Raw genomic sequence first — 53,404 nt, 5'->3', positions numbered from 1 at the left:
CCCCATCTGCCCGTTGAGGACGGCCAGCGAAAGCGCGGACATGGCGACGCCGAGCAGAACGAACCGCATGGTCACAGCGTACGGATGGCGCCGGAGCCGGTGTTACGACGAAAGTAGGGGGCGTTGATCGACGATCGGGGCGGGCGCCGGGCCGGCCGCCGGTGCCAGCGTGGTCGCCATGCGGAGAACACTCGCCCTGACCGTCCTGTCATCGCTCGCCCTGACCGCCCTTGCCTCCCCGGCGCACGCCGCCTCCCCGGCGCACGCCGCCGACCTCGCCCTGCCGAAGCCGACCGGAAACAAGCCGGTCGGCCTGGCCACCCTGCACCTGGTGGACAAGAGCCGCCCCGACCCGTGGAACCCCGAGGCGGACCGGCGGGAGCTCATGGTCTCGCTCTGGTACCCGGCCAAGAAGGCCACCGGCAAGCCCGCGCCGTACATGCCGCCGCAGGTGTCGGAGGCGGTCCTCGCGGACTACCCCGTCGCGGACAAGGACGTGCTCACCGAGGTGAGGACGCACGCCCGTCTCAACGCGCCCGCCGCCGCGGGCAGGCGGCCGCTGGTCGTCATGTCGCCCGGGTTCAGCTTCCCGCGCGCCACCCTGACCTCGCTGGCCGAGGACTTCGCCAGCAGGGGATACCTGGTCGCGGCCGTGGAGCACACCTACGAGTCGCTCGCCACCGTCTTCCCCGACGGCCGTACGACCCCGTGCCTGGCCTGCGTGGAGGGCCAGGACCACGCCAAGGTGGCCGCGGGCCGGGTGAAGGACGTCCGGTTCGTGCTCGACGAGCTGTCCGAGGGCCGCTGGGGCAAGCTGATCGACCGGTCGAAGATCGCCATGGTCGGCCACTCCATCGGCGGGTACTCCGCCGCAGAGGCCATGATCGCCGACCCGCGGATCAAGGCCGGCGTCAACCTGGACGGCACGTTCCGGCCCACCGGCTCGGTCAAGCGGCCCTTCATGCTGGTCGGCGCGCCCGCCTCCCACACGCCGGACGGCACGGACGACTCCTGGAAGAAGGCCTGGCCCCGGCTGACCGGCTGGAAGCGCTGGATCACGGTGAAGGGCGCCGACCACTCGTCCTTCGTCGACTACGCCGTCCTGCGGCCGCAGCTCGGCCTCCCGGCGCAGGAGATCGACGGCGAGCGGGCGCTGGAGATCACCCGCGCCCACCTGGCGACCTTCCTCGACCGGCACCTGCTCGGCAGGCGCACCCCGGTCGAGGACTACCCCGAGGTCGCCGACCACCGCCCCTAGAAGGCGCTGATGGTGGCCGGGGCGCGTTCGGCGCGGCTCAGGGTGCGGATGACCGCCGTCGGCCCGTGGCGGTGCACGGCCAGCTTGGCGAGCAGCTCGACCACCGGGTCGATCACCATGGCGGGCAGCGCCGGCGTGGGCAGGCCGACGCTGGCCGCCAGGTCGTCGGCGTGCACGACCAGCTCGACGCAGCGGGTGAGCAGGAAGTCGTCCAGCCGCAGTGACCAGCCCGACCACGGCAGGTGCACGACGCGGTCGGCGGGCTCGCCCGGCAGCACCGAGCTCTGCAGGTCGAGCATCGCCTGCGCCCGTTCGACCAGGACCGCGGGCCCGGCCGCCGCGGCCGCCTCGCCGCCGCGCCGGATGCCGAGGTTGCTCTCGTGGTCGAGCCCGGCCTGCACCCACGGGGAGCGCGAGTAGTGCTCGAGCAGCGAGATGGGCTCGGCGACCTCGCCGTTCTGCGTGAGCACGTCGCCGACGCGGACGAACTGGTGGGCCAGGTGCCCGGCCAGCCCGGCGACGCTGAACTCGGTGAGCGCGCTCGGCTTGTCCCAGGACGCCGCCACGGCCGGGTCGCCCAGAAGCGACACCGCCGACTCCGCGGCCACGAGATAGGACTGCCTGCTTTCCCCCATGGTCACCCTTTCCGGATAGAGCTGCTTTTCGGAAGGAGACAACCAGTCGCGCGCGGTCATGCTTCCTGCCACGGGCGGATTTCTCAGGCCAGCGCCTTCCTGATGGCCGACCTGACGAACGCCCGCGCCAGCCGAGCCCGCCGGAACCGGCTCAGCACCGGGGCCGGGGCGCCGTACCGGCGGGCCCGGACGTCGGCCACCACGTTCTCCGGGGCGCCCAGCTCGGCCAGCACGTCGAGGGCCTCCCGCTTGGTGATCAGGCGCCCCTCGCGCAGGGTGACCGTCGCCCTGGCCACCGTCAGCAGGCCCAGGTCGACCCAGACGTCCTGCAGCCAGCGCCGCCGCGCCTGCGCCTTGACCAGCCAGTAGTCGCGCAGATCCGTGCGTACGAACCGGATGAGCTCCGCGTCGGTCACCGGCGGCAGCAGCTCCGCGGGCGGCGGCCCGTGCAGCACGAGCGCGCCCTGATGCAGCTCGCGCCGGGTGACGGCGGTGACGGGACGGCGGAAGATGCGCTCGTGCGCCCACGTGACGTGCTCGGCCGCCGGGTCGTCCAGCTCCTGCCGGGCCAGGTACGAGCAGTGCAGCCGGTCCGCCAGCGGCAGGCCGAGCCCCCGGTGCACCGCCTTGATGCGCCGCCACTGCTCCATCGTCACGGGCGCGTCCAGCACCGCGACCAGATCGAGGTCGCTGTGTCCCGGCCGGTAGTCGCCGGTGGCCAGCGAGCCGTGCGCCCAGAGCGCGACCAGCGGCACGGCCGGCTCGACACCCTCCAGGAAAACCCTTAGCAGACGATCCGTGTCGGCTTGCATGATGGCCACTATGATCGATACTCGCTTGGCTGGAAAGGTCGCGCTGGTCACAGGGGCCAATCACGGCATAGGCGCCGCCACCGCCGTCGCGCTGGCCGCCGAGGGCGTCGCCGTCTTCCTGACGTACAAACGGCTCCCGCCGCTCGACGAGCCCGCCTACCCCGAGGCGTACGACCGGGCCAGGGCCGGCACCGCCGACGACGTGGTGCGGCGCATCCGCGAGGCGGGCGGCGCGGCCGAGGCCGCCGAGGCCGACCTGGCCGACCCCGAGGTCGCCAAGGCCCTGTTCGACCAGGCCGAGAAGGCGTTCGGCCCGGTCGAGATCCTGGTCAACAACGCCAGCGGCTGGCTCAGCGACACCTTCACGCCCACCGAGCGCGACCAGTTCGGCCGCCCGCTGCGCATGGTCGACGCCGAGACCCACGAGCGGCAGTTCGCCGTCGACGTCCGCGCGCCCGCGTTGCTGATCGCCGAGTTCGCCCGCCGCCACGTGGCGCGCGGCGCGAGCTGGGGCCGCATCGTCGGCCTGACCTCCGGCGGCCCCGAGGGCTTCCCGACGGAGGTCAGCTACGGCGCCGCGAAGGCGGCCCAGGAGAACTACACCGCGTCCGCCGCCCGCGAGCTCGGCTGTTACGGCATCACGGCCAACATGGTGCACCCGCCGGTGACCGACACCGGCTGGGTCAACGACGAGGTCGTCCAGTACGCCGCGACGCTCCCGCTGGGCAAGGTCGCCGAGCCGGAGGAGGTCGCCGAGGTGATCACGTTCCTGGTCTCCCACCAGGGGCGGCGGGTCACGGGTCAGGTCATCAAGATGTACTGAACAGCGCGCTGACCGACTCGCCGTCGTGGATGCGGCGCATCGCCTCGGCCAGCGCGGGCGCGATCGACAACACCGTCAGCTTGTCGCTGGGCTTGGGCGGCGGCACGGTGTTGGTGCAGACGATCTCCAGCACCTCGGGCAGCGAGCCCAGCCGTTCGACCGCGCCGCCGGAGAACAGCCCGTGGGTGCAGGCCACCCGCACCGACCGCACGCCCCGATCGCGCAGCCGGTCGAGCAGCTCGATGACCGTGCTGCCCTTGGCGATCTCGTCGTCCAGGACGATCACGTCCTTGCCCTCGACCTCGCCGATCACCGAGCTGATCACCACCCGGTCGTCGCTGAAGCGCTGCTTGGCGCCCATGGCGACCCCGGTGCCGAGCAGGCGGGCGAAGTGAGCGGCCTCCTTGGCGTTGCCCAGGTCGGGGGAGACGACGACGGTGTTCGACAGGTCGTACCGGCGGAAGTGGGCGGCCAGCTCGCGCAGCGCGTGCAGGTGATCGACGGGGACGCTGAAGAAGCCGTGCACCTGCGGAGAGTGCAGCGTCATCGCCAGCACCCGGCTCGCGCCCGCCGCCACCATCAGGTCGGCCACCAGCCGCGCGCCGATGGAGATGCGCGGCGCGTCCTTCTTGTCGGAACGCGCGTACGCGTAGTGCGGCAGCACGACCGTGATCCGGGCCGCGGACGCGCCGCGCGCGGCGTCGAGCATGAGCAGCAACTCGACCAGATGCTCCTGCGTCGGCGGCACGAGAGGCTGGATGAGGAAGACGTCACGCTCGCGGCAGTTGGCCTGCAGCTGCACCTCGAGCACGTCGTTGGCGAAGCGGTTGATCTGGACGGGGTGGAGCGGGGTGCCGAGATGGGCGCAGATCTCCTCCGCGAGTTCGGGATGGGCGCTGCCGCTGAAAACCGTGATGTCTCGCACGGTTCCCCAATCGTAGTCACCTCAGGTCAGCGATTCCGGGGTGAGCTCGCCGAGCGCGGGCACGACGCGCCAGGCCAGCGCGAGCGCGTCCGGCGCGGGCGGGTAGCGCGGGTGCGGCACGGCGACCACCCGCATGCCGGCCGCGTGCGCCGAGCGCAGCCCGTTGCTGGAGTCCTCGACCGCCACGCAGGCGCCCGGGTCCACGCCGAGCCGGCGGGCGGCCTCCAGATAGCCGTCCGGCGCCGGCTTGCCGCGCGCCACCTCCTCGGTGGAGACCGTGGCCGCGAAGCACTCCGTCAGCCCGGCCGCGTCCAGCACCACGTCGATCAGCCGTCGCGGGGACGAGCTGGCCAGCCCCAGCGTGACCGCGACGGACAGCCGCCGCACCGCCGCCACCGCCCCGGGCATCAGCGGCACCCCGTCGCGGTAGCGCGCGGCCATCTGGTCGACCACGCCGCGCGCGATCTCGGCGGGCTCCATGCGCACGCCCAGCTCGTGCAGGTACGCGGCCCACTCGGCGGTGCTCATGCCCATCAGCCTGGACTGCGTGTCGGCCTGCCAGACGCCCCCGTGATCGGCGACGAACGCCCGGCGCACCTCCTCCCAGACCGGCTCGCTGTCGACCAGCACGCCGTCCAGGTCGAACACGCACGCGTCCATGGGTCCCCCCGATGATCAAGCCCCTTGCCAAGATTCATCCTATTAGGGGCACTTCGTTGAGCTACCTGGCGTCGTTCCCCGGGCATGCGGCTTGGCATGGCAGACCTTCCATGGCACGACGCGGGCGACTTCGAGGATGCCGACCGCGGATTCATCGCGAAGCTCAGCCCGGCGGTGATCAGATCTCTGGACGGCGGCGTCGTGTGGGACAACGACGCCTACGACTTCCTCCAGGGCGACTGCCCGGACACCGCCCATCCGAGCCTCTGGCGCCAGGGGCAGCTCTGCGCCCGCCAGGGCCTGTACGAGGTCACGGAGGGCGTCTACCAGGTGCGCGGGCTCGACCTGTCGAACATGACCCTGGTCGAGGGCGAGCGCGGCGTCGTCGTCATCGACCCGCTGGTCTCCACCGAGTGCGCCGCCGCCGCGCTGAAGCTCTACCGGGCCCACCGCGGCGGGCGTCCCGTCACCGGCGTCGTCTACACGCACTCCCACGCCGACCACTTCGGCGGCGTACGCGGGGTCACCGGGGGCGGTGTGCCCATCCTGGCGCCCAAGGGCTTCATGGAGCACGCGGTCACGGACAACCTCTACGCCGGCCCCGCCCTGACCCGCCGCGCCCTGTACATGTACGGCGCCGCCCTGCCCCGCTCGCCGGAGGGCCAGATCGGCGCCGGCCTGGGGATGACCCTGTCCACGGGCACCATGTCGCTCATCCCGCCCACGGCCGAGATCGAGCGCACCGGCCAGGAGGAGACGGTCGACGGCGTCGAGATGGTCTTCCAGCTGACGCCGGGCGCCGAGGCCCCCGCGGAGATGAACCTGCTCCTGCCCGCCCGCCGCGCCCTCTGCCTGGCCGAGAACGCCACCCACAACCAGAACAGCATGCTGCCGCTGTGCGGCGCCGTCGTCCGCGACGCCCGCGCGTGGGCCCGCTACTTGACCGAGGCCATCGCCCTGTTCGCCGACCGCGCCGACGTGGCCTTCGCCTCGCACCACTGGCCGACCTGGGGCCGCGACCGCATCGAGCGCTTCCTGTCGCAGCAGCGCGACATGTACGCCTACCTGCACGACCAGACCCTGCGCCTGCTCAACAAGGGCCTGACGGGAGCGGAGATCGCCGAGACCCTGCGGCTGCCGCCCGCGCTCCAGCAGACCTGGCACACGCGCGGCTACTCCGGCTCGCTCATCCACAACGTCATGGCCCTCTACCAGCGCTACCTCGGCTGGTTCGACGGCAACCCGGCGCACCTGTGGGAGCACCCGCCGAGGGAGAGCGCCGTGCGGTACGTCGAATGCCTCGGAGGCGGCGCGGCCGTGGTCGAGTTCGCCCGCCGCTACGTCAGGGAGAACGACCTGCGCTTCGCCGCCCAGCTCCTCAACCACGCGGTCTTCGCCGACGAGGGCAACAAGGAGGCCCGCGACCTGCTGGCCGAGGTCTACACCCGGCTCGGCCACGGCACCGAGAGCGCCACCTGGCGCAACTTCTACCTGACGGGGGCGCTGGAGTTGTCGGACGGCATCGTGCCGGCCGACGTGGAGGTCACCCCGGCCGACTTCCTGGCCGCGCTCTCCGTGGAGCAGATCTTCGACTCGATCGCCATCCGCGTGGACGGGCCGCGGGCCTGGAACGAGCGCCTGTCCATCGACTGGCACCTGACGGACCTCGGGGAACGCCACCGGACGACGCTGGCCAACGGCGTGCTCGTCCAGCAGCCCGAGCCGCGCGGGACCGCCGACCTGACGCTGCGGCTGACGAAGGCGCAGCTCGTCGGCCTGCTGTCGGGCCAGGGCGTCGAGGGCGTCGAACGCGAGGGGGACACACGGGTGCTGCGCCGGCTGGTCGCCGTACTGGACCATCCGCTGCCCGACTTCGCCGTCGTCACGGCCTGAGGCGCGGATCGGCGCGCAGGGCCCGGCACACGAGGGCGAGCATCGTCACCACGACCGCCGCGCCGCCGGGCCCGAGCAGCACCGGCACGCTGAGCCCGCCCGCGTGCCAGGCCGAGACCGCGATCGTGACCGACGTCAGCACCGTCACCCCGAACATGGCCGCCCACAGCGGCAGCACCTGCGGGTAGGCGAACAGCAGCGGGAAGACGACCCATACGAACGGCGGCGCGGTCACCGCGAGCACCAGCCACCCGGCGGTGACCAGCCCGAGCCACACGCGGGCCGGCGACGGCCGGCCCTCGAAGGCGGCGCCGGCCGCGTAGAGGAGGCCGAGCAGCACGCCGCCGACGGCCTCGGTGACGCGGCCCTCGCGCAGCACGGAGACGACGGCGAACAGCACCAGGCCGCAGGCGGTGAGGCGCACCGCCCACCGCAGCAGCCGCAACGGATGGTCCAGCATGGCTCACCCAGCGTAGCGGCGCTCAGCGGGCGCGGCGCCCCTGCACGGCGGAGATCGCGAAGTACAGGAGCCCGGCCAGCACGAGAGCGATCACCACGCCGATGTTCGCGCTGCCGAACGTGCCGCCGCGCAGCTCCTCGCTCATCAGGAAGCCGACGACGCGGGCGATGTTCTCGTCGGCCGACGTGATCAGCCCGAGGCCCACGAAGGAGGCCACGACCAGCGACACCACGCCCGGCCAGTTGACCGCGGGCGCGCCGGCCCGCAGCAGCCCCTCGTCGTACGCCCGGCCGCCCGCCCGCAGCCGCCACATGTCCACCAGGAAGATCGCCGCCCAGGCCGCCATCACCACGCCGACGATCGCCAGGAACGCCTGGAAGGTCGCGAGGAAGCTGGTGGAGACGAACAGCAGGTAGTAGCCGCCGAGCACCATGAGCAGCCCGTCGATCAGCACCGCGTAGTGGCGGCGGATCGGCACGCCGAGCGCCAGCATCGACAGGCCCGAGGAGTAGATGTCGAGGATCGCCCCGGCCAGGAACCCGCCGATCGCGGTCAGCAGGTACGGCACCAGGAACCACGTCGGCAGCGCCCCGGCCAGAGCCGTCACCGGGTCCGCCCCGGCCGCCTCGGCGAGCTTCGGGTCGCCGCCCGCCAGCAGTACGCCGAAGACCAGCAGCACCATCGGCGGCAGCGCGCCGCCGAGCGTCGTCCACAGCGCCACCGACCGGCCGGACGAGGCACTCGGCAGGTAGCGGGAGTAGTCGGCGCCGCAGTTGACCCAGCCCAGCCCGAGCAGCGTCATCGCGAAGATGACCGCGCCCACCCACTCGCCCGGCCCCGCCGTGCTCGCCAGCGACCCGCCGAGCCGCGGCGCCATGAGGATGAGGTAGACGACCGTCAGCACCACGAACGCGTACGTCAGGTAACGCTGCACCACCATGATCATCGCGTGGCCGTACACGCCGACCGCGATCACCACGAGGGCGGCGACGGCGAAGCAGCCGGCGGTGGCCGTGGTGGCGGGGACGCCGGGCGTGAGGCGCGCGAGGATGGCCGCGCCGGCCTGCGCGGCCAGCGTGACCAGCACGATCTCCCAGCCCACGTTGGAGACGTACGAGAAGATCGTGGGCAGCTTGTTGCCCTGGTAGCCGAACGGCGCCCGGCCCAGCGTCATGGTCGGCACGCCCGAGCGGCTGCCCCCGACCGCGACCAGGCCGACGAGCAGGAACGACAGCGCGTACCCGAGGGCCCCGGTGACGATCGCGGGGATCACGCCGAGCCCGAGCCCGACGATGTACACGCCGAAGGCGACGCCGAACAGCGACAGGTTGGAGCCCGCCCAGGGCCAGAACAGGTCGCGGGGCCGGCCATGGCGCTCGCCCTCGGGGACGGCGTTGATGCCGTTCTGCTCCACCGCCATCGTGTCCATGATCGGACGGTACCCGGCTTATGGCGGGAAAAGGAAGTTTGTGATCCTTGAGGGGGTGAAGGGAAGTGGTGTCGTGATGGGGGCGTCCGGGGGCGACAACCGCAAACGCGCGCTGGCCGTGTGCCTGACGGCCGCGTTCATGACCGGCCTCGACGTCAGCATCGTCAACGTGGCGCTGCCGTCGATCCGCGACGGTCTGAACGCCTCCGACGACGGCCTGCAGTGGACGTTGTCCGGCTACGCGCTCACGTTCGGCCTGCTGCTGGTCCCCGCCGGGCGGCTGGGCGACGCCAGGAGCCGCCGCACCATCTTCATGTGGGGCGTGGTGCTCTTCACCCTCGCCAGCGCCGCCTGCGGCTTCGCCGGGAACATGACGGTGCTCATCGTGGCCCGCCTGATCCAGGGCATGGCGGCCGGCATGCTCAACCCCCAGGTCTCCGGCCTGATCCAGCAGATGTTCCAGGGGTACGAACGCGGCCGGGCCTTCGGCGCGCTCGGCGCCACCATCGGGGTGTCCACGGCCGCCGGGCCGCTGATCGGCGGCGCGCTGGTGACCGTGTTCGGGGCCGACCACGGGTGGCGGTGGGTGTTCCTGGTCAACCTGCCGATCGGGGCCGTGCTGCTGCCGCTGGCCTGGCGGCTGCTGCCCAGACCGGTGACCGTGCGCCGCCACGAGAGCATGGACCTGGTGGGCGTGCTGCTGCTCGGGGCCGGCATCGCGGGGCTGCTGCTGCCGTTCGTCCAGCGCAACCAGTGGGAGGGCGACGCCAAGTGGCTGCTCGTGCCGGCCGCGCTGCTGACCCTGGCCGGGTTCGTGGTCTGGGAGCGCTACTACGGGCGTGAGCCGCTGGTCGACCTGGCGTTGTTCCGGAAGCGGTCGTACCGGCTGGGGTCGATGATCGCGCTGTTCTACTTCGCCGGATTCACCGGCATCTTCTTCGCCTTCACCCTCTACCTGCAGAGCGGCCACGGCTACAGCCCCCTGCTGGCCGGGCTGTCGATCACGCCGTTCGCGCTCGGCTCGGCCTCGGCCGCCGTGGTCGGCGGCCGGCTCGTGTGGAGGGCCGGGCGGCGGCTGACCGCCGTCGGTCTGACCATGGTGATCGCCGGGCTGTTGGCCACCATGGGCGCCACCTACCTCGTGCCCGGCCAGCACGTGGGCCTGGCGACCGCGCTGCCGTTGCTGCTGGCGGGCATGGGCAGCGGCCTGGTGATCTCGCCCAACCAGGCCATCACGCTCTCCGAGGTGGCGCCCGAAGGCGGCGGCAGCGCGGCCGGCGTGCTGCAGACGGGCCAGCGGCTCGGCTCGGCCATCGGCATCGCGGCGGCCGGCTCGACGTTCTTCGGCTCGCTGGGGGACGGCTGGTCGACGGCGTTCCGCCACGGGCTGCTGGTCGTGCTGGTCTCCGTGGGGATCGCGCTCGTGGCCGCCTGCTACGACCTCGTGCGCACGACCATGGAGAAACGCTCAGCCGCGTTCGAGTAACCGGGCCTCCACCGCGGGGTCGAGCCCCACCCGGGGCCGGTCGGCCCGCATGGGCGCCGCACCGCCGATGCCCCGCAGCCAGGCCCAGGTGTCGGCCACCGTCTCCGCCACCGGCCGGCACCGCAGCCCGGCCGCGACCGCCCGCGACACGTCGGCCCCGTGCATGAAGGCGTGGTCGTCGCCCGTCAGCCAGATCGGCAGGTCGATCCACGGCCGCACGCCCTCGGCCAGCAGCCGGTCGGCGCCGATCCAGCGCAGCTCCGCCCCGCCTCCGGTCACGCGGACGCACGTGTCGAGCAGCTCGCTCATCGTGGTGAACCCCGGTGGGCTCACCACGTTGAACGCCCCGCCCACGCCGCGTCCGGCCGCCTCCAGGCACCACCGGGCCAGGTCGCGGGCGTCGACGTACTGGAGCCCCAGATCGGCCGGTTCCGGCGCGACCACCGGGCCGCCGCGCGCGATCCGGTTGAGCCACCACGGCAGCCGCCCGATGTTCTCGTACGGCCCCAGGACGAGCCCCGCGCGGGCCAGCAGCGCCCGCTCCCCGAACGCCGCCACGGCGCCCAGCTCGGCGCCCCTCTTGTTCTTCGCGTAGTCGCCGTCGCCGTCGTCGGGCGAGGCCGCCACCACGGGCGCGCTCTCGTCGGCCCCGAACCCCGCCCCGTCGGCGTGGACGGAACGGCTGGAGACGTAGACGTAGTGACCCGCCCGATCGGCCAGCAACGCGGCGGAGTCACGGACCGCCGACGGCGCCCACGACCAGGTGTCGACCACGACGTCCCACTCGCCGCGCTCCAGCGCCGCGAGCCCGCCCGGGGCCGACCGGTCGCCGCGCAACGCCGCCACCCCCGCGGGCGGCTCGTGGCTGCCCCGGTTGAACGTCGTCACCCGCCACCCCAACGCGAGCGCTTCTTCGACGACCGCCCGGCCGACGAACTCCGTGCCGCCCAGCACCAGAACCCTCATGGCTCCCACCCTGGCTGCCCGAACGCCCGCGCGGAAGACGTGCACGCCCTCAGCGGAATCGCCACGGGCGTAAGGGGTGGGAGAGGGGCCGGTCGCCTGGCGGTCAAGGCCGGGTATATACACTCAGCGTATCCAGCCCTCATCGCCTCAATCGGTATAAGGCCAGATCAGCAGCTGTCATGTTGCGATCGCGCTGAGCGGGTAGATGTCACTCGCAGTAAGGCACGGGGGTGGGAAAATGGCGGGGTTCCCGCGTTCTCTTCGGGGTCGCCTGACCACGATCGCGATCCTGGTGGCCGCCGTCGTCCTCGCCGCCGGGTCCTCCCTGACGCTGTCCACCGTGCCCGACAACCTCTACGGCGTCGTCCACAGCAGAGTCGAGCTGGCCGTGCGGCGGGTGGCGGCCGAGGCGCGGGCGGGCGAGCTGCCCACCGTGCTCACCCCGCCGGCCCGCATCCACTTCCTGCGCGTCCGGTCGTCGGACGGCCGGATCATCGCGTCCACCCCCGCCACGTCCCTGCAGGACGCCCACATGACGGACTTCCGGCCCCCCGCGCCCAGGACGATCTCGACCGTCGAGCAGACCGCGCCGGCCACCAGCACGGAGCCCGCGATCCACTACCTGGTCAAGGCCATGACCGTGGACACGCCCGAAGGCCCCGTCACCGTGTACGGCGCCTCCTCCCTGTCCGACGTCGACCGGGCGCTCACCTGGATCAACCTGTTCGTGTTCGTCGGGTCCCCGCTCGTGCTGGGGATCGTCGGCGCCATCACCTGGGCCGCGGTCGGGTCGGCGCTGCGCCCGGTCGAGCGCATCAGCGCCGAACTGGCCGAGATCACCGGCCGCGACATTAGCCGGCGCGTCCCCGTGCCCGACACCGGCGACGAGATCAGCTCGCTGGCCCGCACCACCAACCACACCCTCGACCGTCTCGAACGTTCCGCCGAAACTCAGCGTCGCTTCGTCGCCGACGCCTCCCACGAGCTGCGCAGCCCGATCTCGGCCCTGCGCGCCCAGCTGGAGGTGGCCAACGCCTACCCCGACGAGACCGACTGGAAGGCCACCGGCGCGCGGGCCCTGGCCGCCGCCGACCGCCTGGCCACGATCGTCGACGAGCTGCTGATGCTGGCCAGGCTCGACGCCGGCGCCGTCGTGCCGCGCCGGGTGGTCGACCTCTGCCGCGTGGTGGAGGAGCAGGCGCGCGACCGCGAGGACGGCCGCGTGCCGATCCACCTGCGGCTGTGCGCGTCGGCGCCGGTCTGCGGCTCGCCGGTGCAGCTCGACCGGCTGCTGACCAACCTGCTCGACAACGCCACCCGGCACGCCGCCACCCGGATCGAGGTGGAGGTGTCCGTACGCCAGGCGCAGGTGATCGTGACGGTCGCCGACGACGGCGACGGCATCGCGCCGGAGGACCGGGAGCGGGTCTTCGAGCGGTTCACCCGGCTGGAGAGCGGCAGGGCGAAGGACAAGGGCGGCAGCGGTCTCGGGCTGCCGCTGTCCAGGGAGATCGCCGCCGCCCATGGCGGCAGCCTCACGGTGGCCGACCACCACCCGGGCGCCCGCTTCGTCGCGGTCATCCCGCTGTACGGGGGCGTGTGAGGTCCCGGCCCTACACTTCCGGCATGGATCTGCGCGAGCTCTCCGACGAGATCGAGCCCATCTCCCACCGCTACGCCGCGCACCTCGGCATCGAGCGTGACGACACGTGGTTCCTGCTCAAGCTCCAGGAGGAGCTGGGCGAGCTCACGCAGGCGTTCCTGATGCGCAGCGGCCGGGCCAGGCGCAAGGGCCGCACGGACGAGCAGCTCGACGCCGCGTTCCGCGAGGAGCTGGCCGACGTGTTGTGCCACGTGGTGCTGATGGCCCGCCACCACGGCGTCGACCTCCCCACGGAGATCGAGCGGAAGTGGCTGGCCTGGAAGGACGCGTAGGGCCCGCGCCCGCGGGCCCTACGGCGCCTCAGCCGGTGACGGTGATGCGGTTCGTGGCGGGCGGAGCGATGGGGTTGTTCTGGCCGAGGTGGTCGACGAAGGCGTCGATGTCCAGCGGCCCGCTCCACAGGTCGGTGCCCTCGGTGAAGGCGAGGAACGCGTCGCCGCCGCCCACGAGGAAGTTGTTGGCCGCGACCCTGATGGTCTGGGTGTCGGTCACCGGGGTCCCGTCGATCCTCATGTCGGAGACCTTCGAGCCCCAGGGCGCGCTCGGGCTGTAGGTGTAGGTGAAGTTCGCCGACGGCTGCAGGATCTTGGTGAACGCCTGGTTGTTCGGGCCGCCGGTGAACTGCTGCTCCAGCACCGTCTTCAGCTGCGCCCCGGTCAGCGTGACCACCTGCATGAGGTTGTTGAACGGCTGCACCGTGAACGCCTCGCCGTACGTGACGACGCCGTCGCCCTCACCGGCCGGCGAGCCGGCGAACGACAGCGAGGCCCGCACGCCGCCCGGGTTCATCAGGGCGATCTGGGCGTTGCCGCCGGTCCGGGTGGCGGCCAGCTGCGCGTCGGCGATGAGGTTGCCGAGCGGCGACTCGCCGGAGGGCCCCGCGGTGTTGGTGATGTCGGCGGTGATCGTGCCGACCGCCCGGTTGGCGACGGGCGCCACGCGGTCCTTCCACGTCTGCACGAACGTGGAGATCTCCGGGTCCGGGGTGACCGTGCGGGTCACGACGTGGTTGTCGGCGACGACCGAGGAGCGCACGATGTCGCGGCTCCTGGTGTTCACCTTCAGGTCGACCTGCGTGATCACCCGCCCGAACGAGCCGCCCTGCGAGAAGAGACGGTCGTTGCCCGCCGGGTCCTTGACCGTGCACAGGTACGCCTGGTGGGAGTGGCCGCTCAGCACCAGGTCGACCTCCGGGTCCACCTGCGTCGCGATGCGGGTGCCGGGCCCGGGGGTGGCGGCACAGGAGTCCGGCGACTGGCCGGCGTTCACCTGGTCGCCCTCGTGCACCAGCACGACCTGTGCCTTGACGCCGAGCAGCTTGAGCAGCTTGGAGGCGACGTTGGCGGCCTTGACCTCGTCGATGAACTTGAGGTCCTTGATGCCCTCGCTCGTGACGATGTTCGGCGTGGTCTGCGTGACGACGCCGATGAAGCCGATCGGGACGCCGTTCACCCGCTTGACGCTGACCGGCGGCAGCGCGGGCACGCCGAAGTCGGCGAGCAGCTTCTTGACCGTGGGGGTGTTCGTTCCGGCGAGTCCGGCCAGCGCGTCGGTCCTCTCGTGCGGGTTCTTGAACAGCACGTTCGCGCCCACGTAGTCGAACTTGGCGCCCTTCCACGTGCCGGCGGGGGAGCAGCCGTCGACCGGGTGGCAGCCGCCGTTCATGATGCGGCGCAGCTCGGCGTAGCCCTCGTCGAACTCGTGGTTGCCCACCGCGGCCACCTTGAGCCCCAGCTTGTCCAGGAACTCGATCGACGGCTCGTCGTGGTAGGCGGCCGAGATCAGCGGTGAGGCGCCGATGAGGTCGCCCTGGGCCACGGCGATGGTGTTCCGGTCGGCCAGGGCCTTCATGTGCGTGGCGACGTACGCGGCGCCGCCGGCGTCGACCGTGTTGCCGTGCTCGTCCACCATGCGGCCGGAGGAGCCGGTCGGGGGCTCGAGGTTGCCGTGGAAGTCGTTGAGCGCGAGCAGCCGGACGGGGACCGTCGGAGGGGCCTTGCTCGCGTTCGCCGGGAGGGTGGCCAGCATGACCGCACCCGAGGTGACGGCTCCGGCAAGCGCCAGCCGGAGTAAGGAACGAGACGTCATGCCCCAAGACGTTACGACCTGACCTTGAGCAGCCGATGTCGCAAAGGTAACGATTTATCCGGATGCCGTCTGGCGGTGTTTGCCAGTGGTCCGCCTAGAGTGGCGTTCTGTGAACGTGCGCGTGAAAGTCTCGGCCCGGCTGGACGACGAGGAGATCGCCGAGGTGCTCGGCCTCGTGGAGGCGGCGGCGCGAGCCGACGGCGTCCACCCGCTCAACGAGCAGTCGATGCTCCACGTCCGCTACGGCGGCGACTCCGGGGCCCGCTCCCTGCTGTTGCGCGCCGGAGCCGACCTGGCCGGTTACGCGCACGTCGATCCGGGCGACGAGGCACCGAGCGTCGAGCTGGTCGTCCACCCGGACCACCGCCGGCGCGGCCACGGCACGCGCCTGCTGCGCGAGGTCCTGGACGTCACCGGCGGCCGCCCCCGCCTGTGGGCCCACGGCGACCACGCGGGCGCGGCGGCGCTGGCGGCCTCGTTCGGGCTGGAACGCGTACGGTCCCTGTGGCAGATGCGCCGCCCGCTGGAGGCGCCTCTTCCGGACTGCACGCTGCCGCCGGAGGTCTCGCTGCGCACGTTCGTACCGGGACGTGACGAGGAGGCCTGGCTCAAGGTCAACGCCGCCGCCTTCGCCCACCACCCCGAACAGGGCGCCTGGACGGTCGACGACCTGCTGCGGCGCGAGCGCGAGCCGTGGTTCGACCCCGAGGGCTTCTTCCTGGCCGTCCGCGGCGACCGGCTGGCCGGCTTCCACTGGACGAAGGTCCACGACTCCGTGGGAGAGGTGTACGTCGTCGGCGTCGACCCCTCCCAGCAGGGCACCGGACTCGGCCGGGCGCTCACCCTGGCCGGCCTGACCCACCTGCGCTCGCGCGGCCTCGCCCAGGCGATGCTCTACGTGGACGAGGCCAACACGGCGGCCATCAGGTTGTACGAGTCACTCGGCTTCTCCCGGTGGGACGTCGACGTGATGTACGCCCCCACCGCCTGAGCTACTCCACGATCGCGTGCATGATGAAGTACGAGATCGCGGCGACGAGGGCGGCGGCCGGGATGGTGAGGATCCAGGCGGTCACGATGTTGCCGGCCACGCCCCACCGCACGGCGCTGAGCCGCTTGGTCGCGCCGACGCCCATGATCGCCGAGGTGATCGTGTGCGTGGTCGAGATGGGGGCGCCGAACCCGATGGCGGCGACGTACAACACCGTCGCCGCCGCCGACTCGGCGGCGAAACCCTGCGGCGGGTCCAGGGCGATGATGCGCCGCCCCAGCGTCCGCATGATGCGCCAGCCGCCCGCGTACGTGCCGAGGGAGATCGCCGCGGCGGCGGCCAGGATGACCCACTGCGGGATGGGGTCGCCCGGGTTGGCGAAGTCGCCGACGACGAGCGCCAGGAAGATGACGCCCATCGTCTTCTGGGCGTCCTGCAGGCCGTGACCGAGCGCCATGGCGGCGGCCGAGACGGTCTGCGTGTAGCGGAAGCCCCGGTTGGTCTTTCCGGGCTGGCTGTTGCGGAAGATCCAGTAGATTGCGATCATGATCAACGCCGCGAGGGAGAACCCGACCAGCGGCGAGAGGATCATCGGGATGACGACCTTCTCGAGAACGCCGTCCCAGTGCACGACGCTGGCCGAGGCCAGCGCTGAGCCGACCAGGCCCCCGATGAGCGCGTGACTGGAGGAGGAGGGCAACCCGAAATACCACGTGATCAGGTTCCAGACGATCGCGCCGATGAGCGCCGCGGCCACGATCACCAGGCCGTGCGAGCCGTTCGGTGCGTCGATGATGCCGCTGCCGACGGTCTGGGCGACCTGGGTGCCCAGGTGGGCGCCGATGAAGTTCATGGCCGCCGCCATGAACAACGCGGCCCTGGGCGTCAGGGCTCGGGTCGAGACGGAGGTCGCGATGGCGTTCGCCGCGTCGTGGAAGCCATTGGTGTAGTCGAAGACGAGTGCGACGACGACCACGCCGATGACGAGGGCGAGCGTGAGGTCCACGGGGCCTAGCTTTCCTTGACCGCGATCGACTCGACGGTGTTGGCGACGTGCTCGAAGGCGTCGGCCGCCTGTTCGAGGGCGTCGACGACCTCCTTCATCTTCATGACCGTGAGTGCGTCGTACTCGCCGCTGAACAGTTTGGCCAGCAGCCTGCGATAGACCTGGTCGGCCTGGTTCTCCAGGCGGTTGACCTCGATCCAGTACTCGTTGAGGTTCTTCATCGAACGCAGCCGGGGCATGGCCTCGGCGGTGAGCTCGGCGGCCCGCTCGAGCACCTCGACCTGGCGGACGACGTCCTTGGGCAGGTGGTCGAGCTGGTAGAGCACGATCAGGTCGGAGGCGGCCTCCATGGCGTCCATCACGTCGTCGAGGTTGGAGGCGAGGCGGTAGATGTCCTCGCGGTCGAACGGCGTGATGAAGCTCTCGTTGAGCCTGTTCATGATGGCGTGGGTGCGTTCGTCGCCGGCGTGCTCGCAGGCGCGCATCTTCTCGGCCAGGGCTTCCCTGTCCGAGCCGTCACTGATGATCTCCACCAGCAGGCGGGATGCCGTGACCAGGTTGTTCGCCGAATCGGCGAACAGGTCGTAGTAGCTGTCCTCACGTGGCGTGAGACGCAGGCGCACGTCGTTCTCCAGATGTGCGGGGATGGTCCGTGGAAGAGGGTATGGCCTACCAGGCGAAATGCGAACTTCACATCCCGTTCGCCTTCTGGCTACCCGACGTAGGTTGTGCAACACCGAGGATGTACGTACTTTTGGGGGTTTTTTGGCAGCTCGCACTGCCCTCGACGTCGTTCAGAACAGTTGCTGGCGGTAGCGCAAACGAGACTTGATTACCGAGACGTTCCTCGAATGTTCACCTGATGTTCATCTCACACCTTCGTCCGGTGGAAGTTGCGGTACGACCGCGACGGGGTGGGGCCCCGCTGCCCCTGATAGCGCGAACCGTACTTGCTGGACCCGTACGGATGCTCGGCGGGGGAGCTGAGCTTGAACACGCACAGCTGCCCGATCTTCATCCCCGGCCACAGCTTGATGGGCAACGTCGCCACGTTCGACAACTCCAGCGTCACATGCCCGCTGAACCCCGGATCGATGAACCCGGCCGTCGAATGCGTCAGCAGCCCCAGCCGGCCGAGCGAACTCTTGCCCTCCAGCCGCGAGGCCAGATCGTCCGGCAGCGAGACGACCTCGTACGTGGAGGCCAGCACGAACTCCCCCGGATGAAGGATGAACGGCTCGTCACCCCTGGGCTCCACCATCCGCGTCAGATCCGGCTGCTCCTCGGACGGGTCGATGTGCGGGTAGCGATGGTTCTCGAACACCCTGAAGAACCGGTCGAGCCGGACGTCGATGCTGGACGGCTGGATCATTTCGGGATCGAACGGATCGAGTGAGAGCCGTCCGGCGTCGATCTCAGCAAGGATGTCACGGTCAGATAGCAACACGGTGAGCAACTTACCGCCCGCCCGGAAACTCTGCGGGCCCGGGATTGCTGAACTGCGCCAAGTTTCCGCTACAGTGGTGGTCGGCGACCGCGAGTCGCACGCGGGTGTAGTTCAATGGCAGAACATCAGCTTCCCAAGCTGACAGCGCGGGTTCGATTCCCGTCACCCGCTCTCATCGCGAAAGCCCAGGTAGACCGATGGATTCGGTACCTGGGCTTTGATGTTTCCTAGGGCTGTTGATCTCTGCGTGCCGCCACTGTCGAATCATCGCCGTAGAGAGCTTGCCAAGCGGCGGCGCGGCGCGCGGCCGTATCCTCGGCCCTCCGCCCGCCCACCGTCCGGGCGTGCGGTCTGGGGCCGGTCCCGGACAGCGGCGGGGACACCGGGCCGCGCATAGCACGCCGTACCAGCCGACCGCCCGCCCGGGGTTGCCGGGCCGCCGCACAGATGCAGCCCTACGATCGCCACAGCATGGCCGGATGCCGTACGGGGCGATCGACGATCCAGAGTTCGTTCCTCACCCTGGCTCACCGAGCAGTGCGGCTGATCCCTGATGCCAAACTCCGTCGAAGCGTCTCACGTGCGTAAGCGCTTAAACCCAAAACTGGATCTTGTATAGCTCGATCCGGGCGAACGCGTTGGGGAAGCCGGGCTCCTGTTCGGTCCGAAGGATCTTGGTGGTTACCCGTGTGGACCAGGTCGTATCGCCTTGCCCTAGGTCGAACTCCATACGGTGTGGATTGAGATAGTCGGCCGCCCAAGGCTCGGCACCGATCAGTTCGGATCTCAGTGAGAGCCGGCCAGTCCACAGCTCTTCCCAGTCATCCACAGGTGGTGGCCCGTCCCACCGCTCGAACCCGTTGTGGATCGTATGCAATACGTCACCGTAGTATGCCGTCCGGATGATGAGCCCGTCGTGCCCTGCCGCAACCCTCTCGTCCGGTGGGTCCATCTCCCCATCGACCGCCGAGCCCACTAATTGGCCGTCTATAACGCTGGCGACGGCGAAGAGCCGGTATTCGGGTCTCACCTCGTCCGTGAGTGAGCGAAGAAGGCTGCTCATAGTCTCTTCCTTTCCCTGCGCATGCCATCGGATCCGAGCCGGTTTCACAGCTCAAGGCCGCGATCGTCGTGCCATTAGCGTGCCATTAACCGGGGTAACGAGGGGTCAACCACGGTCACTCACGACCGGCCGTAACCGCAGGCTGGCGCTCTCACGAGCCGAGATTCCTGCAATTCCCAAGCTGACAGCGCGGGTTCGATTCCCGTCACCCGCTCTCATCGCCAAAGACCAGGTTAGAGACGGTTTCCCCGCCTGGCCTTAGTTGTTGTCTGGACTCTTTTCGATCTTCCGTGCCCGCTACGTGCCCGATCCATCTGGATTTTGCTCGTCCGGCTCGGGCTCGTCAGAGTCATCGATCTGCCGTTCCTCGGCCTCCGCTATCCAGCCGCGGAAGGGGCCGGCGCTCAAGCCAACGACACGATCATTCAGGCGAGCGACGCCCGCGAACTGGACAGCGCCATCGTGGCCATAGGCGACAACGTCGTGGAGCGGAACCGGCCTCGTCTCGCTCTGACTCAAGAACCGTCCGGGCGCGTGGACGGCAGGATCGACGCCAACGTCATGTTCAGCAACAACCCATGAGACACCCGCCGCAGGCGTCACCATCGTCCGCGAAGCCGGAGCCGCAGTCGTCGACATCGACGGCAGCCCGCACAACATGACCGCCCAAGCCACCATCGCCGCAAGCCCGAAGCTGATGGCCGACCTCGTCGAACTCATCGCCGAGGCCCGCAAGACAACGAGCCATAGCCGGGGCACAGCCGAATAGTTCTTGTAGGTATCAAGCGGCGGCGCGGCGCGCCGCCGTACCCCCGGCCCTCCGCCCGCCCGCCGTCCGGGCGTGCGGCCTGGGGGCCGGTCCCGGACGGCGGCGGGACACCGGGCCGGGCACCGCGCGCCGACCCCGGCGTACCAACCGAACCCTCCGACCGGGGTTGCCACGCCGCACAGATGCAGCCCTCACGATCACCACTGCATGGCCGGTCGCCGTACGTGCTTGGGGGTGCTCGGTGAGCCAGGGTTCGTTCCTGGCTCACCGAGCACCGTGGTTGATCCCTGATGCCAAACTCCGCCGAAGCGCCCTCTGCATGCCGCGCTTGCCGGGGTTACATCGGCCCGTGTGGAGAGGCGCAGCCGGGTGGGGATGGATGCCATCCCTCCCTGCCGCCGTAGGGCTCAAGGGGTACAAAGGTCTTTCATGAGGTCCCAGAAGGACCTGTGACGCTTGGCGCCGGCCATCCAACCCGCGAGAAGCCAGGCCTCCCACTCGCCATCAGAGGTCATGACGTGGGGGTTGAGAAGAAGGTCTCCATCCCACAGCCCGACTATAAGAGTGTCAGGCAGATATTCCGCTCTGATGGCGTGGTGATTCTGCTTCTTTCCGTAGACGAAGTAGAGGTCATCAGGCACTTCATCTCTGGGCACCGACCAGGCTTCGACCCTTGAAGGCAGGACGTCACGGACCCAGCCGACCTCAGCGACCGGCCACAGGGAGTACTCCTCGACGCCCCAGCCGTCGGAGTACAGGAGGAATTGCCGATAGCTTGGCGGCAGGTTCATGCCTAACCGCTCTTCGAGTTGACTGACTTCTAATTCACCGGCCGGGGGGTGGAGGCCATGGCCAGGCGGCAACGGAGGATGGTCTGGACCTTCGGCCATCGGCTCTTCCTCCGGGAAGAGGTCAGACCAGGCGTAGGCGGTATTCATGGTGGGTTACGGTATCCGTCGCGACTGACTGTTTCGTCAGGCGTTGGGTGCCGCAACACCAGCGTTTATCGGACGCTCCGCGGGTGGATTTCGAGTACCGGCGCTTGGCGCACTTGGGGCCGATGAAGACGTGTTCCTCGCCGTTGTCAGCGTACGAATCCATGGATCCCTCGGCGTAAAGCAGATGCGCGGCCGGGATGCTGACGATGCGCTTGCCCGCTTCGGACTTGGGCGGGCGGTCGCCGTCAGTTCACCCCACTGCAGGCTTGAGAACGTGGCCAGCAGTTCGCTCCCTTCTTGGTCAGCCAGATCTCCGCCTTCGCTTGAGAAGGTGTTCGGCGCGGCCCGGTTAAACGCCGTCTGGCCCGGATGCCTGGCCTTGCTCACCGTAGAGGAATTGTTGTAAGCGGACGTGTCGGTGTTGTAGCTGGCTACTATTCCGCCATGTCTTTCGATCTTGGATACTACGCATTCGCGGTCGTGTTCTTCGCTATGTTGGTGGGCCCTCCCTTGCTGGGAACGGCCAGGGTCATCCGTGTCGCGGTGCGTTCCGCCCCGCCTAACCGCCACGAGCGCATAAGCCGGCGACTCGTCGTAAAGGGCCTGTTCGTGTCGTTCGCCGGTGTCTTGGTGATGGGGCTCGGTGCGTGGGCGGCGGGTGAGGATTCGCGCTACGGCGCCATGGAATCCCTCGCGATGCTGCTGCTCGCCCTCGTCGGCGCGGGACTACTTGTGGCTGGTCTCGCCCCACTGCCTTCATGGCTGCTGGAGATCCCTCGTCCGTTCACGGAGCGACTGCCGCCACCCTTACGCCTGGCGGCCCGCGACCTGGCCCACCGCCGTGCGCGCGCAGTTCTCAGCATCACGCTGGTGATGACAGCGACGGCCTTCGGCATGGCGCTGACGGTCATCGCGGTCGGCGAAGCGACGCAGAGCAGGGCCGAATACTCTCCCCGGGCCCGGCAGGGCACCTTATTGGTCCAGCCAAGCACCTTATTCGGGGTGTCTTCTTTCTCGGCGGCGGATGCAGGCGCCATACGAGCGGCGATGGAGCGGGAATTACCCGGCGTGCCAATCGCTGAGAGCGAGCGACCGACGAGCCTCTCCAGGCACTTCGGCACGGACGCGGGGAACGTCGACATGCCGGAGGAGGCCGTCTACTGGAACCAGGCCATCGGCGACGAAAAGCTGCTGCGGTACCTCACGGGCGATCAGTCGACGCCGTATGACGAGAACACGGCCGTAGTGATCACATCAGCTGCCATGAAGGTTGACTCGGTCGAACTCTCCTACGAGGTCAACGAAAACGACGAGACGATATCGACCAAGAGCGTCCGGGCGGTCATCGCTAGACCTGCCGACCCGCACATGCAGACGATTTTCGTCCCCTCGAAGATCCTCCGTAGCCTCGGCTACCAGCTTCAGCCGGACGAACTGATCGTTGACCCCTCCCTCCACCGGGTCACGCCGCAGGAGCAGGAGCGCCTCGACGACCGTCTGGACGACGCGGTCGCGGCAACCTACGTCGAGCGCGGCTTCGAGCCTTCGACCGGGTGGCTGCCCATCGTCGCGGCGGCATTCCTCGTCGCCCTCGCGTGCGCGCTGGCCGTCGGCTTCGGCAAGGCCGCGAACGCGCGCCAGGCCCGGGTTCTGAAGCGAGCCGGTAGGGGATCGGCCGCGACTTTCCGGTGGTTCTGCGCCTCCCGCGCGGCTCTGTGCGCCTTATGGGGAACGGTCCTCGGTGCGGTCACCGGATGTATTGCCGGGAGGTTGCTGTGGTGGCCTCTGACGGTGCCTACCACGTGGGATGAGCCGGTACGAGTGCCGTTCGAGACTCCCTGGCTGGCGATAGCGGCCGTCGTCGCCGGCCTTCCCCTCCTCTCCGCCGCCCCTCGCTGCGCTCCTCGCCCGCGAGCAGCCGCGCGTCCCCACTGCGCCTCGGCCCTGAAGCGGGGTGGCTCCTTGGAACAGGCCGCGCAGGCAGAACCACGGCAGGAACTCCGATCGTCCCCGTGATCGCTTTCGTAGTGTCCTCGCGGCAATACGGCGTCTTCGCCCCTGGCCCGCGCGACCGGGTCGGCATATCGCTCCCGTTCCGCGCCTGGAGGGGAGCCAGAATCCACCCGCGACATACAGCATTCCCGACCGCGCCGTACTCGAAATTGTGGCCTAGCCCGCCGCAGGCTGCCCGCGGTCGGGGGACTTCGGCGTATGAAGTGTCGATGCCGGGACGAGATGCCAGCTGCGATCATCAGCCCGCATGGCCCGTTCCGAGGGATCCTTCAACAGGCAGCGGTATGCGATGGCGCAAGCGCCACCCTTGCCCGAAGCACGGGCGCGAGTCGGTCCCTGGCAACTATCGGGAACGGGGAGAGGAATGGGCCAGGCGCTCGTAAACCAGGCGTTGGCGTTCCATCGAAAGGCCGCGAGCAGTCATGGCCCTACGCAGAAGATCTGCATCGAATCCGTGCGCCGCCATGTGGTCGAGGAGAGGTTCGTATCGATCGGGCCGATCACGCAAGAGTTCTGTGGCCAACCGCAGTTCCAGGCGCACGACAGGAACGCGATGCGAACCACACTTGATCAAGACGTAGTGCTGCCACGGGCCACGGCCGATGCACTCCATCCCATCGGAGTCGGTCTCCTGCTCAACCGTGCTGATTTCTACATGGACCCCGTTCACCTCGTACCTGGCGAAATACTGCGAACTCTCGGGGAGCCAAGATGCCGTATAGAGGCAGGGGAAGGATGAGAGGGCTGCAGCGAACGCGTCCACGTCCTTCCGCCGAGCCACTAAGAGGTCAAGATCTCCGACAGGAAGACGAACACCTTGCAGGAGAGCGGCGCCTGTGCCACCCACGCGGTACATCGGGTTGACCCCCACAGCCCTCAGGGCGGTGAGAGCCGTCTCTAATGCCGACGCTACGTCCTCCAGCCGCAGAGATGCCTCACCGTCTCCCATGACGATCAGCGTATCCATGACGTGCTTTCAAGGTCAGGGCTCTATTTGTCGGCCCATCAACCCGGTGACGAGGTGTTTATCACGGTTACTCGAGACCGAACTCTCGCCCAGCTCAGAGTCGCGACGTCGTGCAATCGTCGCAGTTCCCAAGCTGACAGGCGGGTTCGATTTCCGTCACCCGCTTCAAGTGTCCCAGGTGGCCAATGCGGGTTTTGTTATTGCAGCGGGTTTTTGAGCCCTGCGGGGCAGACCGGTACGGCGACTCAGACCTTGCTGACGGTAACGCGTGTGCCGCACAGGGCGGTGAGGTCCTCGGGGTCGGAGGTGAGGATCGTTACGGGACCGGGGGCAGCGAGGGCGGTGGCGCTGAGCATGGCATCGATGGCGTACTTGTGCCCGTGCAGGCCGGCGTCAGACAAAAGCGTGGCGGCGTGGCGGGCGATCGGTTCGGTGACCGGCTCGATGACAAGTCGGGATAGCGTCCACTCCAGTGCCGGTCGGTTGACGCGGGGGTGGACCACCTCGACGAGGGTGGCGGCAGAGGTGACAACGCGGAGGTCGTCGGCGCGGGCGAGAGCAAGCCATGCGGTGACCGTACGGTCACGCAGGACAGCCTTGGCCAGTCCCTCGCTGTCGAGGACAAGTGTGCCCCCGGGAGCAGCGGGAGAACGGGTCACGCGGCCGTCCCACCATTGGCCTGTCCCCGCCGGGCCCGGTGGAGTTGGTCGCGCAGTGCCTGGATCTCGTCGTCGGTGATAGGGCCGTGCTCGGCCTCGGCGACCTGGATGAGTTCGTTGAGATTGTCGCGCTCGATCTGGCGGGCGACGGCTGCGGCGACGTAGGCGGACAGACCGGAAGGGCCGCTCCGGGCCCGGGCGGCCTCGGCGATATCACGTGGCATGGTGATCGAATACTTGCCGGTAGGCTCGCTCATGCTCTCTATCCTACCGCACATCCTCCCGCACAGTCGCGACCACCTCGTTAGTTCGGAAGGACCGCAGCCTGGTCCGGGTGTCTGCGTCACTCCAGCTCCGCAGCAGATCCATCTCGACTTCCACGTCGATGACTTCGACGCGGCGCATGAGCAGGTGATCACGTTGGGTGGGCGCCTGCTCAAAGCGGCCGACGATCGCACTGCACCCAGTGGAGTTCAGGTTTGCGCTGATCCCGCAGGCCATCCCTTCCGCCTGTGCTGGCTGCCCGTGCCGACATGACCGCCGGCTGCCCGTGAAGGGCAAAGGGCAGTAAGTGCCTCAGGCTCCGGGATGACTCGCCGGTCTTCGCACGTGGTTGGGGAGATGGGCGGGCCAGAATTCGTTCCTCCCCTGGCTAACGCTTTTGGTCTTCGGTGTGGGGTGACGCACTGAGGTTCTCCCATGCCTGCTGGAAAGGCTTTCATGGTTTTGGCGTGTGCCGCGTTGATGCTGGCCGGTTGTGCGATCTCCTCGTGGGAGGACATCGGAGAAGCGAAGTTGTCGGCGGACGAGCGACTTTGACGGTCGATGTGACCTTCGGCGCCCCCACCGGGTCCCCCGAGCTTGTGAGAGCGTGACAGACACGGAGGCGGGCGAATCGCGCTCCGAGGTGGTCATCGGATTCTGGTGGGGGAGAACTGCCCCCGTCAGTGGCCCTGGGAGGAGCCCGTGCTCACCAACGCGGCCGGCTATTTGCGCCCGGTGAGGCTCACGCTGAAGCGACCTCTTGCTGGAAGAACCGTCATTGACAGCACCGACGGGCAACGCGTCCGGATTCATCCGGAGGAAAGAAAGTCCCAGTGACCATGTACGAGGCCGTTCAGGGAGGAGTTCGTACAGGGGTTGAACAAGCTGGAACGACTTCAACCGGCGCTTATTCTGTCGATCGAGGATGGGGATGGGCCTACTCTGGGCGCATGGGTCATGCGAAGACGTCGTTCGTCTGCCTGCCTTGTCGTGCCTCGTACAAGCAGCCTTATCCGCGCTCCGGGCACAACGAGCGGTCATGCCCGCGCTGTGGCGAGCCACTGATTCATGTTGGTTCCGCCTTCGCGGCCCCGCGTCGGCGAGATGTGGCGGCCTGGCGGGTGCTCTCGTTGTTGTTGCACGCGGGTGTTCGTTTTCACAAGAGCTGTTGTGGCGGGCCTGGCTACCGCCCGCGCACACTCGGCGAAGCACGCGCGCGGATGGCGTACGCACGGGCCACCGGGGAGCCGTTCGCCCAAGCGCTGGTGCGCTACGAAGTGCCTTAACGTTGTCGGTGGGCTCTGCCATGATCGCCGCATGATCACGCCCCTCGGTGACTACGCCTGGTTCGCCGACTCCGGCCTCGCGGAGGCCTACAGCTTCATCTTCGTGCGCGGGCTCACACCCGAGCAGCTCGTGACTCGGATGGGTGGCCGAGCAGAAGACTTCTCCTGGATGACGCTCGATGAGTCGATCGGCGTCGGCGGCCGCTACGACTACAAGACCGAGTTCGTCGCGGTCACGGCCGTCGGTGAGTGGGCGTTCGTCGCGCAGTACAACAGCTGGCTCGGCGCCGACGACGAGTTCATCGTCCCGCTGTCGGCGGGCACCCGCCTGGTCTCCCTCTATCACCTCGACATCAAGGGTCTGGAGGAGTTCCGCTGGGTCGAGGACAGGGAGATCCGTTTCGCGTTCTGGGCGCAGGACGGTTTCTCCGAGATTCCCGACGAACTCGTGGAGACCATCGAGCAGCTCGATCGCGACTCCGGGGAACACAAGTGGGATCTCCACCGAGGGCCGGGGCTCGTCCTGATCGAGCACCTCACCGGGATCAAGCTCACCCCGCAGATCCTGGACGAGTCCACATACCTGTCCGGGGTCATCTCCAGACGGCCGACCACTGCCTGAGCCCGTCGACGCTCGGCCTGCCCTGATTGTCAGTGGGGGCGGACATACTGCCCAGGTGATTGACGAGACGCAGCGCCGGTATGCGGATTTCCTGCAGCGCCATCCCTATCTCGCACTGGCCACCTGCTGGACTGTCGTGCAGCCGGTCGTCTCCTCCTTGACCGTCGAGGCCATCGCCGAGCGACTGGGTGGACGGGGCGAGGACCTGGAGGCCGAGCCCGACGACGATGTGGACGAAGCCGACTATGAAGGGGCTTTCTACATCAGCCGCGACGACGCGTCGTTCGTTCTCTATGAGGACAACGGGTACCAGGGCATCCGTCCGGAGGTGTTGCGGCGGCTCAGTGACGGGGCTCGCGTGGTGAGTCTTTTCTGGAACGTCAATGGGACGGCCAATCTGACGTACGCCGCTTACGGCACCATTGTCACCGCGTTGGATCCCATGTTTCCTGGTCAGCGATGGGGTGAGACTCCGCACGTACTCGATGCAGAGCTCACGGTTCTGGAGGCGGCGACCGAACGTGGTCAATGGCAGGCGGCCGCGATGGCCGTCGTCGAAGCCGTCACCGGAGTGAGGCTTGATCTGCCTGACGCCAGTGCGCCGCGACTGCTGCTGGAAGAGACCATCCCGGAGGACCCGCGGGCTCCGAGCATGCTGGGTGGTGTCGATCCCGATCTGGATGTTCGGCTGCGCCTGGCGCCCGAGCCCGTACAGACCGCGGTGGTCCATCGCGTCGTCGACGCCTACCTCGTGGCGACCGGGCTGGTGGGCGAACCGGTGGTCCGAGAGGCGCTCGACTGCCTCATGGCCGGCCGTGACGTGAGGCGAGCCAGGGCCGACCTGGCGCCGCTCCTGGAACGACTCATGGACGATCGGCGTGACGAGCAAGGAGAGGTTCTCGCGGAGGACCACCCTGTTTCGCGCCGGGTCTGGGCGGCCCGGGCTCTGGACGAGGCCATGCCGGGACGTACCTGGCCTGATCGCCTTGATGTGCTCGTTCACGCGCCCAGGATCCTCGGCGACAGGTGGCCGGCGTTGCGTGCCCAGCTCACGGCCATGATCGCCGAAGGAGGGTGAGCCGGTCTCAGGACTCCTCGTCCGGCCAGGAGAAGGTGAGCGGCTTCTTGCCCTTGAGGTTGAGCTTCGGCACCTTCCCGTGCCAGATGTAGTGGATGCGATAGGCCGACAGGTCGCCGGTGTTCATGGGGTCGGGGCGATCGGTCTCCTCGTTCATCCCCGGGGTCTCCCGGAACTCCCCGTACACGGGCAGCAGGGACTTGGGGTCGATCAGGTAAGTGATCTCGAAGCCGCCGCCGCCGCGGCCGTAATAGGCGTACGGGTGCTCCCCGATGCTCTTGCCGTCGAAGCCGATCTCGTGGAGGGCGAAGATGAGAACCTGTCCGCCCCAGTAGTGGCCGTCCATCTTGACCGGCTTGAGCTCGACCGGGAGGCGTACGTACTGCTTGCCGTCGTGCTCCGCCAGTGCCGGCTTCCCGGGCCTCATCAGGCCCTTCGCGGCGCCGTCCCGCAGGTAGCCCACGAAGGCGTCGGCCTGCTCATCGGTGAGACCGTTGATGTTCACCCCGTCGGAGTACCGGCCGGGGCTGTAGGTGCGCTCGCACGTCTGGTCCGACTTGGAAATCGAATCCCAGTCCTGCCGGTCCTCGCTGAGGGTGAGGAAGACGTAGTAGCTGGCGCCGTCGACGCACCGGGTCAGGTGGTCGGGGACCTTGCCGTCCCGCAGCGACAACGCGGTATGCGAGAACTGCTTGGAGCGGTAGTCGTGCGCGGATTCCTCGATGCCGTCCGGCATGCCCGCCTCGAAGTCGTCGAGGTCGCGGTAGGTGAGTCTCTTGGCGTGCGCGACCGGCTGGGTGGCCTGCTTCCTGAACATCGCCCAGAACAGCGCGTCCCCGTTGATCTTCGTCACGTCGGCCTGGGTGAGCCGGTCCTTGCTCAAGCCGGCGATCTCCTCGGGGGAGTCCGCGATCGGCGCGCCGCCGCCCTCGTTGTCGAACACGCCCAGCAGCGCCGCGCCGCCGATGCCCGCCGCGACCGAGACCACTGCGACGATCGACGCGATGAGCACGATCGTGCCCTTCCGGCCGGTCGGCGGCGATGGGGGCGGTGCGCCCTGCCAGCCCTGCGGCGGCGGCCAAGGCCCGTGCGGCGGCCCCGGCGGCATGGAGGGTTGTCCAGGCGGAGGTGGCCATCCCTGCGGTTGGTGCGGGGGTGGCGTGTACGGGCCGCCTGGGCCTTGCTGCGGGGTGTGGCCCGGCTGCCAGGGCGGGCCGTACGGCGGTTGAGACATAGCAGGACGTTAAGGGATCAACGCCCAGCTGACAGGTGTTTCTGTCGCATGCGGGCGGCTCCCGGGGGTCGGGTGGTCGAGCTTGCTTCGAGCGTCTCGTGACCTTGAGAAGGAAGCTCGACGTGACTGGCGAGGATCACCCCGTTGAGCCCCCGGGCCAGTGACGCCGTGGTGGTTCTGGTCAGCGCGGGGGGTAAACGCAGAATTCGTGGCCGTCGGGATCGGCCATGACCACCCAGTCGACGTCGCCCTGGCCGATGTCGATGCGGGTCGCGCCCAGGGAGATGAGACGGTCGACCTCCGCTTGCCGGTCACCGTCGGCGGGTGGGGCGATGTCGAAGTGCAGCCGGTATTTGCCCGTCTGCGGCATCAGTGGCGGACCGCCCCACGTGATTTTCGGGCCGCCGTGGGGTGAGCGGATCGCGGTCTCTTCGTTCTGATCCCACACCAGCGGCCAGCCCAGCGCCTCGCTCCAGAAGTACCCGACCTGCTGCGAGCCGTCGCACGCGAGCGCTCCGACGAATCCGCACTCGGCGAGGAACTTGTTGCCCGGCGCGATGACGCAGAACTCGTTGCCCTCGGGGTCTGCGAGCACCACATGACCCTCCTCCGGGCGTTGACCGATGTCGATGTGCCGGGCGCCGAGCCCCAGCGACCTCGCCACCGTCTGCTGCTGGTCCTCGAGGGACGTGCTCGTCAGGTCGAAGTGCATCTGGTTCTGCCCGACCTTTTTCTCCTTGGTCGGGAGGAACCGGATCGGGAAGCCGGTGTCATCGTTCGGCAGGAGGGTGACGCCGTCTCGAGGGTCGTCGGCCGTCTCCCAGCCCAGGACTCCGGCCCAGAAGCGCGCGAGGCCGAGCGGGTCGTGCGCGTCGAAGCAGAGCGCGATCAGGTGACTGGTCATTCTGCTCCGCGTCTCCGATCTGCTGATTCGAGCCGCGGACAGGAGCACGTCCGCAGCCGTAGGGGAGTAACGCTAGGCGCTCAGGGCCTGCCACGCGAACGAATTAACGCCCGGTGGCAGCCTGCCAGCCGTGATAGGCCGGGAGGCAGTTTGTACGGGACCGTTGAGAGGACACCTTGGCTCATGACCGTCCGGCCTGGCTTCTGTGTTGATCTGCACCTTCTCCTGTGTGCCGATGAGCGGCTCCTTCTCGGCGAACGGGTGAACACCGGCTTCATGGACGGGGCGTACCACTTTCCGGCCGGGCGCCTGGAGCAGGGTGAGTCCGCCGCGCTGGGCAGCGGAAGTGGTCAACAGGGAGCCGGACAAATGTGCGGGCTGGAGATGGTTCTCGCCGGGCGCGCTTCCCACCGAGATGATCCCGTACGCGATGGAGGTCCTGGAGTTGATCGGCAAGGGCGTTCTCTATTCGGAACGCGGGTGGGAAGGAGGGCGGTGAAGCCGGCCGTTGGAGGCAAGCCGGTCGCTGGCACACTCTCCCTTCGTGGGTGTTCTGTATGACTACTTCGGTGCGGCCACCGATGAGGAAGCCGCCGCCGTTGTCGACTGGGTGGGCGGGCCGGCGTATCCGCCGCTCGGAGCGGAGCAGAAGGACAGTGTCGATCTCAAGGGCATCGATCCGGCCGTGATGCTGGGAAAGCTCGAAGCGCTGCTGGTCGGCCGGTCGTATGACGAAATCGCCGAGAGCCACGGTGTTTCCGCGGTGAGATTCGTGGAGTCCGGAGAGAAAGGGGTGGTCAGCGTTGCCGACAGGCTCACGGCGGTGCTCGCGGAGGCTACCGATGAGCAGCTCGTTGCGGTGGCCGGGGCTTGGTCGGAGACAGAGGAGTTTCATGGTTTGACCGATCCTGCCGTCCTCCACCGGCCGCTCCACGACCTGCGGGACTTGGCGGCGCGAATCAGGCAGCGAGGGCACCGCCTTTATTGCTGGATGTCCATCTGAGTACGGGGCCGCACGCGCGGGTGGACGCACCGTAGAAAGCCGACCGCCTCTTATGCTCGTGCCATGCGGATCGGTCCCCTTGTCGGCTCTGGCCGTACTGCGGATGTGTTCGCAGTCGATGACGCATGGGTGGTTCGCCGGTATCGGGACGGTCATGACGCGTCCGCCGAGGCTGAGGTGATGTCCTACCTATTCGACCTGGGCTATCCGGTCCCGAGAGTCGGCTCGATCGACGGCGGCGAATTGACCATGGAACGGTTGAGCGGTCCCACCATGGTGGGGGCGCTCCAGCAGGGGACGATCTCCGCGGAAGAGATCGGTGCGGTCCTTGCGAGCCTGCTGCATCGACTCCACGCGCTGCCGGCGCGAATCTCAGCTGATCCGGCGGATCGTGTGCTGCATCTCGACCTGCACCCGGAAAATGTGATGATCACGCCCGCCGGGCCGATGGTGATCGACTGGAGCAACACGACGGAGGGTCCGCCCGCCCTGGACTGGGGGATATCGGCGTTGATCCTGGCGGAGGTCGCGGTGGATCCGCGGAACGAAGCGTTACCGGCTCGTGCCGTCCTGGTCTCCCTGCTCGGCCACGTCGAGCATGCGATCAACCTGGCAGGGGCTTTGGCGATGCGTGCCGCCAACCCGACCCTGAGCGAAGGCGAGAAACGACGTCTTCAGGAGGCCGCGGCGCTGGTTCGATCCCTGAAACCGACGGTGATCCGGCCGTAGCCGGGTCTCTCGGTCGAATGCGGGGCCGCTAGCATCGCGACCGTGGCGGACTGGGGGCTTCGGGCGGCTTCGGTGGCGGATGTCGAGGCGGTGGCCGAGTTGCGGGCCGTGGTGCTGAGGCCGGATCTCGAGCGGCTCGGGCGGTACGACGAGGTGCGGGTGCGGCAGCGGCTGCGGGACGGGTTCGCGCCGGAGCACACGTGGGTGATCGAGGTGGACGGCGCCATGGCCGGGTGTGTGGCGTTGCGGCCTGCGGAGCACGCCTGTTGGCTGGAGCATTTCTATCTGGAGCCGGATCGGCAGGGCAGGGGCATCGGTTCCGCCGTGCTGAGCAGGTTGCTGGAAGGGTGCGATCGTGAAGGCGCCGTGGTCCGGCTGAACGTCTTGCAGGGCAGTCCGGCGCGCCGGTTGTACGAGCGGCATGGGTTCACGGTGGAGACCGAGGACGAGGTGGACGTGTTCATGGTGCGCCGGCCGTTTTCTTGATCCGCCGGTGATGTCGGTGGTGCGCTCCAGGGTGCTGTGAGATCAGGGGCGGCTCCTTGCTCCATCAGTGCTCGCCCGAGGAAGGCCGGGTGTACGCGGCGTGCCTGCCCGGCCTTGCCGTCGTGTGCACGGACGAAGCGTTCCTCACGGAGCCGTCCGAGCTCGACCGACGCTTCCTGGACGAGGCCGCCGGCCGGACGAGCTACCTGGTCGCGACGCACAGCGGGGGTGACTGGTTCGCGTACGCGATCTGGGACGGTGACGGCGCCTTGCGGTCGTTCAGCGCTTCCGGGAGTGACGGGGTGTCCGAGCTACTCGGCGAACCGCTGCTCTTCGAGGCCCCGTACCTGGATGGCGACGGCGCGCCCGACCCGTACGAGGCGATGAGCCTCGGGGACGATGCGATGCGAGAGTTGTTCGGCGTCACCTTCGACGACGTCGCGCTGGAGAAGATCACGCTCGCCGGGTACGAGGTGACACAGCCCCCGTCCGATCGCCTAGGGCATGCGGAGCAGGCCGAGTTGGCGCAGTTGGGTGGCGAGGTCGACGACGCCCCAGATCTCGGCGATGCGGCCGTCCGCGAAGCGGAGGATGAAGATCTCGTTGTACGTGACCGACCTGCCGGTCGGCGGCAGGCCCAGGTATTCGCCCTGATGGGTCCCCGTGACCGTGTTTCGGCATACGACCTTGTCGCCCTCGCTGATCACGTCATCGACCGTGACGTGGATGTCGGGGAACGCGCGCAGGAGCGTCGCCCACACGTGCTTGAGGGCCTGCGCGCCGGCGGCGCCGGTCGGCACGGGCGCGTGGAAGATCAGGTCGGGGTCGACGACCTCGTCGATCGTCTTCGCGATGAGCTCCGCGTCGCCGCTGTTCGTCGCGTCGTGCAGGCGGTTCCACACCGCTTGGTCGCGGGTTGTGGTCATGGTTTCTCCTCACTCCGGCTCTCGTACACGTGACACCGGAGCCGGTCGATTTGTGACATCGAGGCCCATCACATTCGAGCGCGGTACATCGTCGAGAGGGCATGACGAACGCGGAACAGACCTCGGTGCTGATCACCGGAGGCAACAAGGGGCTCGGTTTCGAGGCGGCCCGGCGGCTCGGGGAGATGGGCTGGACGGTCTTTCTCGGCTCGCGTGACGAAGGCCGGGGACGGGCGGCCGCCGAGAAACTGACCGCCGGCGGCGTGCACGTGGTCATGGTCCCCCTCGACGTGACCTCGGACCAGTCGGTCACCGACGCCGTACGCCTCGTCGAGCAGCACACCGACCACCTCGACGTACTGATCAACAACGCCGGCGCGCCCGGCAAGGGCGTGGCGCCGGCGGCCGCGACGGTCGAGGAGATCCACTCCGTCTACGACACCAACGTGTACGGGCCGATCCGGGTCACGCACGCGTTCCTGCCCCTGCTGCAGGCGGCGGACCATCCGCGGGTGGTGATGGTGTCCAGCGCCGGCGGTTCGTTCACGGTCGTGACCGATCCGGAGCAGCCCTTCTCGCAGTTCCACGAGCTCGCGTACAGCTCGTCGAAAGCGGCGCTGAACATGATCACTGTCCGGTACGCCCAGGCGCTACCGAAGATCAAGTTCAACGTCGCCACCCCCGGCGAGGTCGCGAACCGCAAATTCGCCGCGACCGACATGAACCATCACACCGGCGAGCTGACGGTCACCGAGGGCACCGACTCGATCGTCAGGCTGGCGACGATCGACGCGGACGGCCCGACCGGGATCTTCGTCGATCGTCTCGGCCCCGTCGCGTGGTGACCCGAGCCTGATCACGGCAGTGCGCCGACCGGGGCGACGGTGTGCGTCCCGCCGCCGGTGCACCGCCAGACGGCGGTCTTCTGATCCAGTACGGCCCGCAGGCCGCGGTCGTGCGCGCCGCAGACGGGCCAGACCTTCCAGCTCTGCCCCATGATCGCTTGCTGAGCGGCGTCGGCGACGGTCGCGAGCGCCCCTTGCGCGTCCTCTCCCGGGTGCTCACGCCCCGTTCCTCCAGGAGGAAGGCGAGTTCGAGGACGGGCCGGGCGTCGCCGGCGCGCGACGCCGTGTGGACGCGGTCCCGCAACTCGTCGCAGTGCACGCCGCAGTGTCGCCTGTTGCGCGATCCCCGGCAACGGGTATGTTTCGCGCGCGGTTCTTCGGGGGTGCGGCGAGGCGGCGTTCTCACGAGGGCTACAGTGCCGCTCAGCGCTTGGCATCGTGCCTGCGTACTGCGGTAACACCATTGATTGTCGGGGGACGAACGATGACGGATGACGCGACCCCATTGGGGCGTCTCGCACTGGCCCGTACGGCGCAGAGCCGTGTGGAGGAGCTCGCGACCGGCGCGCAGGCTCTGGCGTTGCTGGCCATGGTGCACGAACGGGGGTGGACGAGCTTTCTCGCGGAGCCGCGCGGCCTGGACCAGCTGGCCGCCTTCTCACGCCTGCCGGCCGGCAGGGTGGCGAACCTGGTCGGCGCTCTGGAGGCCGTGGGCGTCGTCGAGCAGCACGACGGGCAGGTCCGGCTGAGCCCGGCGTACGCGGAGCTGGCGGCCGACGACGCGATGATCGACCTCGGCACCGTGCTCGACAGGGCGGAGCTGATGATCCGGCTGGTGCGCGCGGCGGCTGAGGACGCGGGTGAGCTGCGGCTCGGCGGTGCCGACGCGCTGGTCATCGCCAAGGCGGTCGGCGGGCGGCCCACGCCGGTCACCGAAGCGGTTTTCCAGCATCTGTACGCCGAAGTCCCGGAGTACGCCGAGGCGGTACGCGACGGACGGCTGCTCGACGTCGGCTGCGGGGTGGCCGGCGCGATGCTGACCTCGGCCTCGATGTTCCCGAACATGCGGGCGGTGGCGATCGAGCTGGTGCCCGCCGTCGCGGCCGAGGCGGAGAGCCGCGCCAAGAGGCTCGGGGTTACGGACCGGGTGGAGGTGCGCTGCATGGACGCGCGGGACTTCGACGAAAGGGACGCCTTCGACGCCTGCTTCTGGGCTCAGCCGTTCTTCCCGGAGTCTTCGCGGGACGCGACGCTGCGCATGATCCGGGGCGCGCTGAAGCCCGGAGCGCTGCTGATGATCCAGGAAATGGAGAGCGAGCCGGAGGACGAAGCCCAGCGGCTCCCGTTCGCGCTGCGCCGGCTGGTCTACGAGGGTCAGGGGGTGCCGTTCGCGCCGACGGCCGAACAACTGGTCGCCGAGGCAGAGGCCGTCGGTCTGGTGCCCCATCGCATGGTCCCCACCAATTTCGGACGGATCGTACTCATGCGCCGACCGGCGGACGACTGATCGTGGCGCGTGTCGCGGGACGGACGGCGGCGCAGGCGGCGAAGGAGCTGCTCGCCAGGGGGATGTGAGCGCAGAGGCTCATGGTCGGCGGTATTCACCAAGGGGATTATTGAGCTCACTCACAGTAGTCACCCTGGAGGCACGATGCGCCGGCTGAGAGCCGATCTCCCGCTGTTGGCCATCGCCGTGTGGCTGCAGCTGACGGGCGCGGCGGACTTCGCCGGAAGGATCAGGGAAGGCTCGGAGGCGGCGATGTTCGCGCTCCTCGACGCCCTGCCGCTCAGCCTGGTCACCACCGTGATCACGGCGGTCCTGGTGGCGCTCTACTTCGTCACCAGCGCGGACTCGGCCTCGTTGGTGCTCGGGTCGCTGTCCACCAGGGGCTCGCTGCATCCTCCGCGGACCTTGGTCGTGATGTGGGGTGTGCTGGTCGGGGCTGTCGCGCTGGTGCTGCTGCTGGCCGGCGGCTGCAGGCGCTGCAGCAGGCGACGATCCTGGTCCCGCTGCCGTTCGTGGTGGTCATGCTGCTGCTCTGCCTGGCGCTGGTGAATGAGCTGCGGGTGGACCCCGGCGCGGGCCGTACGTTCACCGCGACGACGCACGGCTTGCGGGAGGCCCTGCGCCGGGTCAGCAGGGAGGACGACGGCGGCTGAGCCGGCCGGGTCAGTCCAGGCAGAACTCGTTGCCCTCGGGGTCGGTCATCACGATGAAGCCGGCGCTCATCGGCGGAGCGGGCTCGTGGCGGCGTACCCGTGTCGCGCCCAGCGCGACGAGCCGGTCGCACTCGGCCTCCAGCGCCGCCATCCGCTCGCCTCCCTCCAGCCCCGGAGCCGCGCGGACGTCGAGGTGCACGCGGTTCTTGGCGGTCTTGTCCTCCGGCACCTGCTGGAAGAACAGCCGCGGGCCGTGCCCGTCCGGGTCCTCGACGGCCGAGGCCGCGTTGCGCCGGTCCGCCGGCACACCGGCCCGCGCGAGGAAGTCGTCCCACGCGGCCAGCGGGTCGGCGCCCTCGGGGAGGTCGACGCCGGGCGGGCCGGGGTGGACGTAACCGAGCACGTCGCGCCAGAAGGACGACAGCGCTCGTGGGTCGTGGGCGTCGAAGGTGACCTGGATGTGGCGGCTCATCGGGCGGCCCCGTTCATGTGCAGGTAGAGGTCGCGCAGCAGGCAGACCTCGGACAGGTGGTGGATCAGCTCGCGGTTGATGTGCAGCACCAGGTCGGCCATGGGCGCCTCGGGGTACGGCTCCTTCTCGCCGACCGGGACGCGGAGCCCGGCCTCGCCGAGGTCGCGCACTCCGGTCAGCCAGCGGTCGAGCTGGGTTTCGAGCTGGTCGAGCACGCCGGCCGCGGTGCCGGCGTACTGCCAGGTCTCGTACGACGCCGGCGGCGCGCCGAAGTGCGCCGCGTTGCGCGCGGCGAGCACGCCGACGATGACGTGACCGAGCCGCCAGGCGATCGTGGTGAACGCCGCGGGGACCGGCTCGGGAAAGGCGTAGTCGATCGTGAAGTCACCGACGCCGGCCTGCACGGGCGCCGTCGAGCTGCCACGCGGTCGCACACTCCAGGCGTCCGGCACCGGCGACCAGAAGTACTCGTCGTCGGTGAGGCCGTCGAGCCGGGGCCGGAGCTGATGGTTCCAGTGGAACTGGATCTGCTCGCGCAGGGTCGCGTTCCAGTCGAGTTCGGCTGCGTTCATGGAGGCACTCTGACACCCCTGGCGGACAGGATCGGTCCGCTATCGTCTGGCAGTCTGGGTGACATGAACGGCGCCGAGCGCGGTACGACGGAGCGGGTGCTCACCCTGCTGGGCCTGCTGCAGCAGCGCCAGGTCTGGACCGGCCCCGAGCTCGCCGACCGGTTGGGGGTCACGCCGCGCACCGTACGGCGTGACGTCGAACGGCTGCGCGCACTCGGCTATCCGGTGCACGCCACGCAGGGGGTCGGCGGCGGCTACCAGCTCGGCCCGGGGCACGACCTGCCGCCGCTGCTCCTCGACGACGAGGAGGCGATCGCCACCGTGGTCTCGTTGCTGGCCGGCGCGAGCGGCGCGGTCGCCGGCGACGCCGCGCTCCGGGCGCTGACCAAGCTCGACCGGGTGCTGCCCACCCGGCTGCGGCACGAGGTGCGGGCGCTGTCCGGCTCGGTCGACTCCTTCGGCGCAGCGCGTACGCCGGCCGATCCCGAGGTGCTCATGACGCTGGCCAGGGCCTGCCGCGACGAGGTCGAGGCCGGTTTCGACTACCCGTCCGGCGACGACGTGCGACGGCGGCGGGTCGAGCCGTACCGCCTCGTCGCCTCCGACCGGCGCTGGTATCTCCTCGCCTACGACCTCGACCGCGACGACTGGCGCAGCTTCCGCGTCGACCGGATGTCCGGGGTGTCCGCGCGGACCTGGCACTTCCGCCCGCGCCCGGCGCCCGACGCGGCGACGTACGTGCAGGAGGGCGTGGCGAGCCGGGTCTACCCGCACCAGGCGCGGTTCCTCGTGCACGCGCCCGCCGAGACGGTGCGCACGCAGCTCTCGGCGTCGGCGGCCGTCGTACGCCCACGGGGGAGCGAGCGCTGCGAGGTGCTCAGCGGCGGCGCGAATCTCGACGTCGTGCTCGCGTACGTGCTGCTGCTGGGGCACGACTTCGAGGTGCTCGACCCGCCGGAGCTCGGGGCGCGCTGCCGTGTGCTGGCCGGAAGACTGCTGTCAGCCTTTGTCGGCGGCGAATGACCTGCTGATCAGCCGGGTGCGATGTCGTCGCGCGGCTCGCGGTCGGCCACGGCGTAACCGCGCGTCCACACGAGCTCGTCCGCGGCGGCAGGGTGACGATCGTGGGCATCGGGGGCAAGGACCAGAAGGTGGAGTTCTCGGCGCTGGAGTTGTTCCACTTCGCGCGTACGATCACGGGCCGCGTGGCCGGCTCGCTCGATCCCGACCGGGACCTGCCGCGCCTGTACGAGCACGCCATCGACGGCACCTTGGACCTGGGGCGCTCATCAGCCGGGAGACGGACCTGCACGGCATCGACGCGGCGTTCGACGACATGGCGGCCGGTCGCGTCGCGCGCGTGCTCGTCCGCCCCAACGCGTGACCGGAGGGACAGCAGTCATGGTCATGGTCCGTACGCCTGACGGCATCGAGCCCTACGGGGAGGAACACGGCACCGGCCCCGCCGTCTTCGTCCACGAGTTCGCCGGGGACCACCGCAGCTGGGCGCCGCAGTTCAGCGCCCTGTCGCGGCGGTACCGCTGCATCACCTACAACGCCCGCGGCTACCCTCCCTCCGAGGTGCCCGAGGATCCGGCCGACTGCAGCCAGTGCCACGCCGGGGTCGACATCCCGGCGTTGATCATCGCGGGCGACGAGGACGAGGGCTGCCTGGAGCGGGACTTCATGCTCAAGCGCACCATGCCGCGCGCGGGCCTGCTGGTGCTGCCCAAGACCGGGCACACCGGCAACCTGGAGGAGCCCGACACGTTCAACCGGGCCGTGCTCGACTTCCTCGCCGCCGTCGAGCTCGGCCGGTGGGACAGACGCGATCCCCGGGCGCGCGGGCTCAGCTCCACCGGGCTCGAACGATGACCCCGCACCTGCGGCTGGACACCCGCGGGCCGATCGCCACGCTGACGATCGACCGCCCGGCCAAGCGCAACGCCATGAACGTGGAGATGTGGTCGGCGCTCCCCTCCCTGGTCCGGGAGGTGGACGCCGACGACGGTGTGCGCGTGCTCGTCGTACGCGGGAACGAGCACTTCTCGGCGGGCGCGGACATCGGCGAGTTCGAGGCGCACCGGCGCGGTGCGGCGGCGGCGCGCCGCTACAGCGAGATCGTGCACACCGCCGAACGTGCCCTCGCCACCCTGCGCAAGCCGACGATCGCCGCCGTCGCCGGGTTCTGCCTGGGCGGCGGTTGCGAGCTGGCGCTCGCCTGCGACCTGCGCATCGCCTCGGAAGACGCCCGGTTCGGGATCACTCCCGCCAAACTCGGCATCGTCTACAGCCTGACGTCCACCAAACAGCTCGTCGACGCCGTCGGGCCGGCGTGGGCCCGGCAGATCCTCTACACCGGCGACCACCTCGACGCGGCCACGGCGTTGCGGATCGGCCTGGTCAACGAGGTGCACCCGGCGGAGCGGCTGCTCGCCCGGGCGTACGAGCTGGCGGAGATCACCGCGAGCCGGGCCCAGGTGTCGGTACGCGGCAGCAAGGAGATCATCCACCGCGTCCTGAACGGTCAGCACGAGGACGACGACGCGGTCCTGGCACTCTACGACGCCTCCTACACCAGCCCCGAATACGCCGAAGGCGTCGAGGCCTTCCTCGAGAAACGGCCACCCCGGTTCCTCTGACCGTCCGGCTGATCGGCGGCGGCGCGGCCTGCGTCGCCGCTCTGTCGGTGGCCGCTGCGACGATCGGCCCGTGATCGATCACTATCGCCGTCTCTTCCAGCAACAGCAGTGGTTCGAGGAGGCGCTCTGCTGGATCGTCGTGCTGCCGTTCGACGAGGAGACCACGGCGGACGATCTGCTGTGGCGGCTCAACGGCGGCCGTGATCCGAGGAGCGCGTGATGACGTGCCCCCGGGAGGAGGCGTTCGAGGAGGAGCAGCCCGTGTTCTTCGTCTACGAGGGCGAAGGCGCCTCGGGCTTCCTCGAGTTCACGCACGGCTTCGCCCCGGCCGACCACGTCCTCGCCGAGCTCAGCAGGGAGTCACGCGTGTGGATGACGACCTGGCACTTCAACGGCGGCCACACGATCCTCTACGCGGCCGACGGCCGGACGTCTTGGACGACTGGCACCGAAGTTGAGCTCCATCGGCACGACCTGGTCGGCCTCGACAGGACGGCCGGGAGGCCGGGGAAGGGGGATCGGTAAGGTCGGGATCATGAGCGTCGAGGTTGAGATCGCACGCGAGGCGACCCCCGATGTCGTGGCCGCGCTCGGCCGGCTGCTGCCGCAACTGTCGACGACCGCGAAGGCGCTCGATCAGGAGGCCGTGGCGCGGCTGCTGGCCTTCGCGTCGAACACGGTGCTGGTCGCGCGCGTGCGGGGGGAGATCGTGGGCACTCTGACCCTGGTCACCTTCCCGCTGCCGTCCGGCCTCCGGGCGCGGGTCGAGGACGTGGTGGTGGACGAGCGCGCTCGCGGGCGCGGGGTCGCGGCGGCGTTGACCGGCCGAGCCCTCGCCCTGGCGAGGGAGGCAGGAGCCCGAACCGTCGACCTCACCTCACGCCCGTCCAGGCACGCCGCGAACCGCCTGTACGAACGGGCCGGCTTCCGGCGACGGGACTCGGTCGTCTACCGGTTCGTCCTGGACGGCCACGGTCCGGCTACGTGAGACCCGGCCTGCCGGGGAGCGCTGTCACGCCCGCAAGGTGGTACGGCCATTCCTACCGACAGGGCTTCTCTGGTTGCGGCACCGGCCACGCGCGCACAGTGGAGCCATGAACACTTCCTTCCTCGGCGACAAGCCCGTTCACCGCGTCGGCTTCGGAGCCATGCAGCTCGCCGGCCCCAACAGCTTCGGCCCGCCCGCAGATCCGGAGGCCGCCAAGGCCGTGCTGCGTCACGCCGTCGCGCACGGCGTCGACCACATCGACACCGCCCAGTTCTACGGCCCCGACGTCGTCAACGACCTCATCCGGGAGGCGCTGCACCCCTACCCGGAGGGCCTGCGCCTGGCGACCAAGGTCGGCGCCGTCCGTGACGAGCAAGGCGCGTGGCTGCCCAGCGGCGCCCCGGCCGACCTCGAACACCAGGTGGAGCAGAACCTGCGCTCCCTGCGGGTCGAGCGGCTGGACCTGGTGAACCTGCGTCGTTTCGAGCGCGACATCCCGGACGGCACCGAGCCGCCGCTGGAGGACCAGCTCGGCGCGCTCGTCGAACTCCGCGAGCAGGGCAAGATCGACATGATCGGCATCTCGAGCGCCAACGCCGACACCGTGCAGGCCGCGATCAAGACGGCCGGCATCGTCTCCGTGCAGAACGCGTACAGCATCCTGAACCGTACTGACGACGCCATCCTGCGGTTGTGCCGCGAGCACGGCATCGCGTTCGTCCCGTACTTCCCGCTCGGGTCGGCGATCGGCAGTGGCGGTCCGAAGCATCTCGCCGCCGACCCGCACGTGAGCGCGGTCGCGAGGAAGCACGGCGTCACCCCGACGCAGGTCGCGCTCGCCTGGCTCCTCGCGCAGGACGAGCGGGTGCTGCTCATCCCCGGCACCAGCTCGATCGGGCACCTGGAGGAGAACCTCGCGGCCGGCGAGATCACCCTCGACGCCGAAGATCTGGCGCTGCTGGACAAGGTCGAGCCCGTCCCGCTCGGAGCGTGAACAGCCGCGCGGCGACGGCTGACAAGCCGGGTGAAGCTCGCGCGGCCACGTCGCGGAAGTCAGCGCCGGGTGACGGCCTCCTCCAGGATCGAGCGGAGCGGGGTGGCCGGGCGCCGGAGGAGGCTCTCCAGGTCGGGGCCGGTGGTGGCGAACTCGCCGCGGCGGGACGCGTGGAACATGCCGAGCAGCATGCCGGCCCGATCCGCCGGTACGCCGTGGCCGGTCAGGGTGGCCGTCCACTCGGCGTCGTCGGCGACGACGCGGCGGACGGCGCGACCGGTGAGCTCGGTGACGATGCCGGCGATGTCCTGGAGGTCGAGCGCCACCGGCGCAGTGAGCGGCGGGGTCGGGCCGTCGAACCGGCCCTCGTCGGCGAGGATGATCGCCGCCGCTTCGGCGAGATCGGCGTGCGCGGTCCACGACACGGGGCCGTCGGCCGGCGCGACCAGCTCGCCCGTCTCCAGCGCCTGGCCGAGCAGGAGGCGGACGGTGGCGGCGTAGAAGCCGTTCCTGAGCGCCGTGAACGGTGTGCCCGTCTTCGACAGGTGGGCCTCGGTGGCGGCGTGGTCAGGCATCGGCGCGAAGAGCGAGTGCTCGGCGGCGCCCTGGTGGCTCGTGTAGAGGATGCGCCTCGCGCCGGCGTCGCGCGCGGCCTCGACGGCCGCGACGTGCTGGGCGACGGCCGCCTCGCCGGTCTCGTTCGTGGAGACGATGAGCACCTGGGTGGCGCCATCGAACGCGTTCGCGAGGGAGCGCGGGTCGGTGAAGTCGCCGCGCCGCACGCGCACGCCCCGTGCGGCGAGGCCGGCGGCGCGGCCGGGGTCGCGAACGCTGACGCCGACCTGGTCGGCGGGGACTCTCTGGACCAGCTGCTCGACGATCTGTGAGCCGAGCAGGCCGGTCGCTCCGGTGATGACGATCATGATGTGAGCCCTTCACGCGAGTTGTAGAACGCCGATAATAACAACGATAGCAACGTCGATAGCAAGAGTGCGTTACCATTGGCAGCATGGTGGAGGCCAGGGCAGGGAGCGCCGGCAGGCACAAGACGCGGGCGCGGATCGTGGAGGTCGCGGCGCGGCTCCTGCGTGAGCAGGGCGCCGTCGCGGTCACCACCCGCGCGGTCGCGCAGGCGGCCGGCATGCAGGCGCCGACCATCTACCGGTTCTTCGAGGACAAGGACGCGCTGCTCGACGCGGTCGCCGAGCACGTCTTCACCGCGTACGTCGCAGAGAAGGCACTCGCCGAGCCCGGCGACGACCCGGTGGCGGATCTACGGGCCGGCTGGGAGACGCACATCGGCTTCGGCCTCGCCAACCCGGCGCTGTTCGGGCTGCTCACCGATCCCAGCCGCACGACGCGTTCACCCGCGGCGGTCGCGGGGCTGGAGGTCCTGCGCGGCCGGGTGCACCGCGTCGCGGCGATCGGCCGGCTGCGGGTCCCCGAACGGCGCGCGGTCGAGCTCATCCACGCCGCCGGCACGGGCGCCGTCCTCACCCTGCTGTCCATCCCCGAGGAGGACCGGGACCTCGAGCTGGCCGACGCGATGTACGAAGCGGTGATGCGCCTCATCCTCACCGACGCGCCGGCGCTCGCCGCCGACGGCACGACCGCGGTGACGGTCGCGTTCCGGGCCCTCGCCCCGAAGCTGCCGATGCTGACCACCGCCGAACGCGCCCTGCTGTCGGAGTGGCTGGACCGCGCTGAGGGGTCCCCCGACGCCTGAGGTCGCCGCGCTCCGCATCTCGAAGCGGAAATCGCGTTGTTCTCGCCCGTCCCGGCGTGTTGTGATCGGCGGGAACGCCGCCGACGCCGAAGGAGGGGTGATGCGCCGGTCATACCGGGCGGTCACGCCGACGCTCTGAACACAGGGGACGGCGCCGACGCCAGTGAGCGCGGGATGACACCTACCGCTGGCGGCTGAGGAGGCTCGGCTGACAGTGACCGGGACAATCCATCCAAACCCGGTCGAGGTACGGATCCGGCGGCTGAGAGACGCCCCGGTGAAGCAGGAAGCGGAAGTAATCGCCGACCCCTGAGGAGGGGGAACGGGCGGTGAACCGGTCCATCGCCCGCGTCAAGCCTGGGAGCTCGCCGAACGCCGAGCGAGAACCCTGCCGCGGCATGATGCGCCCCGAACGTGCGGAGCATCGCGGCGGCAAGGGACTCGTGCTGGTCCACCGGTGCGTCGTCTGCGGTTTCGTGCGGCCCAACCGGGTCGCCGACGACCCCGTGCAGGGCGACGACATCGACGCGATCATCGCGCTGATGTCCGTCGCCGGGTAGCACGGCACCGCCCATGGCCGGACGTGTCACGCCCGATCGGCGTTGCGCAGGTGGCGCAAGGTGCCGATCTCGGCGGCGTTCTTCATGAGCTCGAGGTTGGCCCAGCCGAGCACGTGGCCGAGGGAGAGGGAGCCGTCGGCGAACCAGCCGGTTCGTTCGGTGGAGTCGAGGTCCGCCTCGGTCAGTGAGGTCAGGGCGGTGGTCCACCGGTCGTGGCAGTCGGTCAGCCAGGCGATCGCCGAGGCCACGTCGCCGGGCCACGGGGTCAGCGCGGCGGCCCGCGACCAGTCGAGCGCCGCATCGGGCCGGCCGAAGCACTGGGTGTGGGCGTGGGTCCACCAGAAGCCGATGTGCCACATCACCCACCCGACGGACAACGCCGGGATCGGCTCGGGCTCGGGCACCGCCCAGTCCGCCGCCCAGGTGCCGTCCGGCTGCCGGCGAACGCTCCAGCAGTTGGCGGCCGGCTCCCACAGGGCCTCTTCGTCGGTGACCTGCTTCAGGTGCAACGACAGCAGTGACCAGGACACGTCCAGCTGCCAGCGCAGGCGTTCCGGTTCAGTCATGGCAGAACCCTAGAGCAGGTCGAGGACGGCGGTGAGGGCGTCCGGGCGGGCATCGGCGGCGAGCGGTTCGACCAGACGCACCGGGCAGCCGAGCGCGGCGGCGCCGGTGTCGGCCTCGGGGTCGTCGCCGACCATGAGGACGCTGTCAGGGGGCAGCCCCAGCGAGTCGCACGCGAGCTGGAAGATCCGCGGGTCGGGCTTCTTCGCTCCGGTCTCGTACGAGAGCACGAACACGTCGACGTACTGGGTGAGGTCGTGAAAGTCGAAGACCGGGCGCAGGTCCCAGCCGATGTTGCTGACGACCGCCGTGGGCACTCCCCGCCGGCGCAGCGCCGCGAGCACGTCGCGCGTGTCCGGATAGGGGTGCCAGGCCTCCGGGCGGAACGTGCGCTCGTAGAGGGCGTCGGCCAGGGCCGGGTCGGGGAGCCGGGCCTCGCGGGCCAGGGCGGTGAAGCAGGCGCGATGGCAGTCGTCGGTCAGGTCGCGATCACGCCAGAGATCGGCCAGATGCGCGGGCACCTCGTGCGGCGTGGGGCCGCCGGGCTGTGCGCCCATGCGTGCCAGACGATCGGCGCACGCGGCGATCTCCGAGTCCTTGAGGACGAGCCGGCCGTGAGCCTCCAGGCCGCCCCGCAGCCATCGCTCCACGGGCTCGATCCGCAGCAGCGTCCCGGAGAAGTCGAACATCACACCTTTGATGGACAACACGCGCCTTTCTTCAGCCAACGATCTTTCATGACCCTATGTCCTCGACGTTTCATAGCGTCGTCCTCACAGAACGGGGCTTCACGGGACGATGGAAGACGGTCGCCCCGTCCGTACGGTCGGACGGCGGAGGTGAGGCCGCATGCGGCACGAGAACGAACCGGGCGGCCGGCGCGTCAGCGCGTGCATCCTCTGCGAGTGCAACTGCGGAGTCGAGGTGCTGGTGGGCGCCGACGGCAGGACGTTCGACCGGATCCGCGGTGACCGTCGGCATCCCACGTCGCGGGGCTACACCTGCAACAAGGCGCTCCGGCTCGACAGCTACCAGAACGGCGGCACCGGCCGGATCACCTCACCCCTGCGGCGCAGGCCGGACGGCACGTACGAGGAGATCGGCTGGGACACCGCGATCGCGCAGATCGCGGCCGGGCTGCGCCGGGTCCAGCGGCGGCACGGCGGAGAGTCGATCTTCTACTACGGCGGCGGCGGGCAGGGCAATCATCTCGGCGGCGCCTACGCGTCGGCGACCCGGGCGGCGTTCGGCTCCCGTTACTGCTCCAGCCCTCTCGCGCAGGAGAAGACGGGCGACTTCTGGGTGTGCGCCCGCATGCTCGGCGGCTACAACCGCGCCTGGCCGACATCCATCTCCAGGTCCGCCCGGGCACCGACGCGTACGCGCTCGCGGCGCTGACGGGTGTCCTGGTCCAGGAGGGGCTGCTCGCCGACGCGTGGCTGGCCGAGCACGCGGAGGGGCTCGCGGCCGTGCGCGCCGTACTGGAACAGGTCCCGGTCGGACGGTACTGCGAGCACGCGGGGGTGCCGGAGGAGCAGGTACGGAACGCGGCGCGGCGCATCGCCCGAGCCTCCTGCGTCGCGGTCGCCGAGGACCTCGGCGTGCAGATGAACCGCCACTCCACGCTCGTCAGCTATCTCGAGAAGCTGCTGTGGTCGCTGACCGGCAACTTCGGCAGGCCCGGCGCGCAGTACCTCCCGTCGACCCTGGCCGGCCTGGGCCGTGACCGCGGCCGCCCCATGGCGGAGGTGCGGCGCAGCCCCGTCGTGGGAGCGCCGATCATCAGCGGCCTGGTGCCGTGCAACGTGATCGCGGACGAGATCCTCACCGACCACCCCGCCCGCTACCGGGCGATGATCGTGGAGAGCAGCAACCCGGTCCACTCGCTCGCCGGGTCGGCCCGGATGCGGGCGGCGTTCGAGGCGCTCGACCTGGTGGTGGTGATCGACGTCGCCATGACGGAGACGGCGCGGCTGGCCCACTACGTCCTGCCGGCTCCCACGCAGTACGAGAAGTACGAGGCGAGCTTCTTCAACTTCGAGTTCCCCCGCAACGTGTTCCACCTGCGCCGCCCGGTGGTGACGGCCCCGGAGGGCGTGCTGCCGGAGCCGGAGATCCACGCCCGTCTGGTCGAGGCGGCCGGCGCCCTCGGCGAGGCGGACTACGCCCCGCTGCGCCAGGCCGCGGCCGAGGGCCGTGCGGCGTTCGCCGCCGCGTTCACGGCGGCCGTCGCGTCCGACCCGCGGATGAGCAAGCTCGCCCCGGTGCTGCTGTACCGGACCCTCGGCCCGACGCTGCCCGACGGCGCCGCCGCCGCGGCCGTCCTGTGGGGCATGGCGCACGGCCTCGCCGCGAGCAGCCCCGGCGGTGTCCGCCGCGCCGGGTACGGCGAGGGCCCGGAGGCCGGAGAACGGCTGTTCGCCGCGATCCTGTCCGGCGAACACGGCGTCGTCGTGACGGACGACGAGCAGGAGGCGTCCTTCGCCCGGCTCAAGGGCGGCAAGGTGCGCCTGGAGATCCCCGAGCTGCTGGCCGAGCTCGCGGCCCTTCCCGACGCCGAGCCGCCCGCACCCGATCCGCGCTGGCCGTACGTGCTCGCCGCGGGCCAGCGCCGCCCGTTCACCGCGAACACGATCATGCGCGACCCGGCCTGGCGCCTGCGCGACACCGCGGGCGCGCTCCGAATGAGCGAGGCGGACGCCGAGCGGCTGGGCGTGCGCACCGGCGACCGGGTCCGCGTCTCGACGAGGACCGGCAGCGCCGAGGTGACCGTCGAGACGACCGACCGGATGCGGAGCGGCCACCTGGCACTGCCGAACGGGTACGGGCTCTCGGTCCCCGGCCCCGACGGCACGCTGGTGACCACCGGCGTCGCCCCCAACGAGCTCACCTCGGCGGAGGACCGCGACCCGTGGACGGGCACCCCCTGGCACAAGTACGTGCCGGCCCGGGGCGACCCCGTTCCCGGCTGATCGTCAGGACAGCAGCAGGTGGGCGACGGCACGCCCCGACGCGCCGCTCACGCCCGGCCCCGGCCACGTGGCGCCGCCGATCAGGAAGAGGCCGGGCACGGCGGTGGCGTATCCGCCGCGATGAGCCACCACCGGGCGCTGGGTGAACCCCTGGGCCAGCCCGTTGTGGCCGGCGTTGCTGTCGCCGGGCCCGGCGTTCGGGTTCGCCGCCGCGAGGGCGGCGGGGCTGAGCACGTGCCGGGCCAGGATCATGCCGGCCAGGCCGGCCACGTGCCGGCTCGCCTCCGTGACCACCCGGTCGGCGAACCGTTCGGCCATCTCGTCCGTCCATCGGCCGTCGGCGGCGATGGTCCCGCCGGCGTCGCCCATCGGGCGCAGCGGCGCCTCCAGGACCTGGAGCCGCACGACGGCCGAGCCGGCCGGAGCCCGTCCGGGATCGACGGCGGTGGACTCGTGCCAGGAGATGGAGGGGTGGGCGGGCAGCAGACCGTCGTCGGCCTGGCGCACGGACCTGATCAGCTCGCCGACGCCGCGGCCCAGGGTGACGGCGCCGCCCTGGTCGAGGCGGGGATCGGCGAAACGCGGCTTGCGGGACAGCGCCAGGTTGACCTGGAAGCAGCCGCGCCGGTAGCGGAACCGCGCCGCCTGGCCGCGCACACCTGCCGGGACGCCGGGGGCGTAGCGCAGGAGCCTCCCGTACAGCTCGCCGGGGGCGGTCGTGGCGACCACGGCCTCGGCGGCGGTGTACACCGCGCCCTCCGTGGTGCGCACGCCCATGGCGCGCCCCCCGCCGACCAGCACCTCGTCCACCTCGGTGTCCGTGATCACCGTCCCGCCGTGCCTTTCGACGAGTGCGGTCAGTACGGTCACCAGCCGCCCGCTGCCGCCCTCCGGAACCGGGTTGCCCGCGGTCAGGGCGGCGGCGAACACCGAGGCCCACAGGGCGCCGGCCGCCTCGTGCGGGCCGAGACCCACGTGCAGCGGCCACGGCAGGAACGTCGAGCGCAGCTCCTCGGTGTGGAACCGGTCGGTGAGCAGGTCGAACGCGCTGCCGGTGACCAGCTCCTGGAAGGGCAGCGCGCTCGTGGCGCCCTCCTCGTACAGCCTGTCCAGCAACGCGCCCGCCTCGGGCGTGGTCAGGTCCATGCCCAGCAGGGGGAGAAGCGAGCCGAGGTGCGGGTCGAGGTCGGCGAACAGCCCGATCCATCCGTCGTACTCGCCCAGGCGGTCCAGCTCCACGGCCAGCTCGGCGGGGTCGGTCGGGATGACCGCGCTGCGGCCGTCGGCCAGCGACGCACCCGTGGATATCCCGCCCTGCAGATAGCGCAGTCCCAGGTCGCCGAGCTCGGCGCCGAGCTCGGCGAAGACCGGGCCGTGGGCCAGGATGGGGTGGAGCGCGGAGTAGGTGTCGTGCAGGAAACCCGGCAGCGTCAGCTCCTCGCTGCGGACGAACCCGCCCGGCGTCGCGGAACGTTCCAGCAGCGCCACGCTGCGGCCGGCCTTGGCGAGGTAGGCGGCGGCCACGAGCGCGTTGTGGCCGGCGCCGACGAACACCACGTCGAAGGACGCAGGCATGCCGTCACCTCCCGCGTCCGGCGAGGAGATGCGCTGCCAGGCCCCGGCACCCATCGGTCACCAGGGCGGACACGTGCTGCTTCATGCGACGGCCCTTCTCGGTTTCGAGGGTTCTCCCACGCACATTACGAGGCCGGGGGCTCTGCGGCGAAGGACGAGCCTGGGGTTCCCGACCCCAGTCAGACCTGCTTGAGGAAACCGGCGTCGACGGCGAAGTCCGCGCCGGTGGTGCTGGCCGAGCGGGGCGAGGCGAGCAGGGCGATGACGTCGGCGACCTCCTGGGGGTCGACCAGGCGGCCGGTCGTCAGCTTCATCAGGTCGGGCGCCACCTTGGTGAGGACGCTCTCGCGGTCGGTGCCGGCCTGGGCGGCGAGGATGTCGGCCGCGCCGCCGTCCTTCGTCCACCACGCCGTACGCACCGGGCCGGGGGAGACGGTGTTCACCCGGATCCCCTGAGGCGCGAACTCCTCCGACAACGCCTTGGTCAGGTTGTTCAGACCGGCCTTGGCCGCGTTGTAGTCGACGTTCATGGGGGCGGGCAGGCGGGCGTTGCCCGAGGAGACGTTGACGATCGAGCCGCCGCCGCGGGCGAGCATCGGCGCGATGGCCGCCCGGATGGTGCGTACCACGGCGAACAGGTTGAACTCGAACATCACCCGCCAGTCGTCGTCGGTGGGCGCCATGAACGAGAAGCGCGGCAGCGCGACGCCCGGCGGCGGGCCGCCGGCGTTGTTCACCAGGATGTCGAGCCCGCCGAACTCGCTCACCGCCCTGTCCACGATCCGGGCGGGGGCCTCGGGGTCCATCAGGTCGGCCGGGCCGTGGAGCAGATCGCCGCCGAGCGCCGCCAGCTCGGCGCTGCTGCTCCGCGAGACGGCCAGCACGCGGACGCCTTCGCCGAGGAGGGTACGGGTGACGGCCAGGCCGATGCCCTGGGAAGCGCCGGTGACGACGGCGATCCGGCCGGAAAGCTGCAGATCCATGATGTGTTCCCTCATTCGGATGAATCGTTCGAGGGAACGTTACGGACGGGCGTGTGCCGGAGGCTGGCGTGATCCAGACTGGCAATTGCCGCTGATATCGGACGTCGCATCCAGGAGGCAGCATGGACGGCAGAGCGCGGATGACGTTGGCGGCCACCGTGCTCGGAGCACCCGACGCCCGCGCGCTGGCGGCCTTCTACCAGCGGCTGCTCGGCTGGAAGGTCAGGGACGACGAACCCGACTGGGTGGCGCTGCGCGCGCCCGACGACAGCGCCGGGCTGTCGTTCCAGACGGAAGCGGACTACGCGCGCCCGAAGTGGCCGTCCGCCCCCGGGGAGCAGCAGATGATGATGCACCTGGACATCGAGGTGGACGACCTGGACGCGGCCGGAGCCCACGCGGTCGCGGCCGGGGCGGTGCTCGCGGACCACCAGCCCCAGGACGACGTACGGGTCTACCTCGACCCCGCCGGCCACCCCTTCTGCCTGTTCGTCAGGGAAGACTGAACGGGTTACGCCGGGTCGGCCGGCACGTAGGACAGGTTCAGCACGCCGGTCTCGAACGTCTCCGACTTGACCAGCTTCAGCGGGTGGGTCGGGGTGTCCTCGAACAGGCGCCGGCCGTGGCCGACGGCGATCGGGTGGACGAGCAGGTTGAGCCGGTCGAGCAGGCCGTTGGCCAGCAGCCAGCGGACGGTCGTGGCCGAGCCGGACATGTTGATGTCTCCGTCGATCCGCTCCTTGAGCTCGCGGACGCCGGCGGCGACGTCACCGGAGATGATCGTGGTGTTCTCCCAGTCGGCCTTCTGGAGGGAACTCGACAGGACGTACTTGGGCAGCCTGGCGAAGGTCTTGGCGATCTCCGGCTCCGCCTCCGCGCTCGTCCAGTAGGACGACCACTCGTCGTACAGCGTGCGGCCCATCAGCATCGCCGCCGCGCTCTGCATGCCGGCCTCGACCGCCGCGCCCATCTCATCGTTCCAGTACGGAAAGTGCCACTGGTCCGGCGATTCCACCACGCCATCAAGGGAGATGAAAAAGCTCGAAACGATGTCGCCCATGGCTTCTGTTCCTTCAGTGTCCGTTCGCGGGCGTCTCCCGCGCGCGACATGAGACTACGAGAGAGGCGTGCCGCCGGTCTTGTACAGAAACGACACCGGACGTCTTCCGTGGCATCGTGAGGGGATGGCGACCACGTGGGACGAGAGCTTCGCCGAACGGTACGCGGAATGGTCGGCGCACATGACGGCCGACGTCGCGTTCTACGTGGGGCTCGCGCGGCAGGCCGACGGGCCGGTGGCGGAGCTGGCGGTGGGGGACGGCCGGGTGGCGATCCCCGTCGCGCGGGCGACCGGGCGGCCCGTCACCGGGGTCGACGCCTCGCCCACGATGCTCGCCCGGGCGCGGGCCCGCGCTGCGGCGGCGGGGGTGGAGCTCGACCTGCGCGAGGGCGACATGCGCGAGTTCGCCCTCGATGTGCCGGCGGCGCTGGTCTACTGCCCGTTCCGGTCGTTGCAGCACCTGCCGACCTGGGCCGACCGTCGCCGTACGTTCGAGCGGGTCGCCGCCGCGCTCCTGCCGGGCGGGCGGTTCGCCTGGAACGCCCTCGCCTTCGATCACCACCTCGCCGCACGTGCCGACGGTGTGCGGCGGGAGACGCCCGTGCCGCACACGACCCGCTTCGCGGTGGGCGACAACCGCGTGGACCTCGTGCTGGACGACGGCTCGACCAGCTCGTCGTGGTGGGCGACGAAGAACGAGTGGCTCGGCCTGATCGACGTCGCCGGGCTGGAGCTGGAGGCGCTGTACGGCGGTTTCGCCGGCGAGCCCTTCACCGAGCACAGCCGCGAGTACGTCTTCGTGGCCCGCCGTCGCCGCACGAGCGGCTGATCCGGGTCACCGGATCACCTCGTGGTGCGGCCACTCCTCGGTGATCACCTGGGCCAGGAGGTCGTGGGAGCTCTCGACGATGTACGGCACGTGCTCAGGGTCCTTGACGACGGCGCGGGCCGGGGCGGCGAGGAGGTCCGCGCCCCAGGGCTCGATCGCGTTGGCCACGAAACCGGACAGTTCGAGATCGATGTACTCCGGTGCCGTCCACACGTCATAGGCCGCCTGCAGGTCCGCCGGGTGCACGCCCAGCCACAGGGCGAACGTCGCGGAGAACCCGTGGGAGAGCCTGACCGGCAGCAGGCACCTGACGAAGGCGCCGACGTTCTCCACTGCCATCATCACGTCATTGCCCCAGCGACCGGCTTCGAGCTCGGCGGGATCCAGGGCGAGCACCGGGTCGGGGAGGCGGAAGCGGATCTGGCGGTCGCGCTCGTCGAGCGGCGCCCCGCAGGCGCACAGGGCGCTGTCGGTCATGAGTACAGATCGTAGGGGCGTTCGCGGCGACCCGCCGCCGGTGGATACCGAACGGCATGGGCGAAAAACGTCTACCGTCCCGGTGCATGGCGGATTCCAGGGACATCATCCACGCCGTCCTCGACACAGCGCGTTTCTGGCCCACCTCGACTTGACCGGCAGGACCACGGTCTGAGGTCAGGGGCGTGTGCATGGTGACGGCCATCGCGGGACGCTCCATCGAAGAGCCACGGTACGCGTACGACGGAGAACAGGGCGATGGCCGCGCCACCAGTGTGGTGCGTGGCCGGGCACCACGGAAGAGACTTCACAACCGGTGACCCCGACTTGTCGGCCACCCCTGCCCTCCTTCGCCCGCGTCGCGCGGGGTGCCGGAACCGTACTTTCGGCCGGTATGGGAGATAGGTCGGCGGCTTCTAGCGTGGCGGGTGTGCGGGAGCGGTGGGTGGACGCGGTGGTCGGGGTGGCGGGCCTTTGGGTGCTCGCGTACACGGCGTACCGG

The 53,404-nt window shown here is 70.0% G+C and carries 62 protein-coding genes, 1 tRNA gene and 1 pseudogene (1 of these 64 cut by a window edge); 35 read left to right on the top strand and 29 right to left on the bottom strand.

Annotated features, from left to right (window positions below; all coding sequences use genetic code 11):
- Window positions 1-69, bottom strand: the start of a protein-coding gene (locus tag C1J01_RS07265) for a sensor histidine kinase (RefSeq protein WP_111177375.1). It extends 1,041 nt beyond the left edge of the window; 69 of the gene's 1,110 nt are visible here — the first part of the coding sequence; the start codon lies at window positions 67-69; its stop codon lies beyond the left edge, outside the window.
- Window positions 70-178: 109 nt separating this feature from the next.
- Between C1J01_RS07265 and C1J01_RS07260 the strand changes: the two genes are divergently transcribed.
- Window positions 179-1,258, top strand: coding sequence for an alpha/beta hydrolase family protein (locus tag C1J01_RS07260; RefSeq protein ID WP_111177373.1), 1,080 nt, complete (start codon window positions 179-181; stop codon window positions 1,256-1,258).
- Here the strand turns inward: C1J01_RS07260 and C1J01_RS07255 are convergent.
- Both C1J01_RS07255 and C1J01_RS07250 read right to left on the bottom strand, forming a co-directional pair.
- Complete coding sequence (locus C1J01_RS07255; RefSeq protein WP_111177335.1) at window positions 1,255-1,893, bottom strand: maleylpyruvate isomerase N-terminal domain-containing protein; 639 nt, start codon at window positions 1,891-1,893, stop codon at window positions 1,255-1,257. The genes C1J01_RS07260 and C1J01_RS07255 overlap by 4 nt on opposite strands.
- 83 nt (window positions 1,894-1,976) lie before the next feature.
- The gene (locus C1J01_RS07250; RefSeq protein ID WP_111177371.1) at window positions 1,977-2,705 is read right to left on the bottom strand and encodes a nucleotidyltransferase domain-containing protein; all 729 of its coding nucleotides are present in this window, start codon (window positions 2,703-2,705) and stop codon (window positions 1,977-1,979) included.
- Window positions 2,706-2,730: 25 nt separating this feature from the next.
- Between C1J01_RS07250 and C1J01_RS07245 the strand changes: the two genes are divergently transcribed.
- Window positions 2,731-3,528 carry an SDR family NAD(P)-dependent oxidoreductase gene (locus tag C1J01_RS07245; RefSeq protein WP_235854298.1) on the top strand — a complete coding sequence of 266 codons (798 nt, stop codon included), beginning with the start codon at window positions 2,731-2,733 and terminating at the stop codon, window positions 3,526-3,528.
- Here C1J01_RS07245 and C1J01_RS07240 read toward each other — a convergent pair.
- Together C1J01_RS07240 and C1J01_RS07235 are read right to left on the bottom strand one after the other, a co-directional pair.
- Entirely contained in the window at window positions 3,515-4,453 is a 939-nt protein-coding gene (locus tag C1J01_RS07240) for a ribose-phosphate diphosphokinase (protein ID WP_111177331.1), read from the bottom strand. The two genes, C1J01_RS07245 and C1J01_RS07240, sit on opposite strands and share 14 nt — an antisense overlap.
- A 21-nt stretch (window positions 4,454-4,474) precedes the next feature.
- A complete protein-coding gene (locus tag C1J01_RS07235; protein WP_111177329.1) occupies window positions 4,475-5,113 on the bottom strand; it encodes an HAD family hydrolase in 639 nt (212 codons plus the stop codon).
- Window positions 5,114-5,209: 96 nt separating this feature from the next.
- On the opposite strand from C1J01_RS07235, the gene C1J01_RS07230 reads away from it, so the two are divergent.
- On the top strand, window positions 5,210-7,006 hold the full coding sequence (locus tag C1J01_RS07230) for an alkyl/aryl-sulfatase (protein WP_111177369.1): 1,797 nt from the start codon (window positions 5,210-5,212) through the stop codon (window positions 7,004-7,006).
- Here C1J01_RS07230 and C1J01_RS07225 read toward each other — a convergent pair.
- Window positions 6,996-7,466 carry a hypothetical protein gene (locus C1J01_RS07225; protein ID WP_111177327.1) on the bottom strand — a complete coding sequence of 157 codons (471 nt, stop codon included), beginning with the start codon at window positions 7,464-7,466 and terminating at the stop codon, window positions 6,996-6,998. The two genes, C1J01_RS07230 and C1J01_RS07225, sit on opposite strands and share 11 nt — an antisense overlap.
- A gap of 22 nt (window positions 7,467-7,488) precedes the next feature.
- Window positions 7,489-8,895 carry a purine-cytosine permease family protein gene (locus tag C1J01_RS07220; RefSeq protein ID WP_111177325.1) on the bottom strand — a complete coding sequence of 469 codons (1,407 nt, stop codon included), beginning with the start codon at window positions 8,893-8,895 and terminating at the stop codon, window positions 7,489-7,491.
- Between the two features lie 76 nt (window positions 8,896-8,971).
- Between C1J01_RS07220 and C1J01_RS07215 the strand changes: the two genes are divergently transcribed.
- On the top strand, window positions 8,972-10,381 hold the full coding sequence (locus tag C1J01_RS07215) for an MFS transporter (protein WP_111177323.1): 1,410 nt from the start codon (window positions 8,972-8,974) through the stop codon (window positions 10,379-10,381).
- Here the strand turns inward: C1J01_RS07215 and C1J01_RS07210 are convergent.
- Entirely contained in the window at window positions 10,364-11,347 is a 984-nt protein-coding gene (locus C1J01_RS07210) for an NAD-dependent epimerase/dehydratase family protein (protein ID WP_111177321.1), read from the bottom strand. The two genes, C1J01_RS07215 and C1J01_RS07210, sit on opposite strands and share 18 nt — an antisense overlap.
- Before the next feature lie 238 nt (window positions 11,348-11,585).
- On the opposite strand from C1J01_RS07210, the gene C1J01_RS07205 reads away from it, so the two are divergent.
- On the top strand, window positions 11,586-12,950 hold the full coding sequence (locus C1J01_RS07205; RefSeq protein WP_181448615.1) for a sensor histidine kinase: 1,365 nt from the start codon (window positions 11,586-11,588) through the stop codon (window positions 12,948-12,950).
- Window positions 12,951-12,973: 23 nt separating this feature from the next.
- Window positions 12,974-13,282 (top strand): nucleoside triphosphate pyrophosphohydrolase family protein, encoded by a 309-nt coding sequence (locus tag C1J01_RS07200; RefSeq protein ID WP_111177317.1) that lies wholly within the window; start codon window positions 12,974-12,976, stop codon window positions 13,280-13,282.
- A 28-nt stretch (window positions 13,283-13,310) separates the two neighbouring features.
- On the opposite strand, the gene C1J01_RS07195 is transcribed toward C1J01_RS07200, so the two are convergent.
- Window positions 13,311-15,098 (bottom strand): bifunctional metallophosphatase/5'-nucleotidase, encoded by a 1,788-nt coding sequence (locus C1J01_RS07195; RefSeq protein WP_111177315.1) that lies wholly within the window; start codon window positions 15,096-15,098, stop codon window positions 13,311-13,313.
- A 109-nt stretch (window positions 15,099-15,207) separates the two neighbouring features.
- Between C1J01_RS07195 and mshD the strand changes: the two genes are divergently transcribed.
- Window positions 15,208-16,089: a mycothiol synthase gene (gene mshD / locus C1J01_RS07190; protein WP_181448614.1), complete on the top strand. Its 882-nt coding sequence runs from the start codon at window positions 15,208-15,210 to the stop codon at window positions 16,087-16,089.
- A gap of 1 nt (window position 16,090) precedes the next feature.
- On the opposite strand, the gene C1J01_RS07185 is transcribed toward mshD, so the two are convergent.
- The 3 genes from C1J01_RS07185 to dcd form a co-directional block, all read right to left on the bottom strand.
- Window positions 16,091-17,095, bottom strand: a complete 1,005-nt coding sequence (locus tag C1J01_RS07185) for an inorganic phosphate transporter (protein WP_111177313.1) — start codon at window positions 17,093-17,095, stop codon at window positions 16,091-16,093.
- Between the two features lie 5 nt (window positions 17,096-17,100).
- A complete protein-coding gene (locus tag C1J01_RS07180) occupies window positions 17,101-17,718 on the bottom strand; it encodes a DUF47 domain-containing protein (protein WP_090770239.1) in 618 nt (205 codons plus the stop codon).
- Window positions 17,719-17,966: 248 nt separating this feature from the next.
- Window positions 17,967-18,542, bottom strand: coding sequence for a dCTP deaminase (gene dcd, locus C1J01_RS07175; RefSeq protein ID WP_111177365.1), 576 nt, complete (start codon window positions 18,540-18,542; stop codon window positions 17,967-17,969).
- Between the two features lie 100 nt (window positions 18,543-18,642).
- Here dcd and C1J01_RS07170 point away from each other — a divergent pair.
- A tRNA-Gly gene (locus C1J01_RS07170) sits at window positions 18,643-18,713 on the top strand.
- Between the two features lie 421 nt (window positions 18,714-19,134).
- Here the strand turns inward: C1J01_RS07170 and C1J01_RS07165 are convergent.
- Window positions 19,135-19,605 carry a hypothetical protein gene (locus C1J01_RS07165; protein ID WP_111177311.1) on the bottom strand — a complete coding sequence of 157 codons (471 nt, stop codon included), beginning with the start codon at window positions 19,603-19,605 and terminating at the stop codon, window positions 19,135-19,137.
- 321 nt (window positions 19,606-19,926) lie between these two features.
- Between C1J01_RS07165 and C1J01_RS07160 the strand changes: the two genes are divergently transcribed.
- Window positions 19,927-20,187, top strand: coding sequence for a hypothetical protein (locus tag C1J01_RS07160; RefSeq protein WP_111177309.1), 261 nt, complete (start codon window positions 19,927-19,929; stop codon window positions 20,185-20,187).
- Window positions 20,188-20,781: 594 nt separating this feature from the next.
- Here C1J01_RS07160 and C1J01_RS07150 read toward each other — a convergent pair.
- Window positions 20,782-21,312: an SMI1/KNR4 family protein gene (locus tag C1J01_RS07150; RefSeq protein WP_111177305.1), complete on the bottom strand. Its 531-nt coding sequence runs from the start codon at window positions 21,310-21,312 to the stop codon at window positions 20,782-20,784.
- Window positions 21,313-21,756: 444 nt separating this feature from the next.
- On the opposite strand from C1J01_RS07150, the gene C1J01_RS07145 reads away from it, so the two are divergent.
- Window positions 21,757-23,328, top strand: a complete 1,572-nt coding sequence (locus C1J01_RS07145; protein WP_111177303.1) for a hypothetical protein — start codon at window positions 21,757-21,759, stop codon at window positions 23,326-23,328.
- 1,209 nt (window positions 23,329-24,537) lie between these two features.
- On the opposite strand, the gene C1J01_RS07135 is transcribed toward C1J01_RS07145, so the two are convergent.
- Together C1J01_RS07135 and C1J01_RS07130 are read right to left on the bottom strand one after the other, a co-directional pair.
- On the bottom strand, window positions 24,538-24,951 hold the full coding sequence (locus C1J01_RS07135; protein ID WP_111177299.1) for a type II toxin-antitoxin system VapC family toxin: 414 nt from the start codon (window positions 24,949-24,951) through the stop codon (window positions 24,538-24,540).
- Window positions 24,948-25,208, bottom strand: a complete 261-nt coding sequence (locus tag C1J01_RS07130) for a CopG family transcriptional regulator (RefSeq protein ID WP_111177363.1) — start codon at window positions 25,206-25,208, stop codon at window positions 24,948-24,950. The genes C1J01_RS07135 and C1J01_RS07130 overlap by 4 nt, the downstream gene beginning before the upstream one ends.
- Here C1J01_RS07130 and C1J01_RS53675 point away from each other — a divergent pair.
- From C1J01_RS53675 to C1J01_RS07110, 3 genes are all read left to right on the top strand, one after another.
- A complete protein-coding gene (locus C1J01_RS53675; protein WP_181448613.1) occupies window positions 25,174-25,488 on the top strand; it encodes a VOC family protein in 315 nt (104 codons plus the stop codon). The genes C1J01_RS07130 and C1J01_RS53675 overlap by 35 nt on opposite strands.
- A gap of 1,044 nt (window positions 25,489-26,532) precedes the next feature.
- Complete coding sequence (locus C1J01_RS07115; RefSeq protein WP_111177293.1) at window positions 26,533-27,123, top strand: DUF6461 domain-containing protein; 591 nt, start codon at window positions 26,533-26,535, stop codon at window positions 27,121-27,123.
- Window positions 27,124-27,178: 55 nt separating this feature from the next.
- Window positions 27,179-28,201 carry a DUF6461 domain-containing protein gene (locus tag C1J01_RS07110; protein WP_111177291.1) on the top strand — a complete coding sequence of 341 codons (1,023 nt, stop codon included), beginning with the start codon at window positions 27,179-27,181 and terminating at the stop codon, window positions 28,199-28,201.
- A 7-nt stretch (window positions 28,202-28,208) separates the two neighbouring features.
- On the opposite strand, the gene C1J01_RS07105 is transcribed toward C1J01_RS07110, so the two are convergent.
- Together C1J01_RS07105 and C1J01_RS07100 are read right to left on the bottom strand one after the other, a co-directional pair.
- Window positions 28,209-29,213: a hypothetical protein gene (locus tag C1J01_RS07105; RefSeq protein WP_111177289.1), complete on the bottom strand. Its 1,005-nt coding sequence runs from the start codon at window positions 29,211-29,213 to the stop codon at window positions 28,209-28,211.
- Between the two features lie 403 nt (window positions 29,214-29,616).
- Window positions 29,617-30,339, bottom strand: coding sequence for a VOC family protein (locus C1J01_RS07100; RefSeq protein ID WP_111177287.1), 723 nt, complete (start codon window positions 30,337-30,339; stop codon window positions 29,617-29,619).
- Between the two features lie 544 nt (window positions 30,340-30,883).
- Here C1J01_RS07100 and C1J01_RS07090 point away from each other — a divergent pair.
- From C1J01_RS07090 to C1J01_RS54075, 4 genes and pseudogenes are all read left to right on the top strand, one after another.
- Entirely contained in the window at window positions 30,884-31,342 is a 459-nt protein-coding gene (locus tag C1J01_RS07090) for a hypothetical protein (RefSeq protein WP_111177285.1), read from the top strand.
- 63 nt (window positions 31,343-31,405) lie between these two features.
- Complete coding sequence (locus C1J01_RS07085) at window positions 31,406-32,071, top strand: phosphotransferase (RefSeq protein ID WP_111177283.1); 666 nt, start codon at window positions 31,406-31,408, stop codon at window positions 32,069-32,071.
- A 42-nt stretch (window positions 32,072-32,113) separates the two neighbouring features.
- Window positions 32,114-32,557 carry a GNAT family N-acetyltransferase gene (locus C1J01_RS07080; protein WP_111177281.1) on the top strand — a complete coding sequence of 148 codons (444 nt, stop codon included), beginning with the start codon at window positions 32,114-32,116 and terminating at the stop codon, window positions 32,555-32,557.
- Between the two features lie 41 nt (window positions 32,558-32,598).
- Window positions 32,599-33,015, top strand: a pseudogene (locus tag C1J01_RS54075) (DUF6928 family protein); the annotation flags it as partial.
- A gap of 39 nt (window positions 33,016-33,054) precedes the next feature.
- Here C1J01_RS54075 and C1J01_RS07075 read toward each other — a convergent pair.
- Window positions 33,055-33,483, bottom strand: coding sequence for an ester cyclase (locus C1J01_RS07075; RefSeq protein WP_111177279.1), 429 nt, complete (start codon window positions 33,481-33,483; stop codon window positions 33,055-33,057).
- 101 nt (window positions 33,484-33,584) lie between these two features.
- Here C1J01_RS07075 and C1J01_RS07070 point away from each other — a divergent pair, with 101 nt between their 5' ends.
- On the top strand, window positions 33,585-34,328 hold the full coding sequence (locus C1J01_RS07070; RefSeq protein ID WP_111177277.1) for an SDR family oxidoreductase: 744 nt from the start codon (window positions 33,585-33,587) through the stop codon (window positions 34,326-34,328).
- Window positions 34,329-34,339: 11 nt separating this feature from the next.
- On the opposite strand, the gene C1J01_RS49635 is transcribed toward C1J01_RS07070, so the two are convergent.
- Entirely contained in the window at window positions 34,340-34,480 is a 141-nt protein-coding gene (locus C1J01_RS49635; protein WP_181448612.1) for a hypothetical protein, read from the bottom strand.
- 332 nt (window positions 34,481-34,812) lie between these two features.
- Between C1J01_RS49635 and C1J01_RS07065 the strand changes: the two genes are divergently transcribed.
- From C1J01_RS07065 to C1J01_RS52990, 3 genes are all read left to right on the top strand, one after another.
- Window positions 34,813-35,835 (top strand): SAM-dependent methyltransferase, encoded by a 1,023-nt coding sequence (locus tag C1J01_RS07065; RefSeq protein ID WP_146615485.1) that lies wholly within the window; start codon window positions 34,813-34,815, stop codon window positions 35,833-35,835.
- A 144-nt stretch (window positions 35,836-35,979) separates the two neighbouring features.
- Window positions 35,980-36,384 carry a BCCT family transporter gene (locus C1J01_RS07060; RefSeq protein WP_220039777.1) on the top strand — a complete coding sequence of 135 codons (405 nt, stop codon included), beginning with the start codon at window positions 35,980-35,982 and terminating at the stop codon, window positions 36,382-36,384.
- Window positions 36,357-36,488: a hypothetical protein gene (locus tag C1J01_RS52990; protein WP_268958607.1), complete on the top strand. Its 132-nt coding sequence runs from the start codon at window positions 36,357-36,359 to the stop codon at window positions 36,486-36,488. The genes C1J01_RS07060 and C1J01_RS52990 overlap by 28 nt, the downstream gene beginning before the upstream one ends.
- 10 nt (window positions 36,489-36,498) lie before the next feature.
- Here the strand turns inward: C1J01_RS52990 and C1J01_RS07055 are convergent, their stop codons facing one another.
- Both C1J01_RS07055 and C1J01_RS07050 read right to left on the bottom strand, forming a co-directional pair.
- Window positions 36,499-36,960, bottom strand: coding sequence for a VOC family protein (locus tag C1J01_RS07055; protein ID WP_111177273.1), 462 nt, complete (start codon window positions 36,958-36,960; stop codon window positions 36,499-36,501).
- Window positions 36,957-37,532 carry a DinB family protein gene (locus C1J01_RS07050; protein WP_111177271.1) on the bottom strand — a complete coding sequence of 192 codons (576 nt, stop codon included), beginning with the start codon at window positions 37,530-37,532 and terminating at the stop codon, window positions 36,957-36,959. The genes C1J01_RS07055 and C1J01_RS07050 overlap by 4 nt, the downstream gene beginning before the upstream one ends.
- A gap of 63 nt (window positions 37,533-37,595) precedes the next feature.
- Between C1J01_RS07050 and C1J01_RS07045 the strand changes: the two genes are divergently transcribed.
- The 8 genes from C1J01_RS07045 (at window position 37,596) to C1J01_RS07015 (ending at window position 42,156) form a co-directional block, all read left to right on the top strand.
- Window positions 37,596-38,555: a helix-turn-helix transcriptional regulator gene (locus C1J01_RS07045; RefSeq protein ID WP_111177269.1), complete on the top strand. Its 960-nt coding sequence runs from the start codon at window positions 37,596-37,598 to the stop codon at window positions 38,553-38,555.
- Between the two features lie 101 nt (window positions 38,556-38,656).
- Entirely contained in the window at window positions 38,657-38,956 is a 300-nt protein-coding gene (locus C1J01_RS49630) for a hypothetical protein (RefSeq protein ID WP_181448611.1), read from the top strand.
- Complete coding sequence (locus C1J01_RS07035) at window positions 38,934-39,407, top strand: alpha/beta fold hydrolase (protein ID WP_111177265.1); 474 nt, start codon at window positions 38,934-38,936, stop codon at window positions 39,405-39,407. The genes C1J01_RS49630 and C1J01_RS07035 overlap by 23 nt, the downstream gene beginning before the upstream one ends.
- Window positions 39,404-40,174, top strand: coding sequence for an enoyl-CoA hydratase/isomerase family protein (locus tag C1J01_RS07030; protein ID WP_111177264.1), 771 nt, complete (start codon window positions 39,404-39,406; stop codon window positions 40,172-40,174). The genes C1J01_RS07035 and C1J01_RS07030 overlap by 4 nt, the downstream gene beginning before the upstream one ends.
- Before the next feature lie 70 nt (window positions 40,175-40,244).
- Window positions 40,245-40,394, top strand: a complete 150-nt coding sequence (locus C1J01_RS49625) for a hypothetical protein (protein WP_181448610.1) — start codon at window positions 40,245-40,247, stop codon at window positions 40,392-40,394.
- Window positions 40,394-40,699, top strand: a complete 306-nt coding sequence (locus C1J01_RS49620) for a hypothetical protein (RefSeq protein WP_181448609.1) — start codon at window positions 40,394-40,396, stop codon at window positions 40,697-40,699. Before C1J01_RS49625 ends, C1J01_RS49620 begins: the two co-directional genes overlap by 1 nt.
- 10 nt (window positions 40,700-40,709) lie before the next feature.
- On the top strand, window positions 40,710-41,162 hold the full coding sequence (locus tag C1J01_RS07020) for a GNAT family N-acetyltransferase (protein ID WP_111177262.1): 453 nt from the start codon (window positions 40,710-40,712) through the stop codon (window positions 41,160-41,162).
- A 106-nt stretch (window positions 41,163-41,268) separates the two neighbouring features.
- Entirely contained in the window at window positions 41,269-42,156 is an 888-nt protein-coding gene (locus tag C1J01_RS07015) for an oxidoreductase (RefSeq protein WP_111177260.1), read from the top strand.
- A 59-nt stretch (window positions 42,157-42,215) separates the two neighbouring features.
- Here C1J01_RS07015 and C1J01_RS07010 read toward each other — a convergent pair whose 3' ends face one another.
- Window positions 42,216-43,079, bottom strand: coding sequence for an NmrA family NAD(P)-binding protein (locus C1J01_RS07010; RefSeq protein ID WP_111177258.1), 864 nt, complete (start codon window positions 43,077-43,079; stop codon window positions 42,216-42,218).
- An 86-nt stretch (window positions 43,080-43,165) separates the two neighbouring features.
- Between C1J01_RS07010 and C1J01_RS07005 the strand changes: the two genes are divergently transcribed.
- Complete coding sequence (locus C1J01_RS07005) at window positions 43,166-43,882, top strand: TetR/AcrR family transcriptional regulator (RefSeq protein ID WP_111177256.1); 717 nt, start codon at window positions 43,166-43,168, stop codon at window positions 43,880-43,882.
- Window positions 43,883-44,211: 329 nt separating this feature from the next.
- The gene (locus C1J01_RS07000) at window positions 44,212-44,442 is read left to right on the top strand and encodes an RNHCP domain-containing protein (RefSeq protein WP_111177254.1); all 231 of its coding nucleotides are present in this window, start codon (window positions 44,212-44,214) and stop codon (window positions 44,440-44,442) included.
- 26 nt (window positions 44,443-44,468) lie between these two features.
- Here C1J01_RS07000 and C1J01_RS06995 read toward each other — a convergent pair whose 3' ends face one another.
- Both C1J01_RS06995 and C1J01_RS06990 read right to left on the bottom strand, forming a co-directional pair.
- Window positions 44,469-45,008 carry a DinB family protein gene (locus C1J01_RS06995; RefSeq protein ID WP_111177252.1) on the bottom strand — a complete coding sequence of 180 codons (540 nt, stop codon included), beginning with the start codon at window positions 45,006-45,008 and terminating at the stop codon, window positions 44,469-44,471.
- 9 nt (window positions 45,009-45,017) lie between these two features.
- The gene (locus C1J01_RS06990) at window positions 45,018-45,716 is read right to left on the bottom strand and encodes an HAD family hydrolase (RefSeq protein WP_220039776.1); all 699 of its coding nucleotides are present in this window, start codon (window positions 45,714-45,716) and stop codon (window positions 45,018-45,020) included.
- A 139-nt stretch (window positions 45,717-45,855) separates the two neighbouring features.
- Between C1J01_RS06990 and C1J01_RS51125 the strand changes: the two genes are divergently transcribed.
- Both C1J01_RS51125 and C1J01_RS06985 read left to right on the top strand, forming a co-directional pair.
- Window positions 45,856-46,404, top strand: a complete 549-nt coding sequence (locus tag C1J01_RS51125) for a molybdopterin-dependent oxidoreductase (RefSeq protein WP_220039775.1) — start codon at window positions 45,856-45,858, stop codon at window positions 46,402-46,404.
- Window positions 46,311-47,978: a molybdopterin dinucleotide binding domain-containing protein gene (locus tag C1J01_RS06985; protein WP_220039774.1), complete on the top strand. Its 1,668-nt coding sequence runs from the start codon at window positions 46,311-46,313 to the stop codon at window positions 47,976-47,978. Before C1J01_RS51125 ends, C1J01_RS06985 begins: the two co-directional genes overlap by 94 nt.
- A gap of 3 nt (window positions 47,979-47,981) precedes the next feature.
- Here the strand turns inward: C1J01_RS06985 and C1J01_RS06980 are convergent, their stop codons facing one another.
- Complete coding sequence (locus C1J01_RS06980; RefSeq protein ID WP_181448608.1) at window positions 47,982-49,553, bottom strand: phytoene desaturase family protein; 1,572 nt, start codon at window positions 49,551-49,553, stop codon at window positions 47,982-47,984.
- 179 nt (window positions 49,554-49,732) lie between these two features.
- Window positions 49,733-50,536, bottom strand: coding sequence for an SDR family NAD(P)-dependent oxidoreductase (locus C1J01_RS06975; protein ID WP_111177359.1), 804 nt, complete (start codon window positions 50,534-50,536; stop codon window positions 49,733-49,735).
- Between the two features lie 122 nt (window positions 50,537-50,658).
- On the opposite strand from C1J01_RS06975, the gene C1J01_RS06970 reads away from it, so the two are divergent.
- The gene (locus C1J01_RS06970; RefSeq protein WP_220039773.1) at window positions 50,659-51,042 is read left to right on the top strand and encodes a VOC family protein; all 384 of its coding nucleotides are present in this window, start codon (window positions 50,659-50,661) and stop codon (window positions 51,040-51,042) included.
- A 5-nt stretch (window positions 51,043-51,047) separates the two neighbouring features.
- On the opposite strand, the gene C1J01_RS06965 is transcribed toward C1J01_RS06970, so the two are convergent.
- Window positions 51,048-51,596, bottom strand: a complete 549-nt coding sequence (locus tag C1J01_RS06965; RefSeq protein WP_111177248.1) for a dihydrofolate reductase family protein — start codon at window positions 51,594-51,596, stop codon at window positions 51,048-51,050.
- Between the two features lie 124 nt (window positions 51,597-51,720).
- On the opposite strand from C1J01_RS06965, the gene C1J01_RS06960 reads away from it, so the two are divergent.
- Entirely contained in the window at window positions 51,721-52,425 is a 705-nt protein-coding gene (locus C1J01_RS06960) for a class I SAM-dependent methyltransferase (RefSeq protein ID WP_220039772.1), read from the top strand.
- A 6-nt stretch (window positions 52,426-52,431) separates the two neighbouring features.
- On the opposite strand, the gene C1J01_RS06955 is transcribed toward C1J01_RS06960, so the two are convergent.
- Window positions 52,432-52,902, bottom strand: coding sequence for a DUF2199 domain-containing protein (locus C1J01_RS06955; RefSeq protein WP_111177247.1), 471 nt, complete (start codon window positions 52,900-52,902; stop codon window positions 52,432-52,434).
- Window positions 52,903-53,404 lie beyond the last annotated feature (502 nt).

It is taken from the genome of Nonomuraea aridisoli, assembly GCF_003236395.1.
GTDB lineage: Bacteria > Actinomycetota > Actinomycetes > Streptosporangiales > Streptosporangiaceae > Nonomuraea > Nonomuraea aridisoli.
This window is presented reverse-complemented; position numbering and strand designations above follow the sequence as displayed.

Excerpts from the sequence above, each read along its gene's own strand:
- C1J01_RS07260 (WP_111177373.1), top strand. The coding sequence starts at position 179 with ATGCGGAGAACACTCGCCCTGACCGTCCTGTCATCGCTCGCCCTGACC.
- C1J01_RS07255 (WP_111177335.1), bottom strand. The coding sequence starts at position 1,893 with ATGGGGGAAAGCAGGCAGTCCTATCTCGTGGCCGCGGAGTCGGCGGTG.
- C1J01_RS07250 (WP_111177371.1), bottom strand. The coding sequence starts at position 2,705 with ATGCAAGCCGACACGGATCGTCTGCTAAGGGTTTTCCTGGAGGGTGTC.
- C1J01_RS07235 (WP_111177329.1), bottom strand. The coding sequence starts at position 5,113 with ATGGACGCGTGCGTGTTCGACCTGGACGGCGTGCTGGTCGACAGCGAG.
- C1J01_RS07230 (WP_111177369.1), top strand. The coding sequence starts at position 5,210 with ATGGCAGACCTTCCATGGCACGACGCGGGCGACTTCGAGGATGCCGAC.
- C1J01_RS07225 (WP_111177327.1), bottom strand. The coding sequence starts at position 7,466 with ATGCTGGACCATCCGTTGCGGCTGCTGCGGTGGGCGGTGCGCCTCACC.
- C1J01_RS07220 (WP_111177325.1), bottom strand. The coding sequence starts at position 8,895 with ATGGACACGATGGCGGTGGAGCAGAACGGCATCAACGCCGTCCCCGAG.
- C1J01_RS07215 (WP_111177323.1), top strand. The coding sequence starts at position 8,972 with ATGGGGGCGTCCGGGGGCGACAACCGCAAACGCGCGCTGGCCGTGTGC.
- C1J01_RS07210 (WP_111177321.1), bottom strand. The coding sequence starts at position 11,347 with ATGAGGGTTCTGGTGCTGGGCGGCACGGAGTTCGTCGGCCGGGCGGTC.
- C1J01_RS07205 (WP_181448615.1), top strand. The coding sequence starts at position 11,586 with ATGGCGGGGTTCCCGCGTTCTCTTCGGGGTCGCCTGACCACGATCGCG.
- C1J01_RS07200 (WP_111177317.1), top strand. The coding sequence starts at position 12,974 with ATGGATCTGCGCGAGCTCTCCGACGAGATCGAGCCCATCTCCCACCGC.
- C1J01_RS07195 (WP_111177315.1), bottom strand. The coding sequence starts at position 15,098 with ATGACGTCTCGTTCCTTACTCCGGCTGGCGCTTGCCGGAGCCGTCACC.
- C1J01_RS07165 (WP_111177311.1), bottom strand. The coding sequence starts at position 19,605 with ATGAGCAGCCTTCTTCGCTCACTCACGGACGAGGTGAGACCCGAATAC.
- C1J01_RS07150 (WP_111177305.1), bottom strand. The coding sequence starts at position 21,312 with ATGAATACCGCCTACGCCTGGTCTGACCTCTTCCCGGAGGAAGAGCCG.
- C1J01_RS07145 (WP_111177303.1), top strand. The coding sequence starts at position 21,757 with ATGTCTTTCGATCTTGGATACTACGCATTCGCGGTCGTGTTCTTCGCT.
- C1J01_RS53675 (WP_181448613.1), top strand. The coding sequence starts at position 25,174 with ATGGTGATCGAATACTTGCCGGTAGGCTCGCTCATGCTCTCTATCCTA.
- C1J01_RS07130 (WP_111177363.1), bottom strand. The coding sequence starts at position 25,208 with ATGAGCGAGCCTACCGGCAAGTATTCGATCACCATGCCACGTGATATC.
- C1J01_RS07115 (WP_111177293.1), top strand. The coding sequence starts at position 26,533 with ATGATCACGCCCCTCGGTGACTACGCCTGGTTCGCCGACTCCGGCCTC.
- C1J01_RS07100 (WP_111177287.1), bottom strand. The coding sequence starts at position 30,339 with ATGACCAGTCACCTGATCGCGCTCTGCTTCGACGCGCACGACCCGCTC.
- C1J01_RS07085 (WP_111177283.1), top strand. The coding sequence starts at position 31,406 with ATGCGGATCGGTCCCCTTGTCGGCTCTGGCCGTACTGCGGATGTGTTC.
- C1J01_RS07075 (WP_111177279.1), bottom strand. The coding sequence starts at position 33,483 with ATGACCACAACCCGCGACCAAGCGGTGTGGAACCGCCTGCACGACGCG.
- C1J01_RS07070 (WP_111177277.1), top strand. The coding sequence starts at position 33,585 with ATGACGAACGCGGAACAGACCTCGGTGCTGATCACCGGAGGCAACAAG.
- C1J01_RS49635 (WP_181448612.1), bottom strand. The coding sequence starts at position 34,480 with ATGGGGCAGAGCTGGAAGGTCTGGCCCGTCTGCGGCGCGCACGACCGC.
- C1J01_RS07065 (WP_146615485.1), top strand. The coding sequence starts at position 34,813 with ATGACGGATGACGCGACCCCATTGGGGCGTCTCGCACTGGCCCGTACG.
- C1J01_RS07060 (WP_220039777.1), top strand. The coding sequence starts at position 35,980 with ATGCGCCGGCTGAGAGCCGATCTCCCGCTGTTGGCCATCGCCGTGTGG.
- C1J01_RS52990 (WP_268958607.1), top strand. The coding sequence starts at position 36,357 with ATGCTGCTGCTCTGCCTGGCGCTGGTGAATGAGCTGCGGGTGGACCCC.
- C1J01_RS07055 (WP_111177273.1), bottom strand. The coding sequence starts at position 36,960 with ATGAGCCGCCACATCCAGGTCACCTTCGACGCCCACGACCCACGAGCG.
- C1J01_RS07050 (WP_111177271.1), bottom strand. The coding sequence starts at position 37,532 with ATGAACGCAGCCGAACTCGACTGGAACGCGACCCTGCGCGAGCAGATC.
- C1J01_RS07045 (WP_111177269.1), top strand. The coding sequence starts at position 37,596 with ATGAACGGCGCCGAGCGCGGTACGACGGAGCGGGTGCTCACCCTGCTG.
- C1J01_RS07035 (WP_111177265.1), top strand. The coding sequence starts at position 38,934 with ATGGTCATGGTCCGTACGCCTGACGGCATCGAGCCCTACGGGGAGGAA.
- C1J01_RS07030 (WP_111177264.1), top strand. The coding sequence starts at position 39,404 with ATGACCCCGCACCTGCGGCTGGACACCCGCGGGCCGATCGCCACGCTG.
- C1J01_RS49620 (WP_181448609.1), top strand. The coding sequence starts at position 40,394 with ATGACGTGCCCCCGGGAGGAGGCGTTCGAGGAGGAGCAGCCCGTGTTC.
- C1J01_RS07020 (WP_111177262.1), top strand. The coding sequence starts at position 40,710 with ATGAGCGTCGAGGTTGAGATCGCACGCGAGGCGACCCCCGATGTCGTG.
- C1J01_RS07015 (WP_111177260.1), top strand. The coding sequence starts at position 41,269 with ATGAACACTTCCTTCCTCGGCGACAAGCCCGTTCACCGCGTCGGCTTC.
- C1J01_RS07010 (WP_111177258.1), bottom strand. The coding sequence starts at position 43,079 with ATGATCGTCATCACCGGAGCGACCGGCCTGCTCGGCTCACAGATCGTC.
- C1J01_RS07005 (WP_111177256.1), top strand. The coding sequence starts at position 43,166 with ATGGTGGAGGCCAGGGCAGGGAGCGCCGGCAGGCACAAGACGCGGGCG.
- C1J01_RS06995 (WP_111177252.1), bottom strand. The coding sequence starts at position 45,008 with ATGACTGAACCGGAACGCCTGCGCTGGCAGCTGGACGTGTCCTGGTCA.
- C1J01_RS51125 (WP_220039775.1), top strand. The coding sequence starts at position 45,856 with ATGCGGCACGAGAACGAACCGGGCGGCCGGCGCGTCAGCGCGTGCATC.
- C1J01_RS06980 (WP_181448608.1), bottom strand. The coding sequence starts at position 49,553 with ATGCCTGCGTCCTTCGACGTGGTGTTCGTCGGCGCCGGCCACAACGCG.
- C1J01_RS06975 (WP_111177359.1), bottom strand. The coding sequence starts at position 50,536 with ATGGATCTGCAGCTTTCCGGCCGGATCGCCGTCGTCACCGGCGCTTCC.
- C1J01_RS06970 (WP_220039773.1), top strand. The coding sequence starts at position 50,659 with ATGGACGGCAGAGCGCGGATGACGTTGGCGGCCACCGTGCTCGGAGCA.
- C1J01_RS06965 (WP_111177248.1), bottom strand. The coding sequence starts at position 51,596 with ATGGGCGACATCGTTTCGAGCTTTTTCATCTCCCTTGATGGCGTGGTG.
- C1J01_RS06960 (WP_220039772.1), top strand. The coding sequence starts at position 51,721 with ATGGCGACCACGTGGGACGAGAGCTTCGCCGAACGGTACGCGGAATGG.
- C1J01_RS06955 (WP_111177247.1), bottom strand. The coding sequence starts at position 52,902 with ATGACCGACAGCGCCCTGTGCGCCTGCGGGGCGCCGCTCGACGAGCGC.